Origin of the sequence: Undibacterium sp. RuRC25W, from assembly GCF_049339825.1 — a bacterium.
Taxonomy (GTDB): Bacteria; Pseudomonadota; Gammaproteobacteria; order Burkholderiales; family Burkholderiaceae_D; genus Undibacterium.
The window spans coordinates 1-57,671 of sequence record NZ_JBMPPD010000022.1 but is presented as its reverse complement, the minus strand read 5'-3'; the positions used below and the strand labels follow the sequence as shown (position 1 = coordinate 57,671).

The window sequence follows — 57,671 nt, the reverse complement described above, 5'->3', positions numbered from 1 at the left end:
CGTAATGTGACGGTCCATACCGGACGTGTCGAGGCGTTGGACGTCGCTGAAAAATTTGACGTAATTACGTCACGTGCCTTTTCTGAATTATGTAATTTTATCAATTGGTCGGGTCACTTACTGGCTGATGGCGGGCAGTTTATAGCCATGAAAGGTGTTGCACCGGAGCAGGAAATCGAACGTTTACCGCAAGGTTGGCAAGTCATAAGCATGCAAGCCTTGTCGGTCCCAGGCTTGCAAGCTGAACGCCATCTTGTCTTTGTTAAAAAATTACCAGTCTGACTCACCCACGGAAAACCTGTATGGCAAAAATATTTTGTGTAGCAAACCAAAAAGGTGGCGTGGGCAAAACCACAACCACCGTTAATCTTGCCGCCGGACTGGCAAAATTAGACCAGCGCGTATTGCTGGTCGATCTCGACCCCCAGGGTAACGCCACCATGGGCGCGGGGATCAACAAAGCCAAGTTGACGTCTTCTGTGTATGAAGTTTTACTCGGTATTACCGATGTGGCGACGGCACGTTTGCGCTCTGAATCTGGTCGTTTCGATGTGCTGCCAGCGAACCGCGAGTTGGCGGGTGCTGAAGTTGAAATGGTCGAATTAGAAAACCGTGATAAGCGTCTGCGTGATGCGCTGGCACTGGTCAGCGATGATTACGACTTCATTCTGATCGACTGCCCACCAGCGTTATCGATGCTGACACTCAATGGTTTATGTGCCGCCAATGGCGTCATTATTCCAATGCAATGCGAATACTATGCGCTCGAAGGTTTGTCAGATCTGGCCAATACCATCAAAAAAGTCTCTGCAAATCTGAATCCGGATTTGAAAATCGTTGGTTTATTACGTGTGATGTTTGATCCGCGCATGACCTTATCACAGCAAGTCTCTGATCAGTTGGAGCAGCATTTTGGCGATAAGGTATTTAAAACCCTAATTCCACGCAATGTCCGTCTTGCGGAGGCGCCATCCTACGGCATCCCTGGCGTCGTCTTTGATCCCTCGTCGAAAGGTGCGCAAGCATATATTGCGTTTGGTGCCGAAATGGTCGAAAGAATTAAACAGTTAGAAAAATGAATATGGTCATCAAAAAACAAAAAGGACTAGGTCGTGGTCTGGATGCATTGTTGGGTGGTGCAGGAGACTTTGCTGACGCCGTACCAACCGTTACTGGTGCGCCTACCAGCCTCTCAGTGCAACATATGCAGGCTGGTAAGTATCAGCCGCGTACGCGTATGGACGAGGGCGCATTGGCCGAACTAGCCGCTTCTATCAAGGCACAAGGTCTGATGCAACCAATTTTGGTCCGTCCGATCGGCCAAAATAACGGTGTCACTCGTTACGAAATTATTGCTGGTGAACGACGTTTCCGCGCTTCACAAATGGCAGGGCTGGAAGAAGTGCCAGTGCTGGTGAAGGATGTGGATGACCAGGCCGCGGCAGCAATGGCCCTGATTGAAAATATCCAGCGTGAAGATCTCAATCCATTGGAAGAAGCACAAGGTATTCATCGTCTGATTACTGACTTCTCGTTCACTCACGAGCAGGCAGCGACCGCCGTTGGTCGTTCACGCAGTGCCGTGTCCAATTTGCTGCGTTTGCTCAATCTGGCCAAGCCTGTACAAACCATGTTGATGGCCGGTGATATTGATATGGGGCATGCACGTTCTTTGTTAGTGACTGATGCCGCAACACAGATTCAGTTAGCGAACCAGATCGTTGCTAAGCGCATGTCAGTACGTGAAGCGGAGAAGCTCGTTGCCAAAACTACCTCTGAAATGACTGCGACTGGTAAGCCGCGTGACAAAGCTGAAAAGTCGCGTGACATCACCCGGCTTGAGGAAGAGTTGTCCGACTTGCTTGCAACGCAAGTGACCTTGAAAATGGGAAGCAAGGGCAGGGGACAAATGGTCATTGATTTTGCCGATCTTGATTCGCTTGATGGCGTAATCTTAAAAATACGCGGTCAATAAATTCAACAACGAAGCTGCAAACCCAGTCAGGTTTTGCAGCTTTTTTTTCGTCCTCGTTGTCTGAACGAGTCCTTTAACTTTTTATGTTCGTTCCACGTGAAACTTTTACTTCTCCCCGGTTTATACAACTCAGGTCCACAACATTGGCAAAGTTTGTGGGAAGCAAGCATGCCCAATGTCGTGCGCGTACAACAAGAAAATTGGGAACAGCCAGAACTTGACTTATGGATGGCGCAATTAACGCGCTATGTCGATGAGTGTAAGGATGACGTCATTTTAGTAGCCCATAGTCTCGGCTGTGCTTTAGCTGTACATTGGATTTCTTCGCTCAAGTCATCGGCGTTACACGTGAAACAGGTAAAAGGATTATTTTTGGTAGCGCCTCCCGATGTAGGACAAACTACCTTTCCTGAACCCAGTTTTAGTCCTATGCCAGAAACTCGCTTAGCGGTCGCTAGCGTGGTGGTTGCGTCCGATAATGACCCATGGTGCGACTTCGCGTTGAGCCAGCATTGGGCCAAATGTTGGGAAAGTGAATTTCACTCAGTTGGTGCAAAGGGACATATCAATGGCGAATCGGGCCTGGGCGTCTGGGAGCAAGGCCAGATATGGCTGGCGCAGCTAAGCCAGAATAGTGAGCGTTGATAAAAAAACAGGCAGTGTCTCATTCTGGTGCACTGAAGGTATCGTTTGACGTTATTACGCACTACCACGTATAATTCCGTGGTTTTGATAGGCAAGGATTTACGCTGCCCGATAATATTTCGAGGCAAATGCGGTAAATTCGAGCAAGATCTATAAATTAAGTGAGGAAAGCATGGCGCGTATCGTACTGCTGCAAATGACGGCAGCTCTGGTCGTCGCGCTGTTTGCTGGTGTATTTGGGACGATTTCTTTAGCATTTTCAGCCTTGTTAGGCGGACTGTGCTGTGCAATTCCAAACGCTTTTTTCGCGTTGCGCCTGACGATGAGCGCACGAAAGCCTGGAGGAGCCAACCCGATGAGTTTTTTCTTCGGTGAATTTATCAAGATTGGACTAACAATTGCCCTAATGGGTGCAGTTGTTACCTTGTACCACGATGTCAACTGGCCGGCTTTTTTGATCGCCTTCATCGTAGTACTGAAAAGTTATTTCATTTTACTCTTTAGACAACGACCATGAGCGCAACCGAGAACGCACCAACAGCGTCAGAATATATTGTCCATCACTTAGGACATTTATCGACACATCATCAAGATAAAATCGTTGATTTTTCCATCTTGAATTACGACACCATTTTCTGGTCCGTGTTCTGCGGTATCGTCGGTAGCCTTGTGCTGTGGCTGGCTGCACGCAAAGCCACTTCCGGTGTGCCAGGTCGCTTCCAAGCGGCTGTAGAAATTCTGGTTGAAATGGTGGAAGAGCAATCCAAAGGCATCGTACATGGTGACCGCACGTTCATCGCTCCGATGGCGTTGACCGTGTTCATCTGGGTCGCTTTGATGAACGCCCTTGACTTTTTGCCAGTAGATTTGTTCTCAGGCTTGTTCCGCTTATTAGTAGGCTTGGGTGTTGCGCCTGAATCCTTGGCAGACATGCACCACCGTGTTGTACCAACAGCTGATTTGAATGGCACAATTGGTATTTCCTTGGGTGTATTGGCACTGATGCTCTATTACAGTGTAAAAATCAAAGGTTTGGGTGGTTTCTTGCACGAACTGGTCTCTGCACCATTCGGCATCAAAATGGCACCATTCAATCTGATTCTGCAAGTCATCGAATTCGCGGCAAAAACGGTCTCCCTGGGTATGCGACTGTTCGGTAACATGTTTGCAGGCGAATTATTGTTCTTGTTGATCGCTTTATTGGGTTCAATGGCAACAGTATTTGGTGTTGCAGGTCACCTGATTGCAGGCTCCATCTGGGCGATTTTCCATATTTTGATCGTGTTTTTACAAGCGTTTATTTTCATGATGCTGACCTTGGTCTACGTTGGACAAGCGCACGAACATCATTAAGATTGCAATAAGTAGTAAGTATTGTTTTAGTTTTAGTTTTAGTTTTTGGTTTTAGCTTTTTATTATTTTTAACTTTTAAGGAAATGTCATGACTGATTTATCTTTTGTTGCTTTGGCTTGCGGTTTGATCATCGGCTTGGGCGCGATCGGCGCTTGTATCGGTATCGCTATCATGGGTGGTAAATACTTGGAAGCGTCTGCACGTCAACCAGAATTGATGAATACATTGCAAACTAAAATGTTCTTGCTGGCTGGTCTGATCGACGCTGCGTTCTTGATCGGTGTTGGTATCGCTATGTTGTTCGCGTTCGCAAACCCGTTCCACGCTTAATAGTCTTTCCTTTTCGTGCCGGAAGTCGACGACTTCTGGCTTGATCCATCTAGATAAGGAATTACCGTGAACCTTAACTCAACTTTGTTTGTTCAGTTTGGGGTTTTCTTCATCTTGGCATTGTTCACAATGAAGTTTGTGTGGCCGCCACTGATGAACGCGCTCGATGCGCGTGCTAAGAAAATCGCTGACGGACTGGCAGCTGCCGACCGTGGCCGCGCTGAAATGCAAGCTGCTGAAAAGCGTGTGCAAGCTGAATTGGCTGGTGCGCGTGATGAAGGCCAGAAACGTATCATTGACGCAGAAAAACGCGCACAATTGATCATCGAAGAAGCCAAGAACACTGCCTACGCGGAAGCTGGTCGCATTGTAGCGGCTGCTCAAGCTGATGCAGAAAATCAAGTTACTAAAGCACGCGAAGAATTGCGCGACCAGGTTGCTACATTAGCAGTCAAAGGCGCAGAACAAATTCTGAAACGTGAAATCAACGCATCCGCTCACGCAGATCTGTTGACTCAACTGAAAACCGAGCTGTAATCATGGCCGAACTCGCAACGATCGCTCGTCCTTACGCAGAAGCGCTATTCCGTGTTGCTCAAACCGGTAACCTGTCCGCTTGGTCGGAACTGGTCACTGAAATGGGTAATGTGGGTGCGAATTCCGATGTACAAGCTCTTGCACACAACCCAAAAGTCTCGGCTTCACAAAAAGCTGAGATTTTCTTGTCTGCGCTCAAATCGCCAGTAACTGCTGAAGCCAAAAACTTCGTAGATACACTTGCTGACTATGATCGCCTGACTTTGCTGCCTGAAATCGCTTTCCAATTTCACGCTCTGAAAAACGCCTTTGAAGGCGCTGCAGATGCTGAAGTAACAAGCGCATTCGAATTATCGGCAGACCAGTTAAGCGACCTGGCAGTGACATTGGAAAAGAAATTTGGCCGCAAACTGCATCCTACCGTAAAAGTAGATTCTGCTTTGATCGGCGGTGTGCGCATCGTGGTTGGTGATCAGGTGCTCGACACGTCGGTTCGCGCTAAGCTGCAAAAAATGCACGTAGCCCTGACCGCGTAAGAACGTAATAAATATTAGGAGTTAGTATGCAACTCAACCCATCTGAAATCAGTGAGTTGATCAAGAGCCGGATTCAAGGCCTTGGCGACCAAGCTGAGATTCGTAATCAAGGTACGGTTATTTCCGTTACCGACGGTATCTGCCGCATCCACGGTCTGTCTGACGCGATGCAAGGTGAGATGCTGGAATTCCCAGGCAATACATTTGGTCTGGCATTGAACTTGGAACGTGATTCCGTTGGCGCCGTTATTCTCGGTGACTACGAACACATCTCCGAAGGCGACACAGTGAAATGTACTGGTCGTATTCTGGAAGTGCCTATCGGTCCTGAACTGCGCGGTCGTGTTGTTAACGCGCTGGGTCAGCCAATCGACGGCAAAGGTCCAATCAATGCTAAATTGACTGCACCGATCGAAAAAATCGCGCCAGGCGTTATTGCTCGTCAATCCGTGTCTGAACCTCTGCAAACCGGTATCAAGTCCATCGATGCGATGGTACCAGTTGGTCGTGGTCAGCGCGAATTGATCATTGGCGATCGTCAAACTGGTAAAACAGCCGTTGCGATTGATGCGGTGATCAGCCAAAAAGGCCAGAACGTTACATGTATCTATGTAGCGATCGGTCAAAAAGCTTCTTCCGTTAAAAACGTTGTGCGCGCTCTCGAAGCCCACGGCGCAATGGAATACACCATCGTTGTTGCTGCGACTGCTGCTGAATCTGCAGCGATGCAATACGTTTCCGCTTACTCCGGTTGCGCGATGGGCGAATACTTCCGTGACCGCGGTGAAGATGCACTGATCATCTATGATGATTTGTCTAAACAAGCTGTGGCTTACCGTCAGGTTTCCCTGTTGCTGCGCCGCCCACCAGGCCGTGAAGCTTACCCAGGTGACGTGTTCTACCTGCACTCCCGTTTGCTCGAACGTGCAGCGCGCGTGAACCCAGACTACGTTGAAGCATTCACTAAAGGTGAAGTTAAAGGTAAAACAGGTTCTCTGACAGCATTGCCTATCATTGAAACTCAAGCTGGTGACGTTTCCGCATTCGTTCCAACCAACGTAATTTCGATTACTGACGGTCAGATCTTCTTGGAAACATCCCTGTTCAACGCCGGTATCCGTCCAGCGATTAACGCTGGTATCTCGGTTTCCCGTGTTGGTGGTGCAGCGCAGACTAAAGTGATCAAAAACTTGTCCGGCGGTATTCGTACTGACTTGGCGCAGTATCGTGAATTGGCAGCGTTTGCTCAGTTCGCATCTGACCTCGACGAAGCAACCCGCAAGCAGTTGGATCGTGGTGCCCGTGTTACTGAATTGCTGAAACAAGCACAGTATGCTCCATTGTCTATCTCTTTGATGGCTGTGACTTTGTTCTCCGTGAACAAAGGCTTCTTGGATGATGTACCTGTTAAGCAAGTATTGGCTTTTGAAGCTGGCGTACACAACTTCATGAAGACAAGTCACGCTGCTTTGTTGCAAAAGATCGAAGAAACCAAGCAACTGGACAAAGATGGCGAAGCTGCCATGGCTGCCGCAATTGCTGATTTCAAAAAATCCGGCGCCTATTAATTTACTGTAGCTAGAAGGAGTCAATACTCATGGCTGCAGGCAAAGAGATACGTGGCAAGATTAAAAGCGTAGAAAATACGAAGAAAATCACGAAAGCGATGGAAATGGTCGCTGCGTCCAAAATGCGTAAAGCGCAAGACCGGATGCGTGCGGCTCGCCCGTACAGTGAAAAGATTCGTAATATCGCTGCTAACTTGTCACAAGCCAACCCAGAGTACACGCATCCTTTCATGGTTCAACAAGATCACTCCAAGAAGGTCGGAGTGATCGTTGTGACGACAGACAAAGGTTTGTGCGGTGGCTTGAACACTAACGTGTTGCGTTTAGTCACCAACAAATTGCGTGAACTCGAAGGTAAGGGTTCAAAAGTAGAAGCGGTCGCAATTGGTAATAAAGGTTTAGGCTTCCTGAATCGTATCGGTGCAGAAGTAGTTTCCCATGCAATTCAATTGGGCGATGCTCCTCACCTCGATAAATTGATTGGCCCAGTCAAAGTTTTGCTGGATGCCTATCAGGAAGGCAAACTCGACGCGGTTTACCTAAGTTATACCAAATTTGTTAACACCATGAAGCAAGAGCCGGTGATGGAGCAATTATTGCCTCTAACAGCGGATCGCTTGGCAGTAGATAAATCTTCCCATGCTTGGGATTACATCTATGAACCAGATGCTAATACGGTGATTGATGAATTGCTGATCCGTTATGTCGAAGCGCTGATTTTCCAAGCAGTGGCTGAAAACATGGCGTCTGAACAGTCGGCCCGTATGGTGGCGATGAAATCAGCAAGTGATAACGCAGGTAGCGTGATTGGTGAGTTGAAACTGGTTTATAACAAAACCCGTCAAGCTGCCATTACCAAAGAGCTCTCCGAGATCGTCGCCGGCGCGGCAGCGGTCTAAACTGTACAAATAATTATTGAAGGAACGAACATGGCTAATGGCAAAATCGTTCAGTGTATCGGCGCTGTGGTGGACGTTGAATTCCCACGTAACGCGATGCCTAAGATTTATGACGCCTTGAAAATGGAAGGCTCCGAGTTGACTTTGGAAGTTCAGCAGCAATTGGGCGACGGCATTGTCCGTACCATTGCTCTGGGTACTTCTGACGGTCTGCGTCGTGGCATGATTATCAGCAACACAGGTCATCCAATCATGGTACCAACCGGCAAAGCAACGCTGGGTCGTATTATGGACGTATTGGGTAACCCTATCGATGAATGCGGTCCTGTCAGCCACGAGCAGACAGCATCGATTCACCGTAAAGCCCCTGCCTACGACGAACTGTCCCCATCTCAGGAATTGCTGGAAACCGGTATCAAAGTTATTGATCTGGTTTGCCCATTCGCTAAAGGTGGTAAGGTCGGTCTGTTCGGTGGTGCTGGTGTTGGTAAAACCGTTAACATGATGGAATTGATTAACAACATCGCTAAAGCACACAGCGGCTTGTCCGTGTTTGCTGGTGTTGGTGAGCGTACTCGTGAAGGTAATGACTTCTATCACGAAATGGCTGACGCAAAAGTGGTTGATCTGGAAAATCCAGAAAACTCCAAAGTTGCGATGGTGTACGGTCAGATGAATGAACCACCAGGTAACCGTCTGCGCGTTGCTTTGACTGGTTTGACGATCGCTGAAGGTTTCCGCGACGAAGGTAAAGATGTTCTGTTCTTTGTGGATAACATCTACCGTTATACACTGGCCGGTACTGAAGTTTCCGCGTTGTTGGGTCGTATGCCTTCCGCTGTGGGTTACCAACCTACATTGGCTGAAGAAATGGGCCGTCTGCAAGAGCGTATTACATCCACAAAAACTGGTTCGATCACATCGATCCAGGCCGTGTATGTTCCAGCCGATGACTTGACTGATCCATCTCCAGCGACAACATTCGCCCATTTGGATTCTACCGTTGTTCTGTCCCGTGACATCGCTTCTCTGGGTATCTACCCAGCGGTTGATCCATTGGATTCGACATCCCGTCAGTTGGATCCACAAGTTGTGGGTCAAGAGCACTATGAAACAGCACGCGCTGTTCAAGGTACTCTGCAACGCTACAAAGAATTGCGTGACATTATCGCGATTTTGGGTATGGACGAATTGGCTCCTGAAGACAAATTGCTCGTTGCACGTGCACGTAAAATGCAACGTTTCTTGTCTCAGCCTTTCCACGTTGCTGAAGTATTTACCGGCTCACCAGGTAAATACGTTTCGCTGAAAGACACGATCAAGGGCTTCAAAATGATCGCTTCCGGCGAACTCGATCACTTGCCAGAACAAGCGTTCTACATGGTAGGCACTATCGACGAAGCAATCGAAAAAGCGAAAAAACTGGCTGCTTAATTCTTAAGCACTAGCGCTGCGGCGGTAACGTCGCAGCAAGAGCTTTTTCAAGCGAACAAAAAGGGTCCAACATGGCACACACTATTCACGTTGACGTAGTTTCAGCAGAAGAATTGATTTTTTCTGGTGAAGCTGAATTCGTCGCGTTGCCGGGTGAGGCTGGTGAATTGGGTATTTATCCAAAACATACTCCACTGATTACCCGTATCAAACCGGGTGCGGTGCGCATTAAAGTAACTGGTCAGGCAGAAGACGTATTCGTTTTCGTTGCTGGCGGTTTGCTGGAAGTGCAACCAAATGCAGTGACAGTTTTGGCCGATACCGCGATTCGTGGTCACGACCTGGACGAAGCTAAAGCGACTGAAGCCAAGAAATTGGCTGAGCAAGCTTTGGTTAATCGCGATTCGACGATCGACTACGCGCAAGCACAAGTCGAATTGGCAACCGCGATCGCCCAATTGGCAGCGATTCATAAATTGCGTCAGAAGCGTTAATTCGTTGCCGTCATTGACGCGACGAAAGCAGTACAATGAAAAGGCAGCTTTAGCTGCCTTTTTGTTTTCAAGGACAAGCAATGATGCCATCTCCCGCATGTAACAACTCACTTGAAGGAAAACCTTCTTTTGCAGTGCGTCTGCATCAACTGCTGAGCGAAAGTAAAACGATTGCCGTGGTAGGACTATCACCGAAAGTACATCGCGCAAGCAATGGTGTTGCCGCGTACATGCAGGCGGTGGGCTATCGGATCATTCCCGTCAACCCCCGTGAAGCTGGAAAAATGCTGCTTGGCCAATACTGTTATGCCAGCCTGCAAGAAGCCGCTGTACACCACCAGATAGATATTGTTGATTGTTTCAGAAATACCGACGACATGCTTCCTATCGCTCTTGAGGCTATTCTTGTTGCGCCGCGTTGTCTGTGGATGCAATCTGGGGTTATCAACAATGACGCTGCCAGTATTGCAGAAGAGGCGGGCATGTTTGTGGTCATGGATCGTTGCCTGAAAATTGAGCACCAGCGTTATCTGAGCAATCTTTGTCAATTCAATGAAAGCTGTTAAATAATGAACGTTGCTGACCAATTTCACTTGCCCCCACTATTAAAACTCAATGAGCAGGACGCCGGACGTAAGCTAATTGGGGCCACTAGCGGCAACCACGCAGAAGATAAACTTGCAGATAAGGCAAAAACAGCCGAGTTAGCTGAAAAGATATCGCATCTGCAAGATGTTTTTGCTGCTAATCATGAGCCTAAGTTATTAGTCATCCTGCAGGGTATGGATACTGCAGGTAAAGATGGCACGGTGAAAAGCGTCTTTGGACAACTTCATCCACTTGCTGCCCGTACCGTGGCTTTTAAAGCACCAAGTGTGGCGGAAAAGGACCGTGATTTTCTATGGCGCGTCCATCAAGAGGTGCCCGGTAAAGGTGAAATCGTGATTTTTAACCGTAGTCACTACGAAGATGTGCTCATTAGCAAAGTACACGGGTGGATCGATGATGCAGAATGCGAGCGTCGTTATGCACATATCCGTGATTTCGAACGCATGCTGGTTGAGACCGGCACCATCGTTCTGAAATTCTTTTTGCATATATCCAAAGATGAACAAAAAGAACGCTTGGAAGAACGCCTTGTCGACCCAGACAAACACTGGAAATTCGATATGCAGGATCTCGCAGAAAGGGTGCACTGGGAAGCCTACCAACGCGCCTACGAGAAAGCCCTCAGCGCGACAGATGTGCCCTCAGCTCCTTGGTATGTCATTCCTGCAAATTCAAAAACACAACGAAATCTGATCATTGCCAGCATTGTTTTTGAGAAACTCAATGGTTTAGCGCTAAAGTTTCCGCCAGGTAATCTTGAATATAGTAAATTGGTTGTTGAATAGGTATTTATTTTTGTTTCGCTGAAAAGGATGAATCCTTATACACATCCGCCGATAACGGCTTTTAGGTTCAAGAGCAGCGAGCTGAAAATAGCGCACAGTTAAGTGCTTGATCAATACAGATTAAGCACATTTCTGATCGAATAGTGACCAGTTTCACTTCACTGAAAGCGTAGCATGCCCGCTGGATTTGCTATCGGATCAGAAGATGTCTGACAAGCGAATTCTTACTTATGCACATACTGTCAAGTAGATTTTTTTTATAAAAATACGCATTTTTATTATTAAGAATATTAATTTTCAATAAAATCAAGTGCTTACACGTTTACTCTAGAGTGGAATTTTAAAAATAAGAAGTAAACCTCAAATTTGACAAATCTATCCACAAAGTTATCCACAGTTTTTCAAAAGAAATTAAGTATGTTATGCACAACTTGAGCAAGATCAGATGCTGTTCGGCGCGGCTTAAGCGATAATGTCAGATAAACCGAACTGACGATGTTTTTTTGTTCATCGTAGAACACATTTAGGCCCCATATGCGATCGCCTCATGCATCTTCCTCCGTACTTTTTGGTGCGTTGCTGTGAGTAGTTGCGAAGGTCTTATTCCCGTTTTTTGAAAGCCCCCATGAGCCATAATTTTTCGCCATTGAAGAACGACACGTTTATCAAAGCATTATTACGTGAAGAAACAGAATACACGCCATTGTGGCTTATGCGCCAAGCGGGCCGCTATCTGCCCGAATACCGCGCGACGCGCAAAGGGGCCGGCTCGTTCATGAGTCTAGCGAAAAACCCACAATTCGCTACGGAAGTCACATTACAACCGATTGATCGCTACGCGTTAGACGCGGCAATTTTATTCTCTGACATTCTGACTGTCCCAGATGCAATGGGATTGGGACTTTATTTTGAAGAAGGTGAAGGCCCTAAATTTGAACGCCCGCTGAAAGATGAAAAAGATATTCTTGCCTTGAAAGTGCCTGAAGCTGGCAGCTTGCAATATGTATTTGATGCTGTCACACAAATCCGCACGGCGCTGGATGGCCGCGTACCGCTCATCGGTTTTTCTGGTAGCCCGTGGACATTGGCGTGCTATATGGTCGAAGGACAAGGTTCAAAAGAGTTTCATAAAGTAAAGACCTTACTTTACAAGCGCCCTGACCTGATGCATCACATCTTGCGCGTGAATGCCGATGCCGTTGCTGACTATTTGAACGCGCAGATCGATGCTGGTGCCCAAGCGGTCATGATTTTTGATAGCTGGGGTGGTGCGCTGGCCGATGCTGCCTATCAAGAATTTTCGTTGTCTTATATGCAGGATATCGTCGGCAAGCTGCAAAAAGAGAAAGACGGAAAACGCATCCCAGCCATTGTCTTTACCAAAGGCGGAGGTTTGTGGCTGGAAAAGATTGCAGCGATCGGTGTGGATGCAGTTGGACTCGATTGGACAGTGAATTTGGGACAGGCACGGGCACGGGTTGGCAATCAAGTTGCGCTGCAGGGGAATCTTGACCCTGCTATCTTGTTTGCCGAACCAGAACAAATCCGTCAACAAGTTATTCAGACCTTGGATGCCTACGGTAAACCGAAGGCAGGTCATGGGCATGTGTTCAATTTGGGTCATGGTATTTCTCAATTTACACCGCCAGAATCAGTGAGCGTGCTCGTCGATACAGTTCATGAATATAGCCGGCGTCAACGGCAACAGCCATAAAGATGAATCTGGATTGTTAAAAGAGCCCCGCATGCGTCAAAATGACCGTCACCGTTCAATCATTTACGCGCAATAGTGGGGCGTTTAGCAGATGACTAGAGGCGTGAAAAATATTGAAAATAGAGCAAAATTTGGTGCTGGTAAAACGACAATCGCTGTTTCATCACGTCCAAGCGTCATGTTGCTGTGCAACACCTAGTGTTCATGAGCGTTTGCGGCCCAAAAGCTCTGGAAAACAAGATGGTTGGTCGCTGATATTTTTATACCGTTGCGTATTTTTCCGCTCACTTATGCACAAATTCAGGGCGTTATTAAAAATCTTAAAAAAATATTTTTTTAAACTTGTAGATTTTTGTAAGTGTTTGATTTTAAAAGAAATAATTTTAAGCCCGTAAACCTTGCAACGCCCCTAAACCCGCATAAACACTAGCGAAAACCAATGTCAATAGAGCCTTCTCCACAAAGTTATCCACAGATGATGTGGAAAACCCAAAAACACCTTATAAAATCAATGGTTAGCAATTTTATTTTTGCTCATCGTTAAGTCGTGAAAGAACTTTTCCTGCGTGTCGCATTGGACACACCACTTGACACCTTGTTTGATTACCGCTTAGTGGATCAGACAGGACAGACATCGCCATTTCCTGGGCAATTAGTCGTCGTGCCATTTGGCCGTCAAGAATTGGTCGGCGTCGTGGTGGAGATCTGCGATACAACAGCCGTCCCTGTGGATAAAATCAAAGATATTATCGCCGTCAGGAGCGAATTATCGCCGTTATTGCCAGAATGGATGGCATTAGCCCAGTTTGCGGCGGAGTATTATCAACGTCCATTGGGCGAGGTAGCGCTGCCAGCATTGCCCAAAAATCTGAAAGCGATCAAAACGGTTTCTCTGCAGCGTGCCCTCAAAAAGCTGGATAAGCTTGCGGTCCAGACCGATGCCCAACCGATAGACGAGCCTGTCCTTAATGCAGAGCAACAGGGGGCCGTTGACGCGATCACCGAACAGTCAGGATTTGCTACCCATTTGCTATTTGGGGTAACTGGGAGTGGGAAAACGGAAGTTTATCTACAAACCGTCGCTCGGGTTTTGGCGCAAAATGAGGATGCTCAGGTACTCATTCTGGTGCCAGAAATCAATCTCACCCCCCAATTTGAAGCGCATATCCGGGCACGTTTTCCGGGGCTGATGTTATCCACATTGCATAGCGGAATGGCCGAGGGCGAACGGTTATTACATTGGCTGGCGGCCCATCAGGGACGCGCTAGGATTATCCTCGGGACACGGCTAGCAATGCTAGCATCAATGCCTTTCTTGCAATTAATCATCGTTGACGAGGAGCATGATCCTTCTTATAAGCAACAAGAAGGCTTGCGCTATTCAGCACGCGATCTGGCGATCTGGCGTGCGCGTCAACGACAGATCCCCGTCGTACTTGGCTCCGCCACGCCGTCGCTGGAGAGCTGGCAAGGCGCGCAAAGCGGGCGCTATCGGCTATCTGTTTTACGTGAAAGGGCGGTCAAAAATGCGGTGTTGCCAATTGTTAAGATCATTAATTTAGAACGAGAAAAACCTAGCGATGGCTTAACTCAACGACTAATAGCCTCGATTAAGCTACGTCTTGAGAAAGGTGAGCAATCACTTCTATTTTTAAATCGACGCGGTTATTCCCCAGTTCTCGCTTGCGATGCCTGTGGCTGGATTAGTCAATGCACGCGTTGTACCGCCAATCTAGTCCTACATAAAGGGGACCACCGCTTACGTTGCCATCACTGCGGTTTGGAGCAACGTATCCCACGCTCTTGCCCGACCTGCGGCAATGTTGATTTGCAACCTTTAGGGCGCGGGACGCAAAGAATGGAAGAAAGTCTGGCGGGAATTTTTCCGGATGCCAAGGTGTTTCGGATTGATGCCGACTCGACTAGGCTTAAGGGAAGTGCGGCCGCGGCGTTTGAACGTGTGCATGAAGGGGATGTGGATATCTTGATTGGCACGCAAATGGTTGCTAAGGGGCATGACTTTAAACGTTTGACCTTGGTTGCTGCGCTCAATCCTGACGCAGCACTATTTTCACAGGATTATCGCGCTAGTGAACGGTTGTTTGCGCAATTGATGCAGGTGTCTGGTCGCGCTGGGCGTACTGCGCAAAAAGAGGGCGGCAATATGTCAGAAGTCTTGATTCAGACCCGCTACCCCGACCATCCGCTGTATCACGCACTGATGGCGCACAACTACGAAGCCTTCGCGCAGGATTTGTTGCTTGAAAGGCAACAAGCGCAACTGCCGCCGTTTATGTATCAGGCCTTGCTCCGTGCCGAAGCCCGAGAATTACAGCAAGCGATCGACTTCCTGCAACAAGCTGCCGCATTACCCACCCATGTTGGCATTACCATGAATGACCCGATTCCTATGACCATGACGCGGGTGGCGAATGTCGACCGCGCCCAATTACTGGTCGAGTCCGCGTCACGCCCCGCATTGCAAGCCTTTGTTCGCGAATGGATCACTACCTTGCGCGCCCTAAAAAGTCGTGTGAAATGGTCGGTGGAAATCGACCCTGTGGATATCTAAAAAGTTATCCATTGATGGGTGATTGAACCTACCCCAGAATAAACAATACTTTCAATATTCTCGAATTATGGTAAAGTATGCGGATGAACGACAATGACATCATCAAAGCGCTGAGCGCATTAGCCCATCCGGTTCGCTTAAAAGTATTCCGCTCCTTGGTCGTTGCGGGTACTTCTGGCATCACGCCTGGTGTGATGCAGGAAGATTTAGACATTCCTGCGACGACACTATCTTTTCATTTGAAAGAGCTGACGAATGCTGGCTTGGTCAATATCGAGAGGTCGAGTCGGAATCTGGTGTACAGGGCGGCGTACGATCAAATGAATGCCCTGATGGCGCACCTTACCGAAAATTGCTGTCAAGGTGTGGCATGCGAGATACCTAAAAATGCAGATGCATGTCAGTGTTGAGCCATATTCAACATTGTTTTCCCTAATTTAATCAACTCGATGCCGATAAACGATCGACTTACCAAGCGTGACGCAATGACAATCAACGTACTCATCCTCTGCACACATAACTCAGCACGCAGTGTGCTCGCTGAAGGCATGCTCAATCATCTTGCTCAAAAATTGAACAAAGACGTCAAGGCTTACAGCGCGGGCAGCGCCCCGAGTGGGCGCGTCAATCCTTATGCCCTAGAGGCATTGGAACACGCCGGCGTTGATACCAGCACGGCATACAGCAAAAGCTGGGATGAATTCACTGTCGCCAATGCGCCGGTGATGGATATCGTGATTACCGTGTGTGATAGCGCCGCATCAGAACAATGTCCATACTGGCCAGGCAGCCCCGTCAAAGTGCATTGGGGCTATCCTGACCCATCCAATGCCGCTGAATCGGATAAAAAGAATGCTTTTGACCTGACCCGACAGGCGATTGGCTACCGGATGTTGCAATTGTTGAGCTTACCTTTAGAAACGATGTCATCTGCCGAGCGCCAAACTGCGCTATTGCAACTACAAAAGAGTTAACGATGTCGTCATCCCATCTTAAAAAGCTCAGCGGAGAATTGTTAGGAACCGCATTGCTGCTCGCGATTGTGATCGGCTCAGGCATCATGGGACAGCGTCTAGCCGCGGGCAACGATGCGATTGCCTTACTCGCCAACACCGCAGCAACCGTCGGTGGGTTGTATATTTTGATCGAGGTGTTCGGTCCGGTCAGTGGGGCGCACTTTAATCCTGCGGTGTCGATCATTATGGTCATCCGAGGGGCGCTCGAAAAAAAGCTGCTGTTGCCGTATATTGTCGCCCAATTAACAGGCGCCTTGCTCGGTGCTTGGCTTGCGCACGCTATGTTTGATATCAATCTGTTCCAGCTATCAACTAAAGTGCGCAGTGGCAGTGGACAATGGATTGCCGAGATCGTCGCGACGGCAGGACTGATACTGGTCATCCTGAAAGCACCATCTGAAAAAGTGGCAGCAATGGTGGCGGCTTACATTGGCTGCGCCTACTGGTTTACTGCGTCAACCTCATTTGCCAATCCTGCCGCAGCCTTTGGCAGAATGTTCAGCGATACGTTCGCTGGCATTTCCCCCGCGAGTGTTCCAGCGTTCGTGCTGGCGCAATGTGTGGGGGCGGGGATTGGGTTGATGGTAAGCCAGTTTCTGGATGACTGTTCCGCACCAAATACCTGACGACTGTATCACTCAGGGTGAAAGGATTCCTCTTTAATAGGGGTTTTTCACTAACACCGGAGTCCCTATGTCGCATGACTTTTTACTAGCCGTACTGACCTATTTGATCGCCACCGCAAGTCCTGGTCCCAGTAATCTGGCGCTGATGACCGTGGCGATGAACCACGGACGGCGGGTAGCGCTGGCGATGGCTTGCGGAATCATCTCTGGCTCGACATGGTGGGGGGCAATGGCTGTGCTTGGATTTGCCGGGGTGTTGCAGACGTATGCGGAGGTTCTTGTTTTACTCAAAGTGCTTGGCGCAGCCTACCTGTTCTGGCTGGCATTGATTTCGTTGCGCAGGGTATTTGTCACCGCATCGACATCGACGTCATTGCCCGAGTCTCGCGCGACATTCGCTGCCCATTATCAGCGTGGACTAAAACTGCACCTGAGTAATCCAAAGGCAATTTTCACTTGGCTGGCAATCGCCTCTTTGTCAGCGCAGGGGACGACGACCTGGCGCGACAACGTGCTACTTCTTCTTGTTTGCGTCGCCACTGGGGCAGGCGTCTTTTTTACTTATGCGGTGGTTTTTTCTACCAAACCGGTACAGCGTTGCTATCTGCGATGGCAACGCCTTATGCACCTGATAATGACACTGACTTTTGGCTTGGCGGCAGGTAAGTTACTTGCCGCCGATGAGTAAGCCTAAGCTGATCAATCAATAATCCGCATCTTAAACTGTCGCCCTTTAATATTGGTGTGGCTCAGCTTATCCACCGTTTTACGGGCGACTTTGCGGTCAATAGCGACGTAGGTAGAGAATTCAGAAACATTGATTTTGCCGACTTGTTCTTTCTGCAGACCAATATCTGCGGTCAGTGCGCCAAGTAGGTCGCCTGGTCGTAACTTGTCTTTTTTACCGCCAAAAATACAGACCGTCATCATCGGTGCTTCTAAGGTTTGTTCTGGTGCGGCTTCTAAGAGGTTGATATCAGCCCACGTAACGGCTTCGCCTTGATATTCAGCAATCAGTTTGACCCATTTTTTCTCGTTGGGGGTTGCCAGACTCAAGGCCAGCCCTTTTTCGCCCGCACGACCCGTACGACCGATGCGGTGAATATGCACTTCGGTATCTTTCGAGACGTCAACATTGATCACTGCCCCTAAGGTCTGAATGTCTAATCCGCGTGCCGCGACATCGGTCGCGACCAGTACTGAACAACTCTGGTTAGCAAAACGTATCAATACTTCATCGCGTTCACGTTGTTCCAGATCGCCATGTAATGCCAGCGCACTGATCCCTTGTGCTTGTAATTCTTCAGTTAATTCTCGGCAATGGATTTTTGTATTGCAGAATGCGATCGTTGATACTGGCTGGTAGTGATGCAGTAAACGGGCGACGGCTTCATTGCGTTCTTCAGGCGTGACCAGATAAAACAATTGCTCGATATGGTTTGCGGCATGTTGTGATTCGACCTTGATTTCGACTGGATCGCGCAATAGTTGCTCACTGGCTTTGCGGATATTGTCTGGATACGTGGCAGAAAATAACAACGTCTGGCGGCGCGGTGAACAGGCTTCGACGATGCTGTAGATATCATCATAAAAACCCATATCGACCATGCGATCCGCCTCATCTAGCACCAGCGTCTGCACGCTGTTGAGTTTGATCGTGCCGCGGCTGATATGGTCGATCAGTCGCCCCGGCGTACCAACGACGATATGTGCACCGTGCTCCAGTGAGGCGATTTGTGGTCGCATTGCCGTGCCGCCGCACAGAGTTAGAATTTTGACGTTCTCAATCCCCCGTGCGAGACGACGAAGTTCATTCGCCACTTGATCCGCCAACTCTCGCGTCGGACAGATAACCAGACCTTGAATTGCAAAATAGGTTGGATTGAGTTTCGCTAAAATTCCAAGGCCGAACGCAGCTGTTTTTCCGCTGCCGGTTTTTGCCTGGGCAATCAGATCGCGCTGTTGAAGAACGACGGGGAGGCTTTCAGCCTGGATCGGCGTCATGGTCTGGTAGCCTAAGCTGTCGAGATTAGCTAGGATCGCAGCGGACAAGGGGAGAGAATTAAAGGCAACGGAGTCGGACATGGAAGTCATTTCAAATTCGGATGGATAAGTAGGAGGTAGTCGCCAAGGGGGACCACGTCATGTGACGCCAGCACAGTTCCGGCAACTCTTTTGCTTCACAGGCAGGATACAAAGGGATTGCTAACAGAGTGGTGCGGATGGTTCTATGCGCTCATTGTAGGGCATCAAGGCCAAAGCAGCGACAATTTACCGCAATTTACAGTGATTCCCTCATCAAATACGAATTGCAAGTGGTATTCTTGCGAGCCAGGAATCATATATTTTTGCAATAAAAAGCCGCCAAGAGCAATATCAGTTTTCTTAAATGTTGTCTTGGGGTAACATTTCGTTGTGTCCTGATTTTGATCATAGGTAGAACTCAGGAGAGCGTAGGCAAAATTGCACGTGTCGGACAAAAGCTACATCCACTTTTACTTCAAATAGTTATCGAATTTGTGCAAACTCTGAGAAAAATCCTGCGGTTTTGGTTGCAACAAGGCTTGTACCAACGTTTGTTCATTCCATTATTCCTGCTGATATTGGCTGTCGTTGGAATACGTTATCACTTACTTATTCAGGCAGAAACAGCAGAAGCGCATCAACTGCAGCAAAGTGCTTTATTGCAGGCACAACACTATCTCCAAAGCGATCTGACTAAAGTTAATGTCCAAGAGGATGTCGCTAGTATAGGTCGATTACTCGAGCAGGTAATCCAAGATGTACCTGATATTGAGCGTATTGTCTGGTTATCTTCACCGAAGACTATTGAGCGTCGTCGCTTGTCTCAGGTGGTCAATGCACCACGCTGGCTTGAGCGGACCATTCACCTTGCATCGGAAAGTGTCACGCTCGAGATGCCATTAAAAGATGGTCAGCGTATTCGTGTACAAATCGAAGGAAATACCACGCCAGCGTTAAACCGGATCTGGACCAAACTTTCACAGCAACTTATTCTCTCAAGCTTTTTGCTTACCTGCATCTGTACATTGCTCGCCTTGATTTTGCGCAACAACGCGCGCACGCTAGCAATGCTGGCCGATGCAAACTATCGGTTTCAGCACGGCGAATACTCGGTACGTATGCGCCGTGGCGGCACTGCAGAAGGGCAGGCGCTGAGTTCAACGTTTAACAGTATGGCCGCCGACATCGAGAAACTGGTTGTCAACTTACGCAAAAGCCAGAGTGAGCAAAGCGAGCAATTGCACTTTACCTGGCAGTTATTGACAGCACTACCGATTCCGATTTTTTTTAAAGACCGTAAAGACTATTGCCGTGGAGTCAATCCCGCCTGGACAGAGATGTTTGGGATCAGCGCGCAGCAAGCAGTGGGTCGTCCGATGCAAGAATTACTGCCTTTAATGGCGCAGATCAGCAGTCACTTGCAAATCAAAGATAGTCAGCAACTTCTGGACAAAGTAGAACTGGTGCTAAATATCCCCGCGATGAACCGTGATGTGGATGTTATTTATTATGAAGCGCCGTACACCACCAAGGATGGGAAACTCTCCGGCACCATTGGCGCGGTGGTCGATATCAGTGAGCGTAAGCAAATACAGGCAGACCTGATCGCTGAAAAAGAACGGGTAGAAACGACGCTCGATTCCATTGGTGATGCCGTTATTAGTACCGACCTTCATGGCAGGATACTGACGTTAAACCGTGTTGCGCGACAATTGACAGGGTGGGATCGTAGTGAGGCGTTCCACGTACCGCTGACACAGGTGTTTGAGCTTTCAGATCCGGACTGGCATACGTCGCTGACGATTTTTTTGCAAAAAATCCAATGGCAAAATACGACGATGCAGGTGAATAACCAAGCGTTGCGGTGTCGTGATGGTCGCCAACTAGACATCAATTTCACTGCGGCACCGATTCGCCATACTGACGGTACGCACAGTGGCTGCGTACTGATTTTTAAAGACCTGAGTGAACAGCGTCAGTTATTACGACAAATTTCCTGGCAAGCAGGGCATGACGTGCTCACCGGACTGGCCAATCGAAGTGCACTCAATACCCACTTTCAAAAAGCAATTCATGCTGCGCGTGAACAGAATCAATATCTTGCCGTTTGTCTGCTCGATCTTGATCACTTCCAGGCCGTCAACGAGCAATATGGACAAGAGTTTGCTGACAAGCTGTTGCAGCGGGTGGCACGCCGCTTAGAGCGTAGCGTTGGCGAGGGCAACCCGGTCGCTCGTCTGGGCGGCGACGAGTTTGTCGTTTTATTACAGAATCAAGCAGATCTGGCCGAAGTAGATAAAAATCTGGTGTTGTTATTGGCGGAACTGGCGCAGCCGTATCAGATCGAACAGCGGCAGACCAGTATGTCCGCCAGTATCGGCGTGGCTATTTATCCTCGCGACGATCACAGTCCGGATGCGCTGTTACGCTTCGCCGACCAGGCGATGTATCAGGCAAAAATTAGCGGTCGCAATAAGTATCACCTGTTTGACGCGCAACGTGACCAAGAGGTGCGAACGCATCACAACCAACGAGCACGGATCCGAGAAGCGTTACATAACAACGAACTTGTTCTGTATTTTCAGCCCAAAGTGAACATGCGTGAGGCGCAAGTCATTGGTATGGAGGCCCTGCTACGCTGGAACCATCCAGAGCGGGGCATTCTGGGACCGATGGAGTTTTTGCCGTTGATTGAGCAAAGTGATTTGATCATTGAGGTGGGTGAATGGGTGATGCGCAGAGCTCTTGAGCATATGCGCGAATGGATGCGTGCAGGACATCACTGGGTTGTGAGCGTGAACATCGCTGCCCGGCATTTTCAGTGTGATGGTTTTTTGGATACGTTGTGCGAAATTCTTGAGGCGTATCCGGAACTGCCAGCACAACGTCTGGAAATAGAAGTACTGGAATCAGCCGCCATTCAGGATATCCAGTCCGTGCACGAACTTATGCTGGCCGCGCAGAAAATCGGGGTACGGTTTGCGCTCGACGATTTTGGTACCGGCTATTCATCCTTGTCGTATTTGAAACGTTTGCCAGCGAATATTTTGAAGATAGACCAAAGTTTTGTCCGCGATATGCTCGATGATCAGGATGATCTTGCCTTGATTGGCGCGATCATCGGTCTGGCGCGCGCATTTAAGCGAGAAGTCATCGCTGAAGGCGTGGAAACGACTGCCCACGGTGTTGCACTCATGCGCCTGGGCTGTGATTTAGCCCAAGGATATGGTATTGCTCGTCCTATGCCTGCCAACCAAGTCGTGTCCTGGGCTAGTACATATGCCGCACCAACAGTGTGGCGCGACGTTGTGATTCATTAATGTCGTTGTACAGATCTACGGTGTAGCTTGTACCTCAGCTAGGCGACGGAGATCAACGGCGATGTTGTCGGACAAGTCTTGCAACAACGTTGAGATCGCTGGCGCAATAGTGGCGTAGTTATTATCATTTAAGACCGCTGTTACGCGGCGCTGCTGCCGCTTGAGCGGGTTTCTGTTCGCGTCATAAATGATCCACACTACATCCATGCTGACCTCGCGTGACGGTGTAATCCGTAAATCACGGACTTCCGTGCGGATCACATAATGCTGTGCAGAAGGATGGCCTTGTGGGTGCTGACTGAGCCAGGCGTTGGGTAACTGTGCCTGTAAATTTGCTTGCAGCGCTTGCCGTATTTGCTCGTCTAAAGGCGCGACCCAGCGTTGCTCATCCAAAATTTGCGCTTCGGTGGCCGACTTTTGCACGACGAGCTGCGGCCTGTTGATGGCCTCAGGGATCATGACAGAATCGATCATCACATCATATTGCGTGGTACGGGCTACCGCCTCCGTATGTGTCTCCGTTGTGGCAAAACGAAGTTGGTAAAAATGCTCTTTGACTGGGCTGGCACATCCACTTAAGGCGAACGCGAATATCACCAGCCTTAGCAGCAACATTAATCTAGAAGCGAGCGGTAAGGGTGTTGCTTTCATCATGGTTTCACTTTTTCTTTACCAAATACCAGGGCGTCAGGGTGGCGTTCTAAGGTGTCAGTCAGGTTAGCTAGCGAACGGGCGGATTTCGCAACTTGTTTGAGGGCATCGCGTAAGTCTTGCTGAACCGGCGCGTCTTCAGACAAGACCGCATTGGCGCTGGTCAGCGTGGCGCGGGCTTCTTTCAGGGTAGAAGTCAATTCCGGTGTGACCTCAGTATCGAGATGGCTACTGAGTTTTTCGGTGCTTTCCAGCGTCTTATTGAGTGTTGTCAGCGCCGTTAATAATTGAGCAGACAGCTTCTCAAACGGGACTTGATCAATTTTTTTAGTGATCCGGCCCACGGTATCCTGGATTTCTGATAGCCCGCCATTGTTGCTTGGTAAGACCGGGTACGCCCCATTCCAATTAATTTTTGCTGGCGCACTCTCCGGAAAAAAATCGAGGGCGACATATAACTGGCCTGTTAGCAAATTACCCGAACGCAATTGTGCCCGCAAGCCTTTGGCAACCAGTTGGTCGAGCAGTGCGTGCTCTTTACGGATAGTGTCATCGTCTGGTACTGGCGTACCATGTTGTAATTGCGACCGCAGGCGATCGGGATAGATACTGATTTCAACCGGAAACCGCGGTACATTGCCGTTGTCGGAGAAATCAACACCAATGGATCTTACTTCACCAATGACGATGCCGTGTAAATCCACTGGGGCTCCTTTAGATAAGCCCCGCAATGAGTCTTTAAAGTACATCAGGAAAGACCGCACCCGGGTATCTGGCGAGCGCATCGCCTGTTCGCGATTTTCAAATAAAGGGAACGCAGTACCATTGTCGGCGGGCTTTTGTCCCGGTATCGCATCCTCCGTATCCTGAAAAGCCAATCCTCCATCAATTAATGCGCTGAGTGATTCGGTCGCGACTTTCACGCCATTGGCATCAAGCGACATTTCGACGCCGCTGGCGTGCCAGAATCGGCTTTGTGTATTGACGTATTGGTCGTAGGGCGCATCGATAAAGACCCGTAAGGTGATTCCTTGACCATCTTTGTCGAGGCTGTATTGCGTTACATGACCCGCATTAATATGTCGGAAGTACACTGGCGAGCCATAATTAATCGAGCCGATTTGCTTGCCGTGCAAGACAAATTCATGGCCGACAGAATCGCGGGTCACTAAGGGCGGACTTTCTAAGCCGGTAAACTGATCTGTCGAGTCCGTCGCTACGCCCACGTCGACACTAATGTAAGCACCCGACAAGAGTGTACTCAGGCCGGAGACCGAGCCACCGGAAATACGTGGTCTGACCACAAAAAAACGGGTGTCTGAAGCGAGAATATCCGCGGCACTTTTAATTAATTGCGCCGTGACGAGGACATTTTTGCGATCCGTTGAGAGCGTAATTGCCTTGACTTGGCCCACATCCACGTCTTTGTAGCGCAGTTTGGTTTTACCAACTTCTAGGCCTTCTGCAGATTTGAAGGTAATCGTAATGACAGGCCCTTGGCTGGTGATGCTGTGGATCACCAGCCATAAACCAATGAGTGCCGCAATGACGGGAACCATCCAGACTACGGAGGGCAGCCGCTTGCGGGAGCGCACGGTCAGATTGGGAATGCCAATATCATGTGCATCGCGCACGTTGTGTAATGGCGTGGAAGGAGGCGTCGGAGGGATTTTTTGTCCCTCAGGGGAGGGTGGCACATGATCATTCATCGGTATTTATTGCATCCCAAATTAAACGAGAATCAAAATTTAACGCAGATAACATCGTCAATACCACCACGGTCGCGAAGGCAAATGCCCCCTCACCCGGATAGACGGAGGCCAAGCTTTGAAACTGTACCAAGGCGACTAAGACGGTGACAACATAAATATCTAACATCGACCACCTGCCCACGGTTTCAACGATGCGGAACAGTTGTGACCGTTGTAATGGGTGCGACTTACTACGACGCCAGCTTGTCCATAACAAAAAACTCATGGAAAACAGTTTTAACAGCGGCACCATCACACTCGCAAAAAATACCAATAAACCCAGTGGCCATGAGCCGGAGGCAAACAGCAACACCACGCCACTCATGATGGTGTCATCTTCTGGTCCGAAAATCGTTTCGGTATGCATGACGGGCAACAAATTTGCTGGGATGTATAAAATAGTCGCAGCGATCAGATAAGCTACAGCTTTGCCAAAAGCTGCGTTGTTACGTATGCGTAGTGGGGCGTCACAGACCTGACAGTGCGCATCGTTGACTTGGAAATGACAAAGTGATTCGCAAATCTGGCAAGTGATGAGCCCTGTCGCATCGCCTGTTAATGGGCGATTTTCCGACGGTCGTTGCATCGTCGTACTTGTACTGATACTTGTACTTGCCTTACCGGTAAGTTCATTAGCAATTGACATGGGACTTTCTTTCTTGTGACCACATCCAGACGTTCCGTGGCGTCAGCATACCGCCCATGATGGCTGAGACCACAATCAGGCCAGCACATGACCAGAAGGCTGGGCCGACAATAATATCCGCCAGATCTTTGAGTTTCACCAGAGATACTAGCAGGCCCAGCATGAACACTTCAACCATGCTCCAGGGACGCAATTTTTGTAGAATCATCATCGGCAGGCTGGTGGTTTGGATGCGTGTTCCCCATTTGATGTAGGCCAGAATATAGATTTCGATACCAATCTGTAAGGCTGGCGCGACGATGGTAGTGAGAATGACCAGTAAGCATAAGACATGCATTTCCCGGTCCCACATCGCCAGCGCTGCACCAAAGAGACTGGTTTCGCGGGTATTTTGTTGTAAATGCAGCGACATCAACGGAAACGTGTTCATGATAAAAAACAGAATCGCCGTTGTGAAGGCGAGCGCCAGCGTTTGATCGAGCGTTGACCTGTTACGGTGAAACAATCTCGCGTGGCAACGGGGACAGCAGGCTGCCTCGCCGACATGGAGCGATACCTCATGGCAAATCAAATCGCATTCGTGGCACACCACGAGTTTTACGTCAGACATCGCACCGGTCCATTATTTTCAGTAAAGATGGTCCAAAACGCTGCAAAAACCCAGCGCTGATATTAAAACATATTGTCTACAGAATGCATGTATCAAAAAAAATGGCATGCCTTGCGACATGCCGTTTTTGTGATCATCAGCAGCGATAGCCTTGCTGCTTATTTTGTCGGATATTTCACCGATAATTCTTTTAATACGTTATCTGCATGATCAACTTCTTTCATGACCCACAGCATATACCGAATATCAACATGAATTGCTCGGGTGATGGCGCTATCGTAATACCAATCTTTAGTAATAGATTCGTAAGTAGAGTCGAAATTTAATCCAACGAGTTCGCCATTCTTGTTTAGCACCGGTGAGCCGGAATTGCCGCCAGTCGTATCTGCACTCGACAAGAAATTGACAGGGACTGTACCCAGGGTGGCATCTTTAAACACGCCATACCGTTTTTCTTTTATCGCAGCCAGTAAATTATCCGGTGCGATAAAAGGCGCTTTACCCGTGTGCTTTTCCAGAATGCCCTCGACCGTTGTGAATGGCCCTTTGATGACGCCGTCGCGTGGACTATAAGGCGCAACGGTGCCGTAAGTGACCCGCAAGGTTGAGTTTGCGTCGGCGTAGACTGGTTTGCCTTGCGCATTTTTCCACGTAATCACCGCTTGCATGTACTGCGGAATGACGCGCTCCAGATTACCGTTGACTTCTTTACGACGCTCTTCTAGCGCGATGCCGATATCATGTAAGCGGATCGCCAGTTTAATGAACGCGTCATCTGCATGCTGGAATGCCGAGGGCTCTTTGTTTAGCCATGCCAGCCGTTGTGCGGTATCACCCAGTTCGCTTTGCTGATACAAACTAGCCACCGTTTCGGGTGTTGGCAGCAACGCATCCAGACCTGCCGGATGCGTTTTTGCGTCGAGTTTGCTATAGCGTTGCAGTGCGGCTGCATAGCGGGCTTGATCAACACTGATCATGAAAGATCGCTCGAGTCGCGTCAGGCGGGCAGCGATAAACGGCACATCGCGTTGTTGATAGCCAGCTTCGCGCTGGGCATCTGGTTTAGCCGATTCCAGAGCTAATCTGTAGAGCGTCCGCGCACTTTTCAATAGATCGCTATTGTTCGCGACAGACCACGCAAATTCTTCTTCCGTCAATGCCATATCACTGGCAATCACGGTATCGAGTTCTTTTAAAAATTCTTTGTCTGGATTGTTCTGACTAAACCAGCTACGGAACTCCGCGTCTTGTTCATCTTTAATTGCAGCGACATCTTTGCGATGAAAGCCATCAACCAGCCCTTCGGTTTTTTTTAAGCCGTTATTAATGCCTTTGACGACGCTGGCATAGCGTACTTGCGCATCGGCGTTGCCTTCGGTGGCGGCAGCAATTGTTGTGACATCGGCTTGTGATTCAGTTACCCGTTTTGGATAACTGATGTCACGCGCAAAACGGATTTCTTCGGGTAGCTTATAGCGACTGGTGCGTCCTGGATAACCGGCAAGTAAAATGGGATCGCCATTTTTTAATCCCAGTGCAGAAACCACCAAAAAATCTTTTGATTTGTACGGTACATTGTCTGGTGCAGGATCCGCAGGACGACCGTCTTTGCCGACATATGCGCGTAAAAATGCAAAATCACCGGTGTGGCGCGGCCATTCAAAATTATCGACTTCACCGCCATAGTTACCAATCTTATCCGACGGTGCATAGACCAGACGGACGTCACGGATCATTAATTGACGAATCCGGTAATACTCCAGACCGCGATGAAAGCTGGGCACAGCGCATCGATACGCTTTATTCTGTTCGCATTCCGCAATCAGGGCTTTAATTTTGTTGTCGACTTGCACATGGCGCTCTTTGCCACTCATCGTTGGTGCAACCCCTTGCATGACCAGCGCGGTCACGTCATCCACTTTGTCCGTAATGTACATCCGTGAATCCGCACCCGCTGGCAATTCTTCAGACATGGATGTTGCTAGAAACCCATCGCTGATGTAATTTTTTTCGGCACTGGAATTACGCTGAATCGCGCCGTATGCGCAATGATGATTGGTCACGACCAGACCCGTGTCTGACACAAAGGAAGCAGAACAACCGCCAAGTGATAAGATCGCACTCATTGGATGTTTTGACAGATCCGCCAGTTTTTCTGCCGGCAGCGTGATGCCAATGCGTTTTAATTCTGATGTTAAGTGCGGCAACTGATAGGGCTGCCATTGGCCTTCGTCGGCGAAAGCGGATACGGTATTTGTCATGGCAACGCTTGCCAAGAGCAGGGATAAAAGTGGGGAGAGTGGGGAGGTTTTCAAACTATGCTCCGAAATTCGATTTTATTTTTCTGGTACAACGGTTATCGCTGGCCATGCTGCTATCACAGATCGTGATGCACTCTCTGTTCAAGCTTTATTCCATGTTGTTTGAAAGCAAACGTACAGCATTAACCGTGGGGAGTGACTCCCCACGGTTAATGCTGATGGTGTGATCAATGGCGGTTTAGTCGGCCAGCATTTCGCGCTTGACGCGACGGGAAATTTCCCAGTCCAGTTCTTTATTGCGCTTTTTTTCTAAGCTGTCGATGTGGCGCAGTTTTTTGCCTTCGACAAACTCACCCGACAAAATCAAGCGTGGTTTGGCAGCAGCAGAAATCATGCCATTCGTTGCCCATTCGGAACGGGGTAGGGTAGAACCAGCGAAGATGCCATAGTCTTTGCCACAGCTGATGCCTTTTTCGCCCACGATGGATTCACCGGCCTTGATGTATTTAGCAGCGTAGACGCTGGCGGCGCTGGCGATCCAGCGACCCGCGTGGATTTCACCAAACAAGCTGCTGATTTTGCCTTTGGCGCGAATGCTACCCCAAGCGCTGATATCGCCTTGGCTACCGATAGCGCCAGCAGCGACGTTGCCCTGACTGATGATTTCACCGGCAAACAAACTACCTTCTACCTCGATATTGGTTTCGCTAAAAACCTCACCTTGGCAGTTGCAATCACCTGCCACATGGATTGCGCTAGCGGCCAGATGACCACCGACAAACTGCACTTCAGATGCTTCCAGATCATCATCGAGTTGCAGATTGCCATGACAATCCAGATCGGCACAAGATAAATAGCCGAGTCCTTGGATATCACCAAAGCCACCAAACACATCGTTATGAGCCTGACGCGCCAGAATCGCCGGATGCACTAAGGCATCAATAAAACTGCTGCCATCTTTTGCCGGCTTACGCTGATCAATCTCCAGCACGCGCACCATCCAATCGGCGCTGCAGCCGGTTTTTACCAGGAATTCAACGTCGATATTGCCACCGACGTCAAGCGTGTGGCCGATATACAGAGATTGCACCTGAATATCGCCAGTGACGGTCAGTTTGCCAAGGCAAAACACTTCTTCAGCAATCAAGTCGCCATCGATCAGTAAATCACCGCCAACAATCAACTGCGTCGTGATTGTCACATCGCCTTGGATGTGGACGTCACCTGTGCTGGCGAACTGTTTACGTTTCAAGGTCTTGGCTTGGAACGGTTCAGGTGCAGGAATGGCAGGCAGGGTCACTGCTGGCTTGGCGGCGCGTTTCGTCATGATGGACCTTAAAAGGTGAGGGTGAATGTGAATGGGTAATCAATGAGTACGGAATTAATGCTAACTCGGCACTGAAATTGATCGTCATTATCCCAGAGTTAAGGGGTAGAAAACGTCTCTTAACAGATATTTGATGCGTTCTCGCATGCGGAACTCGGCGTTGGTTACTGATACAAATTGGTTAAATCAAACAGGGCTGTATCTTATTCACCTCTTATTTGTGTTTCATTTGTATTGCGAAAGTAATATATTGTAACTATAATAGGAATCGTTCTCATTTGCATTATTGTCTATTTTTTGTGTCGGCAAAAGATATCCTGTGTTCTTTTTAAAACTATGAACCTATTTAGATTCGCTACTGCTAATCGCAGAGTAACCCATCCACAATTTCATCGCCAATTTTTGACCCGCGTGGCGATGGCCGCCTCCGTTAGTTTGCTCAGTGCATGCGGGGGGAGTGGCGCATCCTCCAACGCAGGTTCTGCGACGGGTGTGGACACCGGAATGAGTGCAGCCGCTCAAGTGGGGCAAAAGATTTTTGCAGACGTGACACTGTCAGCGTCTGGGAAAATGTCCTGTGCGACCTGTCACGATCCGGCCAATGCACATGCGCAGACCAATACGCTCAGTGTTCAACTGGGTGGCGCAAATCTCGATGTGCCCGGAACCCGTGCCGTTCCTTCATTGCGCTATCTGGACAAAACCCCCGCATTTGCCTTTGGTGACGATGGTAAGCCGGTTGGTGGTTTTACGCGCGATGGTAAAGCCCCTAACCTTGCGGTTCAGGCGGAAACCCCGTTCATGGCGGCGCATGAGATGGCAAACAATGGTCGCGCGGATGTCGTTGCTAAGTTGCAAAAGGCAAGCTATGTCAATGAATTCAAACAAGCGTTCGGTGCAAATATTTTCTCAAACACCGATACCGCTTTTGAGCGCGCCTTGTTTGCCTTACAGCAGTACCAATTAGAAGATACGGAGTTTCATCCCTACGATTCTAAATATGATCGCTTCCTCGCTGGCAAGGCCACTCTCTCCGATAGTGAATTGCGTGGTTTAGCGTTGTTCAATAACCCGACCAAAGGCAACTGCATCGCCTGCCATATCAGCACCAAAGGCAAAGACGGTTCTGCACCGTTGTTCACCGATTTTACTTTCGACAACCTGGGTGTCCCCCGTAATACATTGATCCCGGCGACAGCTAACGCAGACATTTTTGATATGGGCGTCTGTGGACCTGATCGTGCTGACCTGGCTAAACGTACAGAATTTTGCGGGGCGTTTAAGGTGCCGACGCTGCGCAACGTGGCAACCCGTAAAGTCTTTTTTCATAACGGTAAATTCAATAATTTACGCGATGTGGTGAGTTTTTACGTGCGCCGCGATACCAATCCAGAAGAATGGTTTCCACTTGCTGTCGACGGCAGTGTATTGAAATTTAATGACTTACCTGCGGCTTTTGCCAGCAACGTCAATGTCAAAGAAGTGCCCTACAACCGCCAGCCGGGAATGGCTGCAGCGTTGACGGCGAATGAGGTCAACGATGTCGTCAGTTTCTTATCGACGTTGACTGACGGCTATAAGCCTTAAGCGAAAATAATCTAACATTGAGAAAAAATCATGAAAAAAAATGTCCTCGTCCTGAGCCTTTGTACTGCAATGATTGCAGCTGCCTTTACGACACCGGCTCACGCCGATGAAGCCGCTTTGCTACAACGAATCGAAAAACTCGCCGCTGAATTAGAAGCAATGAAGGCGGAACTGGCAGCGAACAAACAAAAGACAGAGAATGTCGCCAAAACACAGCAACAACTAAGCACCACAGTTGCTGAAAATACGGCAGCGATCTCTACCGCTGCGGCCAAATCGGATGCGAGTGCTAGCGCTGTTGCTATGGCACAAACGGGCTCGGTGTCCGGCCCACAAACGGTGATTAGCAGCTATGGTGAAATCAACTACACCCGACCACGTCAGGCCAACAATCAGGCGCAGACTGACGTTGCACGGGCTGTCATCGGTCTGACACATCGCTTTGATGAAAAAACCAAAATGGTGGCCGAGTTTGAATGGGAGCACGCAGTCACTTCTAAAGATGACCAAGGTGAAAGCGAAGTCGAGCAACTCTACGTAGAACATGAAATTCGCGAAGGTCTCAGCGCCAAAGCCGGTTTATTTTTGATGCCCGTTGGTTTGCTCAACAGCAACCACGAACCAACGGCATATTACGGTGTACATCGTAATTTTGTTGAAACGGCGATTATTCCGAGTACTTGGCGCGAGGCAGGCTTTGGTCTCACGGGTACCCATGACAACGGCCTGACTTGGGATCTCGGTCTGACAACTGGTTTTGATATCAACAAATGGGATGGGACCAGTACCGATGGCAGCCAATCCCCCTTGGGCAGCATTCATCAGGAAGGCCAACTTGCTAAATCGCGCGATCTGAGTATGCACGCGGCTGTCAACTGGCGCGGTGTGCCTGGTTTGTTGGTGGGCGCTTCCGTATTTACTGGCAAAGCTGGACATGGAACCACCGATGGCGTCGCCAACGACAGTCGCGTCACCTTATGGGATATGCATGCTCGCTATAACCTGGGTAAGCTGGATCTGAGTGCGCTGTACACCCGCGGCACGATGACCGGCGTGACAGCATTGAATCAGACCTTAGTAGGACAAATTACTCCGGTGCCATCGTCGTTCTATGGTTGGTATGTACAAAGTGCGTATCAGGTCTGGAAAACAGATCGTTATAGCCTCACGCCATTCGTACGTTATGAGCGCTTCAACACCGCACAATCGTATACAGACATGCCGCAAGGTTTGGGCTTGACACCAGCGGTCGATCAAAAGGTTAGCACGTTTGGCGCGAATTTCCGTATCGGCGAAGGTGTCGTCTTGAAAGCGGATTACCAGAAGTTCCAGCAGGATAGCAGCCTTGATCGTTATAATCTGGGTGTTGGCTACGCATTCTGATCATTTCCATGAAACCACTCGCTCCACTTTCTTTGACTGCACTGATGACCATCAGCAGTAGTGCATTTGCAACGCAGTACCTGACAGTGGAGCAAGCGCAACAAAGTATTTTTCCTGACGCAAACCACTTTGCGCCGCTGCCGCTACAGCTCAATGTAGAGCAAATGAAACAGGTTGAAAAAATCGCCGGCCTGCCGGCGCGCTCAGTTGCTTGGCGGACGATTGCCGCATACAAAGACAATGCCTTGCTCGGTTATATGGTCTTAGATGATGTGATTGGCAAGTTTGAGTTGATTTCGTATGCCGTCGGCCTGTTGCCGGATGCCACTGTGAAGCAAGTGGAGATTCTGACCTATCGCGAAAGCCATGGGTTTGAAATCCGCAATGCTAACTGGCGGCGGCAGTTTGTCGGTAAAACGGCCAATGCGGGTTTGATGGTCGGCGAAGGCATTGCCAACATCAGCGGTGCTACCTTATCGTGTACCCACGTCACCGATGGCGTCCGCCGGATCGCAGCCATTGCACAGGTGACCCTGAAAAAATGAGGCGTCGGGCGCAGCCGTGGTTAGGAACGCTGGTCGATATCAGTATTCTGGATGCATTGCCAGAACCCTCGCTACAGGCCGCTTTTCAGGCAGCGTTTGCGGTGATTCGTGAGATCCACGAAGTCATGAGTTTTCATTCTGTCACCAGCGACATAGCATGCTTTAATCGTGCTGTGCCGGGGGCGACGTTGCGCATGAATCCACACACGATCAGCGTACTTGCCGCAGCGCAGGAGCTCAATCAACAAACGAATGGCATTGTTGATATCCGGATTGGCAGCCGTCTGGCGGCTTGCCACTTTTTACCTGGAACGAATGCTGTCGCTATTCCTCCCTACGAGACAGGGCAGCAAGCCTACGCATTGCTTGCTCAAGGGCAGGTAAAGAAATTGCGCGACGATTGGCTAGACGTTGGCGGCATCGCCAAAGGCTATGCGGTTGATCAGGCCATTGCCGCTTTGCAAACCGTTGGCGTACAACACGCTTGCGTCAACGCGGGCGGCGATTTACGGGTACTTGGGCTGCATGAAATCGCGATACGTGATCCGCAACAGCCAACTCATATTGCCCATACATTCGAGCTGCAAAATCAGGCACTTGCGACATCCGCCATGTATTTCTCTCGTAAAAAAGTACAAGGTGTCTGGCACAGTGCCCTATTTGATGGTCGAACCGGTACATCGTTAGACAGTATGAAAAGCTACTCGGTCATTGCATCATGCTGTATGCTGGCGGACGGTCTGACGAAACTCGTCGCTGTGACGCAGGATTCTCGTCATCCTAGCCTTGATGCCTATAAAGCTCGGGCTTTTATTGTTTAACATCATCAGTTCCAGCTTATTTACCAGCTTATGCGTACCCAGAAACATCGTCTGCGCCATCCACCATTACCAGGCGCCGCGCGGCTTCAGTTCAAACTAGAAAAATGGCACAGGCTGAGTATTTACGCCATCACCGTCGCTTTGTTTTTCAGTGGATTGGCATGGATAATTGCTCGTTATGCCTTACGTGTTGCCAGCGAATTTGGTGAGACCATCCACCCGCTCGAGCATTGGTCTATGCAATTTCATGGTGCGTTGATTGTGCCTGCGGCGTTGTTGATTGGTAGTCTGCTGTTGCAGCACATGCGGCGGGCGCATCAAGCGGGGCGCAACCGTAACAGTGGCTGGAGCATGATCGTCAGTCTTGCGTGGTTAGCATTGACGGGCTATTGCTTATACTATGTTGCCAGTGAGACGGCGCGGCCTTGGTGGTCAGCCGCGCACTGGATCGTTGGATGTGCTTTACCCGCTTTGCTGTACCTGCATGTTTATCTAGGTAGATTAGCAGCGAGGCAGGTACGCGCTTAGCTTGTGAATGTTGAACGGACGCTTTAGTTCAACGCGGCATCCAGACGTCCGGCTTGAGCCAATTCGCGAATTTTTCTGACAGTATCGATATCTGCTTCCAGATACGCGGAACGACGGTATTCGTTGTACATTTTTTCTTGCTCATCCTGTTCAACGCTGGCGCTGTTTTCGTAGATAAAACGCACGAATAAATGCTCGTGTGCCGGTTCTTCGATGATCATGCGCAATGACGATGGCGGGATTTCTCCTTGTGCTGGCACATCGTAGTGAACATGCTCCAAATGCACAAAATTGACCGTATCCGTCACGGACAAATTGCCATAACGCAAAGTACGGGTCATGCTCGCTTCTGTGCGGTCGATAATGCTCGTCTCGTCTAGGTGCGGCACAAATAGCTTGGGGCTGTCAGCGCGCAGCACCAAGCCTCGCCACAGCTGCTCGCGGGTCAGGAAATCGGCGATCGGGTTGAGGACGTCGTTAATTTCAATTAAATGTTCAAATTTCATGGTCGAGCTTTCAATTCGTTTCTGCAATAGCGGTGGTCATAGTTTACTCTTGTTGGCAAGGATGGTGGTAAATCCCGCTATCGATCCCGCATAAGGCTACAATAGCGCTTACTTTGTTTTTCAAGCGCCTATGTCCCACGGTCTCAATGCCCCCCAACGTGCTGCAGTGAATTATATGGACGGTCCATGCCTGGTGTTGGCAGGGGCGGGTTCCGGTAAAACTCGGGTCATTACGCAAAAAATCGTCAACCTGATCGAACTGCACGGCTATGAGCCCAAGCATATCGCCGCGCTGACCTTCACCAACAAAGCCGCGCTCGAGATGCAGGAGCGGATTGCCAAGCTCTTAGCCGAGCCACGTCAGGCAAAGCAACTGACGGTATCGACGTTTCACTCATTGGGCGTCAAAATTTTACGGCAGGAAGCGCAAGCGCTGGGTCTCAAAGACCGCTTCTCAATCATGGACAGCGACGATTGCTTTTCGTTGGTGCAGGATTTAGCGATCACCACCGACAAACAACTGATTCGCCGGATACAGACCGCAATGTCCTTATGGAAAAACGCGCTGATCGATCCGGAACTAGCGATAAAACAGGCACAAGACGAAGAAGAAGCCACCGCAGCGCGAATTTACCGTAGCTATGTGGCAACGTTATCCGCTTATCAAGCGGTGGATTTTGATGATTTGATCCGTCTGCCCGTCGAGTTGTTTCGTAGTAATGAACAGGTGCGCGATAAGTGGCAACGCCGTTTGCGTTATCTCTTGGTCGATGAATATCAGGATACCAATACGTGCCAGTATGAACTGGTGAAATTATTGGTCAGTGGTATTGGCAAAAAACCGATGTTTACCGCCGTAGGTGACGACGATCAGGCGATTTACGCGTGGCGCGGGGCGACCATTGAAAACCTGAAAACGCTGCAAGTCGATTTTCCGAATTTAGAAATCATTAAACTGGAACAAAATTACCGCTCCAGTACCCGTATTTTGCAGGCCGCCAATTCTGTGATCGGCAATAACCCGAAGTTATTTGAAAAATCCTTGTGGTCAGAACATGGTCTCGGTGATCCGGTCAAAGTGCTGGGCATGCAGGACGACGAACAAGAGGCAGAGCAGGTCGCGATCATGATTTCTGCGCATCGTTTTGAACGACGCGCCAAGTATTCTGATTATGCGATTTTGTACCGCGGCAATCATCAGGCCCGCGTCATCGAACAAGCGCTGCGCAAGGAACGTATCCCGTACACCATCTCTGGTGGGCAGAGTTTTTTTGACCGTGCAGAAATCAAAGACATCATTGCGTATCTCCGCCTGATCGCCAATGAAGACGACGACCCAGCGTTCATCCGCGCCATTACTACGCCCAAACGGGGTGTCGGTCAGGCGACCTTAGAAGTCTTGGGTGCGTTTGCTGGGCAGTGGCAATGCTCTCTATTTGCTGCTGTTTTCAAAGGCGGGATCGAAGCCAAACTGACTGAGCGTCAATTGCGGCCTCTGCGTGAATTTGCCACCTTCATTAACCACGTCGAGGCACATGCCCACCGCGAGGGCCATGCGGCTGAGTTGCTTGATGACCTGATGAAGGAAATCAACTATGAAGCCTATTTGTATGACAGCTTTGATGACCGCGCCGCGCAAAGTAAATGGCAAAACGTGCTCGACTTTACCCAATGGCTCAAAACCAAAGGGAGCGGCGGAAAAGAGGGCACGGATGAACACCGCAGCTTGCTCGATCTGACACAAATGGTCGCCCTCATGGCCATGATGGAAGGCAAGGACGAAGAACCCGATGCTGTGCGCATGTCGACCTTGCATGCGTCTAAGGGACTAGAGTATCCCCACGTGTTTTTGGTCGGTGTCGAAGAAGGCATCCTACCGCACAAAGGCGATCCGGACGCACCAATAGAGACCCTCGCGGCCCGTATCGAAGAAGAGCGCCGCCTGATGTACGTCGGCATCACCCGCGCCCAGCGCAGCTTGCACATTACGTGGTGCAAAAAGCGCAAACGCGCCGGCGCGCCGGTCCATTGCGATGTCTCACGTTTCATCAAAGAAATGAAGCTCGATGAAGGCGATGCCGTGCCGACCGAAGCTGAGGTGTTAACGCCCAAAGAGCGATTAGCTAATTTGAAAGCTTTGTTGACAAAGTCAAATCATCCTCCGACAATCAACTGAGAGGAAATATTCTCAGATTGATGATTTGAAGCATCACAAAGGGGATGTCCATGCATCACTGGTTCTCGGGTCTGTTTGCTTTATTGATAACATTGCCAGTTGCGCCATTGGTGCTAGCGCAGGGAGGATGCGAACGTGTCGTCATCTCTGCTGATCCAGCGTATCCACCTTTACATTGGTACGATGGCAAGCAATTTCGTGGCGCCAGCATTGAACTAACCACCAAAGCACTAATAGAACTAGGGATCCCCTATGAGATCCGTTATCTGGGTCCTTGGAAACGCGTCTTGGTCGCCGCAGAAAATGGCGTCGTAGATATGGTGACGACGCTCAAAGATACCACCGAGCGTCGCCAGTTTTTGACATTCAGTACGCCAGTCCTCAGTAATCCCGTCGCAGTGTTTGTGCGTGTCGAAGAGCCTTTTCCTTTCACCAATAAAGAAGACCTGATCGGACGCCGTGGTGGCATTGCCCGTGGAAACCGCTTTGGGCAGCCTTTCGATCAGTTTATGGACGAACAACTACAGATCGAAGCAGCGCAGAACATGGAAACCAGCTTTCGCATGTTGTTGGGTCATCGGTTTGATTACGTCTTAACAGGTTATTATCCCGCCTTGCTGGCATTACAGACCGCCCGATGGGATGCCAACATCGTGGCGCTGCGCCCGTTTGTCATTGAAACACCGAATTTGGTCGGCTTCGTCAGCAAAAGTCCCTGTGTGAAGTATCTGAAAGTATTTAATGATGAAATCGAGAAAATGCGGAAGAATGGCGACATAGAGCGCGCATTGAGAAATGCTAACAAGGAATGGCGACAGTTTCCCGTGATGAATAAACCCTAACTTGCCGCTTTCCTTTAAAAATCGATCGCAGGAAGCCGATTTTTAACTATTGACCAACAATCCCGTATTGATAAATAAATCCTATGCCACTGTTCAACGTAGCTCGCCCAGCGCTTCAAACTGTTTCTGTTGTATTGTTGACCCTTGTTTTTTCTAGTCAGGTCAGTGCTAAAACCGCTGCCGAAACCCATGCTAAGGGTATTCTGTGGGAAGTGAAGTCCGATACCAATACTGCCTATTTATTTGGCTCGATTCATTTGGCAAAAGCCAGTTTTTATCCGTTACCGAACAAGGTCCAAAAAGCCTATCAACAAGCTGACACGTTGGCGGTAGAGCTCGATAGCTCAGACCGCAATGCAGTGGTGAAAGCAATGCCTTTGCTGACCTATGCAGCACCTGACAAATTACAAAATCACCTACAGCCTGCAACTTGGGATGCGTTAAAAGGCTATGTGGGTCCTGCTGCGGAACGCTTTCAGATATTAAAGCCGGCGATGGTGGCGACGGGGTTAATGGTCGGTACCTTTGCCAAAGGCGGGTATGAGCCAGCATTCGGCGTTGACGTCCATTTCATCACACGCGCTAAGCAAGATAAAAAGCAGATCGTGGAATTGGAAAGTATGGAGTTTCAGGCAAAAATACTTGGTGGCCTGACCGACGACGAAGGCGATGCCATGCTGAGCCAGACGATCACGAGTCTCAAGAGTGGTGACGCCTTACGCGAGACCAATCAACTCGTCGCTGCCTGGAAAGCGGGCGATGCAGAGAAAGTCGTTACGTTGTTGCGCGAAGAGTCAGAACAAAATGCAGGTTCTAAAAAAATCATGGAGCGTCTGCTCGATGAGCGTAACCCCGCCATGGCAGATAAAATCGCTGAACTGATGGCGGCTGGCAAACACGTGATCGTGGTTGTCGGGGCCGGACACATTTCTGGTCCGAATAGCATTGCTGATTTGTTAAAGAAGCAGGGATTGCAAGTACGCCAGATCAAGTATTAATCAAGCAAGCAACAACCGAAGAAATAACTATGGCACCCGATTTCCCCGCCGACGAGGCAAGTGGTTCTGTCTCGTTAACAGAGCACCTGATGCGAGACCACACCTGGGTTTCACTTGATAACGTCAATGACGTTGAAGCGTGGTTGGACCTGCACGACCGTGAATTACAACAATTGATAGGCAAAAACCCGCAAGCTGGCTACGGTGTCTGTTTTAATTTACTGCACGGTGGCGAAATCTATCTGCATACCAATAGCGATGGCGATATATTACTCGATGTCACCCCAGACGCAGCCTGGGTCCAACCCGTGCTGACCGCCGTGACGCGGGTTGCGCCGCCGCGAGGACAGATCTGGTTAGTGCAGGGCCAAGTTTTGGTGCAACTGATTTTGGGATTAAATAGCCTCATCGCCAGCAGCCGCCTCGTGCTGCAGCACGCCTTCAGGATACAAAGATAGCTTGTTTGGATTTCTTCTTCGTCCTTTGCTTTCTTTCACTTGTCGGCAACATCAGAAGAGGAAGGCAGGATGCTATTCGCTAACAACGCCATTGCGATCGATGTGAACAACGCGTGGCCCATTCGTTTGCCGCACATTGACCGCAGCCTCTCCAGGACCATTGACTTTGATGCTCGCCGAGCGCAGCAGTAAATCGCTCGCATGAAGATCACCAGAGCCATTTACCTTAGCGACCAGACTATTAGCCGTGCCTGATAATACACTTGTGCCTGGACCGTTCATGAGCAATTCGATGTTGTTTGCGGCAGTGAACTTCGCTTTCAGATCGCCCGAACCCGATAGGTCTGCTTTCAAATTTTGATCGATATTGATGTTGATATCCGCAGGGCCCTGATTTTTTAATATCACGGACTTCGTATGCAAATGCGTCGTTTCTACATCCCCCGAGCCGCTCACAGTCAGATTGAGAACATCGGCCTCCCCTGAAAGTCTGACGCTGCCCGGTCCCGATAACTGCAAATCCGCTTGTGCGACGTGCAATCCGTCGACATCCAGATCTCCCGAGCCTGATGACTCAACATTGAATGCTTTGATACTACCCCGTAATTTGGTATCGCCTGGGCCGCGCAGCATCAGATCCACTTTGGCATCTTGTAAGGACCGGACATCAACGCCGCCACTGCCATTCACTTTGACAGAGAGGGAGCCAGAGACGGTATCGAGCGTCAGGTCGCCGGGACCATTGAGTTCCAACGTCGCCTGACCGACGGTCAGATGTGCAAGATCAAGATCGCCACTGCCTGACGACGCTACGTTGAGCGACGCGATTTTGCCACTGGCTTTGATATCCCCTGAACTGTTAGATTTGAGGTTGAATTTATCTGTGTTCATGTTTCGCAGTTCGATGTCGCCACTACCGCCGTTTTCCAGACTTTGTAGATGGGCGGCGGTAATGTTGATCGTGCCAGGATTGGTTTTCCAGGAAAAACGATAGGTTTTATTTTTGTTCCGGATGATGAGTCGCTCGCCTTCGACCACTGTTTCGACTTGGGGTACTAGTTTTTCATCGCCAGAGATTTCAATGTCGTCTTTATCACCAGCGGTCACGATCACCTGAAAAAAGCTATCGTTTTCTAACGTTGTAAAGGCGCTTACCGGACGTTGTTCGGTAATGATTTTGCCACTGCCAATGATTTTTTCGCCAGATCCAGTCTCATAATGCATTTCGCATGCGGAGAGCGTTGCGAGTCCTAGGCATAAAACAACGAGATTTTTTTTCATGATGGATACTTGATTAATATTAAGTAATACACAAGTGTAGTCCGTAACCATGCCGACCCGCTGGATCTTTGCGACGGAATGCAAAAATTGACTCCCGGGGAGTAAAAACTTGCGATGAACGTTGCATAATTGTTTTTTACTATTACACTGCACATGGTATTGCGAAGCCGACAAAAAGGATGTCGTCTCCGGCACCAACGAACACTGAAAAGATTGTCTATGCCTACCCGTCGTCACGTATTGAAAAAAAGTCTGCTTCTGACCGCTGCTGGGTTATTCAGCACAACCCGCATCGTGTCCTTGGCTAATGCAACGGAAGAAAAATCATCGCAGTTACAACCGCCGCCAGATTTGTTTGACTCGCAGGCATTGGATATCGACTTCTGGGTGAAACCCCGAACGCTTGATTTAATCCGCCCAGCGTCCAAAGAGCGCAGTACCCTGTTGTACTGGAAAGATGGTGAAGTGATTGATTCTGCGTATCAGGAACTCTGTCATCTCCTGCGTGATGTGAACGGAAAACAGACTGTGGCGATGGACCCTAAATTGCTTGAAACATTGTGGGCAACCCAAGCGTATGTTCAGCGTTTTGGCATGACCCGCCCACTAGAAATCTTGTCTGGATACCGGACACCAGAGTCCAATCGCCATTTGATCGAGCAGGGCGTCCCTGCCGCTCGCAGGTCGTTGCACATGGACGGTAAAGCCGCCGATATCCGCATTCCGCAGTTGCATGAAGAAGTGCTGGGGGAGTTGATCAGCAGTTTCCGGCAGGGTGGGGTGGGATTTTATTATCGAGCGACGGCCAATGGGGGGTGGATTCATACAGATACGGGGTTGCAAAGGAGTTGGAAGGGGTAAGGTCGCAGCGCTCGGCGGCTACTTACGTTGCTTCGCCACAGCAACGTAAGCAAAAGAAGGGCGACCGCAGATTTCGCCCTTCCAAACCCACACCTACACTTCTTCATCCGTCCAATAATCCACAGCATGATTAACACGGGTCATATGCTTTAAATCTCCGCCATAAGCACCGACTTTTTTTGAATCTGGGTACTCGCAGACTTCAGCGGGCATCATGGTGCTGACGGACAGATAGGCGAGATCGCTGTCGGAATCGTTGATGATCTGATGCGCTGTTTCTGGTCCACCCGTGGGGCAGCAGATGACATCGCCTTCACGGATTTTTCTGGTTTCAGTGCCGTATCTGAGCGTTCCTGAACCCTTCACGATAAAGAACATTTCCTCTTCAGCGCGGTGATTATGGAAAGGGCAGGCGCTTTTTCCGGGAGGCACGACGTCATACGAATAGCCCAGGTCTTTTGCGCCAAGCAAGTGTCCGACGCGTAAGCCCTTACTCTCAAATTTATCGCCTTTTTGAGCGTGCTCTAAGCTTAATTCGTGGATGTTGGCGACGTTGGAATTGATGGTGGTCATGGACGCGTGTCTCCTGCTGGGGCTTTTGCTTTGGCTTCGTCATAAGCAATAAAGACACTCATTTTGGTGGGGTCGATGTAACGACGGAAAGCGGCGTTGACTTGGTCCAGCGTCAGCGCTTTGATTTTGTCGTCCATAGCTTGCGACCATGCCCAGCTGCGGTGGAGGAATAAGTTACTGTTCCAGCCACCTGCGACGCTGCCATCGTTGGTACGTGATTGCACCCGTTGTTGCAGCAAGCCTGATTTGGCTTTGGCTAACTCATCGGCGGTAAAGCCGTCTTTCAGCGCTCGGGCTAATTCTTCTTTAATCGCGACTTCAACGCGGGCCAGATTTTGCGGTGCTGCTGTGCCGCTGATACCGAAACTACCAACCGGATCGATTTCGCCAGCAGAGAGTGAGGAGCCGATGCCATACGACAGGCCTTCTTTTTGGCGGATGCGTTCCATGAGGCGTGAATTAAGGCCCGCACCGCCACCGAAGATGTAATTAGCAACGCGTAATGCCGGAAACGCTTCGTCCTCATCACGCAGCGACAGGGTCATGGCGCTGGCGTAGACGCCGCTGGCCTTGTCAGGCGTGTTGAAGATCTTACGTATCGGTGTCGGATCGGCACGTTGGTTTACTAAGCGAGCGTAAGGTGCTTTGCTCTCCCAGTTACCGAAGGCGCTGGCGATCGCCGCCTTGGTGGCGTCGACATCCAGATCACCGACGATCGACAGTTCACCTTTGGAAATGCCATAGAAGTCACGATGAAAGGCGTTGATGTCATCTAGTTTGACATTGCGTATCTCGGTCAGCGCCTGATCGAGTGTTTTAGCGGCGCGGTAATCGCCAGCCGGATAGCTATTGAAGTAGAGCGCCATTTCGCGACCAACAATGGCCCCGGGTTCGTTACGTGAGGCTTCCATTCCGACCAGAGACTGATCACGTAACTGTGCGAATTCGTTCTCAGGGTAATTGGCGTCGCGCATGACATGGGAGACCAGTGCGAGTGATGCGGCAAGGTTTTCTTTCGTGGTCTGATAGGAGAACAAGCCGCCGCTCATTTTCAGTTTCGACATCTGGTCATCGAGTTCAGCACGCGTATATTTCGTTGTTCCTGCGGCCAATAAACTGCTAGCCAGGCTGCTGACGGTGCTTTTGCCGAATAAACTCTTCTCGTCACCCCAATGTAAAGCGATCGAGACATTAACGGTTTCGCCGCGATTTTTCTTTGGCAATAAAGCGACTTGCAGGCGGCCGATTTGACTAATCTGTGTTCGGTTGTCGAGGTTAGCTGGCGATGGATCAAACGCTTCGCCCGCGAGTTTGCTTGCCTTTGGTGTGAAGTCTTTCATGACCTCATTGATCGATGGCGCTGCAGGGATGTCGGCGCGTTGTGGCGCGTCTTCTGGAACAAACATTCCGACCGTGCGGTTGTCTCGTACCATGTAATGTTTGGCGGCGGTGGCAACTTGTTCGGACGTCATTTTGTTGGCATCGTCACGGTCTTTGAACAGATAGCGCCAGTCACCCATCGCGATGTATTCCGACATACTGATACCGATGGATTCGTGATTGTTGAACAGTTGTTCAAAGCTGTTGGCGTTGTCGCGTTTGACGCGATCGATTTCGTCTTTACTTGGCGGATTATTTTTGAAATCTTCTATTCCAGCTAGTAATGCGTCTTTGGCGGCGTCGATAGATTCGCCTTTTTTGACCGCCGCACCGATGATTACCAGACCTGGCGCAACTCTACCCACTTCGGTCGCAAAGATCTGCACCACTTTGCCGGTCTCAACTAATTGCTTATGCAGGCGACCATGTGGGGCATTGGTCAGAATATCGCTAGCAAAACTCATGGCGTCGCGGTCGGTATGTAGATTGGCTGGGACTTTGTAGGCAATCATGACAAGTTGGATATCACCAGCACGACGGACCATGAAGCTACGTTCGCCATCTTGGGTCGGCTCGACGGTCCAGAACTGGGGCAGGGTACGCTTTGGCTTGGCGATTTTGCCAAAGGAGTTGCTGATCCATTGCACTACTTTAGCTTGATCAAACTTACCAGCAACCAATAGGACGGTGTTATCTGGCTGATAGTATTGATGATAAAACGCTTGTAGGTTATCTATTTTGACGTTTTCGATATCGCTGCGGTTACCGATGGTGGCGTTGCCGTAGTTATGCCAGTCGTAGGCAACACTTTGTAAGCGCTTCATGAGTACACTGCCGGGTGAGTTTTCGCCGCGTTCGAACTCGTTACGCACTACCGTCATTTCGGTATCGAGATCTTTGCGGGCGACATTCGAGTTCACCATACGGTCAGCTTCCATCTCCAGCGCCCATTGCAGGTTGCTGTCGTCGGCTTGAAATAACTCATAATAATTGGTGCGGTCGAGCGAGGTCGTACCGTTCATGCGCATACCGCGTTTATTGAATTCTTCGGTAATTTTTTGATGTTTTGGCGTCCCTTTGAACATCATGTGCTCGAGTAAATGTGCCATGCCTGTTTCGCCATAATTTTCTTGGCGTGAGCCGACCAGATAGGTCACATTGACGGTGACCGTGGGTTTGGTCGTGTCCGGCATCAATAACACACGCAGGCCATTTGGTAGGCGGTATTCTGTGATCCCCTCGACGCTAGTTACTTGTGTCATCCCTTTGGGTAAGCTGTCCGAGAACGCCGCTGGCGCGGTAAAAAACAGAGCGCCGCCAATAACTAACGCACGCAACACGGGTTTAAGCGTGACGGCTAGCGCTGAACGGCGAACAGAAGGTGATGACATAGTGATCCTGACAATGATGGTAACAAGTTAAAATATACTGGGGGGAGTATTTATTTTCCCCCTTGTATTCACAATGAGAATTGGTCGATTTAAATGAGTATCTGGGGGAGTATCTTAAAATAGTTACAATTTACTGACCATAAAACTCTGGCTGCCCGTCCAGCTCTCGCCGGGGGCCAAGGCGATCGGTCGCATGATCGCTGCCGCCTCTACGCAGAGCATGCGCAGATAGCCGTCGTCTTCCATATCCGCAAGTTTGACAGCGCCAGCCGGTCCTGGGTTCCATATCACCGCATCGGCAAAGCCCGTTGTGTTGATGTGCAGATGTTGACGCGTCTGTTGCAGACATAACTGGTTAGGGACGTTGGCATAAATGCGATCGGTTTCACCCAGGATTTGCAGCAGTTCAGCCGTTTCGGGACAACGATCTGCACCGGTGAGACTATCGCGATAATGCGTCCCTTGTAACCCGCGCAGACGTGCTTCATGCACATCGTCGACGGCCAAATAGGTATGCAATGCCGAGGTAAAGTGAAAGCCGGTATCGCCAGCATTGCTGACGGTGAGTGCGATTTGCAAGGTATTGTCGAGGACACTGACGGCAAGTTCAGCGTTGAACACGTAAGGCCAGATCGTCAGACGGGCGATGTTTTCTTTTAAGCTAAATACCGCCTGCGCTGCACCATCGTCGGCGTAACCTTGCTGGTCTAATTTCCATGGTGCGGTACGTGCAAAGCCATGTTTGGGCAGCGTTCCTAAGCCCGCAAACTGTGGAAAAATCACCGGAACACCACCGCGAATCGCCACACCTTCGCGGAACTCGGATTGGTTGCTTAAAAATAGTTGTTCAGTGCCGTTTGCCGGTATCCACGAACATACATGAGCACCTTGATGGCAAATACTAACAGTCGCTCCATCGCGCGCAGTCAGAGTCAAAAAATCCATGAAATCGCATCCCGTTCACATCAGTTAAAGGAAGGCCTATTCTATGTCAGCTCTGGCTGTTTGTTAGTATTTTTTGCAATGTTACTTGCGGGGCTGGTATGGCATTGTCGTAGGATGGGCTGCCATCCTTTGCTTGTCATCCCTGTGAAGGCAGGGACCCGATGGCCTACCCCCACGAAGAGCCATCGAATCAATTAAAAAAGTAGCTGTATGCATGCACAAGCATACGCCACAGCGCCCCCGCTACTGCCGCAATTCTGCCTTAATCATATCTGCTGCCTTCTCGCCAATCATCATCGTTGGTGCATTGGTATTGCCACCGATCAGCGTTGGCATGATGGAGGCATCGACGACGCGTAATCCTTGAACGCCAATGACTTTGAGCGTTGGATCAACAACCGCCATGGCATCGACCCCCATTTTGCAGGTGCCAATCGGATGATAGACGGTATCGCTGGTGGCGCGAATCACAGCGCGGATCTCGTCGTCGGTATGGACATCCGCCGTCTGAAAATCGCTGCTACGGATACTGGTCAATGCCGGCGCGTCCATAATCTTGCGGGTCAGCTTGAAGCCTTTGACCATCGTATCCATATCTTCAGGATGTTCCAGGAAGCGCGGATTGATCAACGGTGCTGCCAATGGATCAGGGCTTGCCAAGGTCACCTCACCGATGCTCTTAGGGCGTAACAAACACATATGGCATGAAAAGCCATGACCCAAGTGCAGTTTGCGCGCATGGTCATCGAGCATCGCCATGACAAAATGGAGCTGGATATCTGGTGCGGCGAGAGAGGAATCGGTTTTTAAAAAGCCACCGCCTTCAGCTCCATTGGAGGTCAGCATCCCACGACGTTGGGTCTGATAACGACGGAATTCACGCAGCATCCTGATACTGCCGCCAGGAGAGACACCCAGCAGGTCTAGACTCTTTGCGCGGTATTTAAAGACAAAATCGGGATGATCTTGTAAGTTCTGACCGACACCCGGCAGGTGGTGGACGACCGGAATACCCATCGTTTGCAAGGCCGAGGCGTCACCGACACCGGACAACATCAATAACTGCGGACTCTGGAAGGCGCCTGCAGCCAATATAATTTCACGGCCTGCACGCAGGGTTTTCTGCTGACCGTTTTGTAGCATCTGCACGCCCACCGCACGCTTACCTTCAAAGATGATTTTTGTGACCTGACAACCGGTTTCAACACGCAAATTTGTCCGCTTGCCCATGTGTGGGCGCAGGTAGCCGCGGGCGGCGGTCCAGCGTTCGCCTTGGTATTGTGTAACCTGATAGATACCGACACCTTCTTGTTCGGCACCATTAAAATCGGTATTGATAGGAAAGCCCGCCTGTTTGGCGGCCTCGATATAGCGTTCCTGAATGGGATTATCGGTACGCAACTCACTCACGCGCAGAGGACCGTTTTGTCCATGATAGTGACCCGCGTGGGTTTCATTATTCTCGGAATGCTTGAAGTAGGGCAGAACATCCTCATACGACCAACCCGTGTTACCTAAGGCTGCCCATTGATCATAGTCGCTCCGGTGACCACGGATGTAGACCATGGCGTTGAGCCCTGATGAGCCACCGAGCATTTTGCCGCGCGGCTGGTAACCGAGTCTCCCGTTCAGACCTAGCTGTGGCACGGTATCAAATGCCCAGTTATTGAGCTTGGTGGGTAACATCGCGACCACCCCAATGGGGGTATTGACCACCCAGCTATCGCCAGTACCGCCAGCCTCAAGGACGGTGACACTGATACTGGGATCTTCAGTCAGGCGTCCAGCGATGGCGCATCCGCCTGCGCCTCCGCCAACTACAATGTAGTCGCTGATTTGGTTCATATTGTCTCCATTTTTTTTGATTGAGGATGGTCGTTCTTGAGCCACGCCATCTGATTTTTTTGCTGCACTGCAGTGTTGCTGCTTTTCGTTTTACCCTGTACGGTAATGCCAAGAACTTATGTTATTGAATGACAAGCATGGATTGATATTAGTACGCTCGTTCACATAAAGTAAGGACATTTGCTGCCATGTTGTGCCTGTCTGACAGTATTGATAGATGCCCCCAGAAATCAGCCGAATGAAAAAATGACCCATTCCCGTTTTGATTCAATTGCGTCGCTGTTGTCGGTGCAAGATGCGATTTTCCCGGCGCACCCGTTCAGTGGTCTGCTGGCGATAGCGCGTGAACAGAATTGGCGTCTGACAGATCTTTTTCCCGCATTTGCAGAGAGCTGCATTGAGTTCGGCGCAAATTCTCACAATACCCGTATCAGCTATGTGCAAGCGCGCGAAGGTCTGCTGCGGGCACGCCAGATCGGCGGCGACGAACTTTGTCTGTGGTCGGGCGCGCGCAAGTCTCTCCCGCAACTGGGACAGATGGCCATTGGCATGGCTGCACAACCCACCTTATTAAAAGCCTTGCAATTTGGATTGGAGTTCCAGTTGATTGCTGGGTCGATGGTGCATCTACAATTTGTCATGGGGACGCCCTATTCAGCGCTGGTCGCGCATTCCTTATTTGATGATATCGAGTTACAGGATTTTCTGGCTGTTGATCATCTACTGACTGCCGTAAATGCAGCACGTCAATTGGGTGGTGCACACTTTCGTCTACATCAGGTCGAGTTACGGGGGCAGAATCCACTCAAACGAGCGCTGTTTGAACAGGTATTTGGCTGTCCTGTGGTGATCGGCGCGGACACGAACCGTCTTCTGATTCCTAACGAGGTGTTAGACCTTCGCTTATCAACACCGGATGCACATGCTGTCCACGCTGCTCATAACGCCTGCGAGCAAGAACTCGCTGCCGTTGGCGTGCTGGGCCGGCAAAGCCTACTACGTACGCTGGTCAGTCAGCAGTGTGAATTGCATACGGTAGAAGAAATGTCTGCAGCGCTGGGCATCAGTCCGCGATCGTTGCAGCGCTTGTTGGTACGCGAAGGAACGTCGTATTTTCAGGTCACTGAAACCGTACGTCTGGATCGGGCTAAGCGTCTATTACTGACGACGCTCAGTCTGGAGAATATCGCGGAACAGCTTGGATACTCTGATGCCAGGAGCTTTCGCCGGGCATTTAATCGGTGGACCAATTGTAGCCCCGCTGATTACCGCCTCAAAGTGACGGCAGCGCCTTGACCAGATTAAGCTGGTAGTGACGGGGTTGCCGTGTGTTCTGATGATGGCATCCCCAGCCTTGGTAGGATTCTGGGGATGCTTAACTTTAATTAATGCTGAGAGGCAATCTGATTAAAAAAATCGTACACGCCTTGCTCGCTCATACGACGGGCATTTGATAGTTCGCCGCCTTTGGAGGCAAACAAAACGGTATTGTCAGGTGTTAATACCACTGCTGCGGGAATCCCTTTTTTGATCGGATTACCGTAACTCGCCGCGAGATCGAGATTTTTATCAAACTGACCAACATTGACTTTGACCACGACAAATTTGCTTGCGATCATTGCCGCGCTTTGACCTTGCATGGATTTGTTTAATTCTAGGCAATCTTTACACCAGTTCGCACCAAAGATCACCAGTACATCCTTGTTGCCCGATTTGGCTTGCACCAACGCTTTCGTGACATTGGCTTGCGCATCGGCAGTTTCATCGTAGGGATGCAACAAGTCCGCGTGGGCGGCGCTAATACTCAGACTCAGACCCAGACCCAGACTCAGGGCAAGGCCAGCAAGTGAACGAAGAATTTTTTTCATGATTCGTATCAAAAGAAAATAATATTGAAATAGTGACTTAATTTTAGTGCTTTGTCATTGTTATCAAAACAGACCGACAATATTGCTGTGCGATCGCGGACACACCAGCCAAGATATGCGGTTTGGTTATCTTAGCAGGCATAAATAATTGCATTTATATCGTCAATAAACTGATTATTTATACAGTATTTTATATAAAATCAGCTAAAATAGTTCTCTCAGAGTTAGATTTTCAGCTCATTTGACCAAGATTAGCCATCGTGTTGCTGGCGCTGGGCTTTAGTTCATCTGCTTTTTCTGTTTATTTACTTTTATCATGGCATCAACACAGACCAGACGCATTGCCCATTTGGATATGGATGCGTTTTATGCCTCCGTTGAACTGTTGAAATACCCCGAACTGCGTGGTCAGCCGGTGCTCATCGGTGGCGGTTCCTCGCATCAACCTGTGACACAAGCAGATGGAACGCGCGTCTTTTCTAGGCTCAAGGACTACGTGGGGCGGGGCGTTGCAACCACATCCACCTATGAAGCTCGCGCGCTCGGTGTCAGCTCCGCAATGGGAATTATGAAAGCGGCACGTGTCGCCCCTGAGATGTATTTACTACCCACCGATTTTGAGTCTTATCGGTATTACTCAACCACTTTTAAAGACGCAGTATCGAGAATTGCTCCCACGATTGAAAATCGCGGTATTGATGAGATTTACATCGATCTAACCGACCACCGTGAGGATACGCTGAGTCTAGCAAGTCGATTGAAAAACGCTGTTTTTGAATCGACGGGCTTGCGGTGCTCAATCTGTGTCGCACCAAACAAATTATTGGCAAAAATCGGATCAGATTTAGAAAAACCGGATGGCCTGACCATCTTGTCGATGGCAGATGTTGAGACGCGTATCTGGCCTTTATCCGTCAAAAAGGTGAACGGTATCGGTCCTAAGTCTGCAGAGCGTCTTGCTGCGCTAGGCATTGCCACCGTTGGCGAGCTTGCGAATGTAGATCCAAGTCTGTTACAGGATCATTTTGGCAGTAATTATGCGGGGTGGCTCTACAACGCTGCGCGCGGCATCGATCATCGTGAGGTAGTCACGCATTCAGAACCGAAAGTGATTAGCCGTGAAGTCACGTTTGAACACGATTTACACGCCATCACAGATAGAGAAACATTAACTGATATTTTTACTGGTCTTTGCCATCGACTGGCAGCGGATTTAAAGAGAAAAGGATATCGGTGTGCGACAGTCGGGATCAAAATTCGTTATCACGATTTCCACATTTCTACGCGGGATATGACACTTCCTGTGGCCACCGCTGACCCCGTCGTCATTCGTAAAGCCGCAGGGGAATGTCTGCGCCGAATTCCTCTTGAACATAAATTTCGCCTATTAGGTGTGAGAGCAGGTGCGTTGTTCAAGGAGAATGACCCCATTCATCAGCGACAAGGTCGTCAGGGTGTTTTATTTAGTGAGCCGTAAAAAGAGGAGACCTGCGGCACGCTGTGGTGAAGCACTTTTCGTCGTTTCAGCGATTTAACGACCGGCAGCGCCAGCAACACCTGCAACACCCACTTGCTGAAGTTGTGCAAAGTATTGGTTTTCGAATTGTTTGAGCTTGATGGAACTGAGTCCTGCATTAAAAGCTTGTTGTAATCGTAAGCCTTTTGCATTGCGTTGGAAACAAATGTGCATCGTGAAGTTCGTTAATTCTTTTGGATGAAACATGATATTGAGCTTATTTTTATCCAGACTATTGTCACTGATCAGTAACTGACGTAGGACATTTTTATCGATAACAATGGCATCAACCCGGCCAGCCAGTAATTTTCTGACATTACTGATATCAGAGGGGGCGCTATCTGTGGTCAGCACATGCTGCTTGACGAGCATGTCGAATCCTTCGCCATTTGCATATTCATGGACCACGCCAATGGTATAGGCGTGCAGATCGGTTAAGTTATGCCAATCAAACTGTTTATTTTTTAAATAAGCAAAGCCCACGGTGCTATTGCCTAAAGAATGCGAAAAATAGCAACTTTTCTCTCTTTCTTTCAGATAGAAAGCGGGGAAATATCCAGCGAAATTTTTTTCTTCTAATCCCGCCTGAACCGCACGACTCCAAGGGAAATACGCAATAGTCACCGGCAACTGACTTTCTTTTGCACCGGCTTTGACAACTGCAGCGATGAGGCCTTCTCCTGGCAGTGAATGACTGACGTAAGGAGGCCACTCAAGGGACGCAAGATGTAAATTGTCGTGTTCAGCCGAACATGCCGGCGCACCATAGGCAATCACCAACATCATTAGCAGGAGGCAGAAAACGCGCATTATTTTTCAACGTGAACGACGACAAACGAGTTTAGCGCATGTATTTGCTTCTGAGGTTCTCAAGTAGGCCTGATTGTTGTACTTTTTCAAACGATGCACGAATTTTTTGTATTAAAGCCGGATCGCTCTGCTTATTCATTGCAAAGTAGTAGCTGCTTTTGCCATCCAGTAGCAGAACGGGTTGTAATTCAGAGGGGTACCTGTGCAGGCTTTTCATCTGAAACGCCATGCTCCAGTCTTGAGAAACGATTAGATCGGTGCGGCCTAACAAAAATTTTTTGATGTTTGACTCCGCGGTAGGTGCAAAGTCAACAGCCTCTTCAGGGATGGCGGATTCTTTCAGAAAGTCTTTCGTCGATGCCATTTCACGCACAAGACCTACCTTATATTTGGTGCTGTCAGCGATTGATTTAACCTCAATGTCACGTCGATTTTTCAGTTTATATAAATAGATTTGCCGTGAACTGATTGGACCTATCCATTCAAACAAGTCTTCGCGCTCAGGTGTTCGGGTCGTAGAAAACAGCAAAGTATTGGGTTGGGTTAATGCCATCTGGTAGGCGCGAGCCCATGGCAAAACGGAAATGGTCGCTTTGATATTGGCTTTTTTTAATACCGCTTCGAGGACATCGGTGGAGTAACCCGTGGCGACGCCGTTGACTTCAAAATTAAGGGGTGGCAGATTTTCTGTGACGACAGTCAACTCAGCCGCCGCCGAGCTAGCTGAAAGCAAACACATGCCGATGAACACAACACGACGTGGCAGCAGAAAGTGAAGAGGATAAAAGCGCATAGGCAAATTTTACATTCGGAGAATGAAGCGAATGTGACAGCAACTTCACTTTTTTTAATGTCAATGAAGGTGTGATGTGCAGCATGTTCGGCTTATATTAAAGCATTTTGGACTTTTATATTTTAGCTTTTGCATTCGCAGAGTCATCATAAAAAAAAGCCCCTCAGATTTTCATCGAGGGGCAGGCTTGAGTAACATTAACAAAAATGATTTATCCTTGAATCAAGTAACGGCGACTCTATTTAAAATCCCCACCAAACACACGGGTCAGTTTTTCATAGGACAGATATTTTTGTAGTACGGCTTTCAAGTCTGCAACACTGACAGCCGAAATCTTTTTCTCGGTTTCTGTATCATGTTGCATGGTTAGATCAAGGAACAGGTTTGCGGCCAGTTCCTGCGCGAGCAGGTTGTCCTGACTACGCTCAAGCTGACGCTCTTGCAAGTAGCTTTTTTTGCCATCTTCCAATTCTGCTGCCGTGAAACCCTCCTTGACTGCACGGTTGATTTCTTCGCGCATGCCAGTTTCTAATTTTTCACGATTTTGTGGTGCATAAATCGCGTAAGCAGAGAAACTGCCAACTTCATCCAGATACGATGCAGAATAAGAAGAGCCGCCACCATAACTGATGCCATCTTTCTGACGAATGCGATTAAAGATTCGTGAATTGACGTTACCACCGAGGAGATAATTTGCCATCACCAGCGCAGCATAATCTGGGTTCTGTGCACTGGTTGGCAGGTTCATACTTGCGAAGAAAAACGCATTGGCCTTGTCTGGCGTCTGAATATGCACCTCTTTTGCTGGGGTCTGGTTGTAGACTTTATTGAGACGTTGGAAATCATGGTCTGATTTCCACGCACCGAATGCCGACTCTAATTGTGTTTTTACACTAGCAGGATCAAATTCACCCACAACAGCGATCTGGGCCTGACTATCTTTACTGTTTTGATTGATGCCGTAAAATTCTTTCCAGAACGCTTGTACGTCAGCCAATTTGACTGCTTTGAGCGCAGCGATTTTTTCAGCAATACTCTGATAGTGGCGCGGATCGTCAACAGGCCAGTTGTTATTCGCCGAGCGGACTGCATCGATGGCCAGTGCTTGTGGATCTTTACCGGATTCTTCTAACTGCGCGAGTTGCGCATTCACCACTTGCGTGAATTCATTGGCATTGAATGCTGGCTGGCGTAACGCATCACGGACTAATCCCACTACTTTAGGTAAATTATCGCGCACCGTTTCAACAGCAATGTTGACGTTGCCGGTACCGCCGGTGATCAACACTTTGGCTTTGAGCTTATCTAGTTCTTCGGTGAACGCTTGATGGCTGAGTTTTTCCGTACCACGACTCAGCATCGCAGCGGCTAGCTCAGGTGTCACACCTTTATTTTTGAGACTTTGCGCATCACCCAAATACAGATTCATTGCCATGACGACAGTATTGCCACGCGTGGTTTTTGGCAAGAGAGCGTATTTCAAGCGATTTCCGAGGGAACCAGTCTGGGTACGTTTGTCAATGTTGGCCGGTGAACTATCGAACACCTCGCCCTGTGCAATCGCGGCGCTCGGTGTAAAGGTCTTGAGTTCGGCAATGACATCTGCTTTTGCTGGCGCTGGAACGCGCTCAGGTTTTGCATCAGGAATAAAGCTACCCGTGGTGCGATTGCTGGTTTTAAACCAGGTCGTGGCGACACGTTGGACGTCGGCGACGGTCAGTGCGTTGACGCGATCTCGGAAGAGCAAAAATAAACGCCAGTCACCAGAAGCGATGTTGTCTGACAGCGCAACGGCAAATTTTTCAGGATCATTGAAGACTTGCGCGAGGTCAGAATTGAGCTTTGCTTTTGCTCGTGTTAATTCTTCTTCGGTGACTGGTTGTTGAGCAAAGCCTTCGATAATGCCAGTCATGATTTTCTTAGCATCAGCCGGATCCTGATCTGCACGTAAATTAGCACCGATCAGCAAAAATCCTGGCTCATCCAAGTTTGCTGCGTAAGGGAATATTTCAACGACTTTTTTCGCTTCAACCAAGGCTTTGTACAGACGACCATTTGGACTGTCTGCCAGAATCAGTGCGAGCGCCTCTGTCGCAGCGTAATCTGCATTGGCGGCAGGCATCGTGTGATACATCGCTACGACAGCTGGTGATTCGCCTACGCGGCGTACCGTGACATCACGTTCACCATCTTGTGCTGGATCGAGAGTGTAAGTGGGCTCAAGTACGCGTTTTGGACGCGGAATTTTGCCAAAATGTTGTGCGACTAATTTCAGCACCTGATGACTATCGAACGCGCCAGCCACGGTCAGGGTGGCATTATCTGGCTGATAATATTTACGCCAGAACGCTTGTAAATGTGGGATGTTGACATTCTCGACGTCGGTGCGTGCACCAATGGTGTCTTTACCATAGTTATGCCATTGGTAGGAACTGGCAATCACACGTTGCATCAGCATGCCAATAGCAGAGTTTTCATTTTTTTCCATCTCGTTTCTAACGACAGAAAATTCTGTTTTCAGATCGTCGCCCGAGATCCGAGAGTTGACCATGCGATCGGCTTCCATCGACAAGGCCCAGATCAGTGTTTCTGGCTTGGCAGCGAAGGTTTCATAATAGTTGGTGCGGTCATACGAGGTCGTGCCATTAAATTGCACGCCGCGTTGCGACATTTCTTCCCACAAGCGCGGATGTTGTTTGCTGCCTTTGAACATCAAATGTTCTAACAAATGCGCCATCCCTGTTTCGCCATAGTTTTCGTACCTTGACCCAACCCGATAGGTGATGTTGACAGTGGTACTTGGCTTACTGGCATCCGGTACCAACAGTACGCGCAATCCATTTGGTAGCAGGTATTCATTGATCCCTTCTACATTGCGGACAAACTTGATGCCAGCAGGCAGGTTGATATGGCTTTCTGCTGCAGGCGCAGTAGGTACGGTAGTGCCAGCGATGGCCGGAACATGTAATAAGCCGCCAAAAGCCATGGCGAGAGACAAACTAACGACTGAAAGTGAAAAGCGCGACGACATCATAGACACCTTTAAAAAATGACAATGGTTGAAACAGGCCGTACTCATCCTTCTATTCAGCACCGAGACGAGATCCTGAAGTTGGAGGCGAACTTAAACTAGGTATATTGGGACTTACGCAAACCACACCGACTGCACGATGCCGCTTAGCCTTCATCGTCTACGCTCTTCATCGCCATATCTTGCTGGGGCAATGTTGCGTAAGTTGCAAATATAAAATTATTAAATAACAATATTTAAATGAGTGTAGCAGACTGAAAAAGGACGTGTCGACATTAATATATTAGCCGAGTGTATCTAGTGCTTGTTTTCTTGATGAGCTACCGCCTGTAAAGAAAACGATCAGGCCATGTCATCGGCAGTACTATTTGACGAAAAAGGAGTGAATCAAGAGTAAAAATAGATCCGCACAGCGAAAGAGCGTATAGCCGTGGAGAAGTGAAGAGGGGTATAACTGGTGCGACCGACAGGAATCGAACCTGTATTGCGAGCTTCGGAAACTCGTATCCTATCCGTTGGAAGACGGTCGCGCTGTTCTGACTTCAGAGGTTCGCAATTGTATATGTTTAACAGCGATTTTGCATTGCGTGCGTTGCAATATTTTTGTGAAATCCTAAATAAATGACTGATTTAGCGCGGTTTAGCGTTGTGGGGCATGTTCACAACGAAAAAAATCGTCTAATTGCTTGCAACATATCGAACCATGCCTGATGAATGGCACGTATTGCGGTGCATCGAACGCAACAGGTCCGACTTTTATTGTACTGCACAACAACATTTGCTGATGCAAATCAGACAAACGATGCTTTTGATAGCAAATCGCGAACTTTTGGTTCTATAATCAAAAACTTTAGAGTCAGTTGATTTACATCACTGGCAAGCAACCGGGATGACCATTTCATTTGCAAAGAGGAAACCATGAGTGAAGCGCACGACGAACACGAATCAGTGATTAAGACACCTAAACAACTCATCGCTGCAATTCTTGCTGGGTTTCTGGTTCCTATCATTGCCATCGTTTTACTGGTGGAATACGTATCCAATGATAAAAAAGTAGGTGCAGGCTCTTCCGCATTGACGGCAGAAGCAGTTGCTGCGCGTATTCAGCCAGTGGCGGATCAGGGTTTTACCTTTAAAGACGTGAGTGGTCCTAAACAATTACAGTCCGGCGAAGCGGTCTACAAAATGGTGTGTTCCGCTTGCCACGGAACAGGTGCCGCTGGTGCGCCGAAATTTGCTGATAACGGCGCGTGGGGGCCACGTTTGGCGCAAGGCTATGACACATTGGTACAACATGCGGTTGCCGGTATCCGTGCGATGCCAGCCAAGGGTGGTAACCCTGACTTGGACGACGTCGAAGTGGCGCGCGCTGTTGTGCACATGGCCAATGCTAGCGGTGCAAAATTCAAGGAGCCAGAAGTCAAAGCTGCAGCAGCGCCTGCAGAGGCTCCCGCAAAATAAGCATCCAGCAATAAAAAGGGCGTGTTACCAGAAACATGCCCTATTCACGCTGCCCCTTCTCGTGCTCATCGATAGTATGGCGGGCGTCAGCATCGAGGATTCAACGCCGCGAACTCTTATTCAGAGCGCGGTTTTTTTCTTTCCTGATTCTGCTCCCATGTTGCTTGAAGCTTTTTCAATGTCTGCTCGCAACCATGTCCCGATAAGAAAACGTCGCTTGTTACATTTCTTGTTGCCTTTTATCTCACTCATATTTCAATTTAACTAGGGCGTGTTGACATATAAAAAGCTGTTAACTTTTCCCGAAGTGTGTTTACATTCTAGATTTTAAAGAATGAAACGATGCTGCGACTGATGTTGAGAGATGATCAATGGGAACGAATTGCG

52 protein-coding genes and 1 tRNA gene (1 of these 53 running past the window's edge) are annotated in these 57,671 nt (G+C 49.3%); 35 read left to right on the top strand and 18 right to left on the bottom strand.

Annotation, left to right across the window (positions count from 1 at the left end):
* The 21 genes from rsmG to ACO0KV_RS11440 all read left to right on the top strand — a co-directional run.
* Positions 1-282, top strand: the final stretch of a protein-coding gene (rsmG, locus tag ACO0KV_RS11540) for a 16S rRNA (guanine(527)-N(7))-methyltransferase RsmG (protein ID WP_423042678.1). The gene continues 369 nt to the left of window position 1, outside the view; only the last 282 of its 651 coding nucleotides appear in the window; its start codon lies off the left edge, out of view; its stop codon occupies positions 280-282.
* 20 nt (positions 283-302) lie between these two features.
* Positions 303-1,079 (top strand): ParA family protein, encoded by a 777-nt coding sequence (locus ACO0KV_RS11535; protein WP_423042677.1) that lies wholly within the window; start codon positions 303-305, stop codon positions 1,077-1,079.
* A 2-nt stretch (positions 1,080-1,081) separates the two neighbouring features.
* Positions 1,082-1,975 carry a ParB/RepB/Spo0J family partition protein gene (locus ACO0KV_RS11530; protein ID WP_423042676.1) on the top strand — a complete coding sequence of 298 codons (894 nt, stop codon included), beginning with the start codon at positions 1,082-1,084 and terminating at the stop codon, positions 1,973-1,975.
* A gap of 96 nt (positions 1,976-2,071) precedes the next feature.
* Positions 2,072-2,620, top strand: coding sequence for an RBBP9/YdeN family alpha/beta hydrolase (locus ACO0KV_RS11525; protein ID WP_423042675.1), 549 nt, complete (start codon positions 2,072-2,074; stop codon positions 2,618-2,620).
* Between the two features lie 172 nt (positions 2,621-2,792).
* The gene (locus ACO0KV_RS11520; RefSeq protein ID WP_423042674.1) at positions 2,793-3,137 is read left to right on the top strand and encodes an ATP synthase subunit I; all 345 of its coding nucleotides are present in this window, start codon (positions 2,793-2,795) and stop codon (positions 3,135-3,137) included.
* Complete coding sequence (atpB, locus tag ACO0KV_RS11515) at positions 3,134-3,973, top strand: F0F1 ATP synthase subunit A (protein WP_423042673.1); 840 nt, start codon at positions 3,134-3,136, stop codon at positions 3,971-3,973. Before ACO0KV_RS11520 ends, atpB begins: the two co-directional genes overlap by 4 nt.
* Before the next feature lie 88 nt (positions 3,974-4,061).
* Positions 4,062-4,304: a F0F1 ATP synthase subunit C gene (gene atpE, locus ACO0KV_RS11510; protein WP_186911982.1), complete on the top strand. Its 243-nt coding sequence runs from the start codon at positions 4,062-4,064 to the stop codon at positions 4,302-4,304.
* A 66-nt stretch (positions 4,305-4,370) separates the two neighbouring features.
* Entirely contained in the window at positions 4,371-4,841 is a 471-nt protein-coding gene (locus ACO0KV_RS11505) for a F0F1 ATP synthase subunit B (protein WP_423042672.1), read from the top strand.
* A 2-nt stretch (positions 4,842-4,843) separates the two neighbouring features.
* Positions 4,844-5,377 (top strand): F0F1 ATP synthase subunit delta, encoded by a 534-nt coding sequence (locus tag ACO0KV_RS11500; RefSeq protein ID WP_423042671.1) that lies wholly within the window; start codon positions 4,844-4,846, stop codon positions 5,375-5,377.
* A 26-nt stretch (positions 5,378-5,403) separates the two neighbouring features.
* Positions 5,404-6,945: a F0F1 ATP synthase subunit alpha gene (gene atpA / locus ACO0KV_RS11495; RefSeq protein WP_423042670.1), complete on the top strand. Its 1,542-nt coding sequence runs from the start codon at positions 5,404-5,406 to the stop codon at positions 6,943-6,945.
* Between the two features lie 29 nt (positions 6,946-6,974).
* Complete coding sequence (gene atpG / locus ACO0KV_RS11490; RefSeq protein WP_423042669.1) at positions 6,975-7,844, top strand: F0F1 ATP synthase subunit gamma; 870 nt, start codon at positions 6,975-6,977, stop codon at positions 7,842-7,844.
* A gap of 30 nt (positions 7,845-7,874) precedes the next feature.
* Positions 7,875-9,278 carry a F0F1 ATP synthase subunit beta gene (atpD, locus tag ACO0KV_RS11485; protein WP_423042668.1) on the top strand — a complete coding sequence of 468 codons (1,404 nt, stop codon included), beginning with the start codon at positions 7,875-7,877 and terminating at the stop codon, positions 9,276-9,278.
* 71 nt (positions 9,279-9,349) lie between these two features.
* Positions 9,350-9,772, top strand: a complete 423-nt coding sequence (locus ACO0KV_RS11480; protein WP_423042667.1) for a F0F1 ATP synthase subunit epsilon — start codon at positions 9,350-9,352, stop codon at positions 9,770-9,772.
* 80 nt (positions 9,773-9,852) lie between these two features.
* A complete protein-coding gene (locus ACO0KV_RS11475) occupies positions 9,853-10,338 on the top strand; it encodes a CoA-binding protein (protein WP_423042666.1) in 486 nt (161 codons plus the stop codon).
* Positions 10,339-10,341: 3 nt separating this feature from the next.
* Positions 10,342-11,166 (top strand): PPK2 family polyphosphate kinase, encoded by an 825-nt coding sequence (locus tag ACO0KV_RS11470; RefSeq protein WP_423042665.1) that lies wholly within the window; start codon positions 10,342-10,344, stop codon positions 11,164-11,166.
* A gap of 625 nt (positions 11,167-11,791) precedes the next feature.
* Entirely contained in the window at positions 11,792-12,880 is a 1,089-nt protein-coding gene (gene hemE, locus ACO0KV_RS11465; RefSeq protein ID WP_423042664.1) for a uroporphyrinogen decarboxylase, read from the top strand.
* A 547-nt stretch (positions 12,881-13,427) separates the two neighbouring features.
* Positions 13,428-15,452, top strand: coding sequence for a primosomal protein N' (locus ACO0KV_RS11460; protein WP_423042663.1), 2,025 nt, complete (start codon positions 13,428-13,430; stop codon positions 15,450-15,452).
* Positions 15,453-15,535: 83 nt separating this feature from the next.
* Positions 15,536-15,862: an ArsR/SmtB family transcription factor gene (locus ACO0KV_RS11455; protein ID WP_423042662.1), complete on the top strand. Its 327-nt coding sequence runs from the start codon at positions 15,536-15,538 to the stop codon at positions 15,860-15,862.
* A gap of 75 nt (positions 15,863-15,937) precedes the next feature.
* The gene (locus tag ACO0KV_RS11450; protein WP_423042661.1) at positions 15,938-16,426 is read left to right on the top strand and encodes an arsenate reductase ArsC; all 489 of its coding nucleotides are present in this window, start codon (positions 15,938-15,940) and stop codon (positions 16,424-16,426) included.
* 2 nt (positions 16,427-16,428) lie between these two features.
* Complete coding sequence (locus ACO0KV_RS11445) at positions 16,429-17,094, top strand: aquaporin (RefSeq protein WP_423042660.1); 666 nt, start codon at positions 16,429-16,431, stop codon at positions 17,092-17,094.
* 67 nt (positions 17,095-17,161) lie between these two features.
* Positions 17,162-17,782 (top strand): LysE family translocator, encoded by a 621-nt coding sequence (locus tag ACO0KV_RS11440; RefSeq protein WP_423042659.1) that lies wholly within the window; start codon positions 17,162-17,164, stop codon positions 17,780-17,782.
* An 11-nt stretch (positions 17,783-17,793) separates the two neighbouring features.
* Here ACO0KV_RS11440 and dbpA read toward each other — a convergent pair whose 3' ends face one another.
* A complete protein-coding gene (gene dbpA / locus ACO0KV_RS11435) occupies positions 17,794-19,188 on the bottom strand; it encodes an ATP-dependent RNA helicase DbpA (RefSeq protein WP_423042658.1) in 1,395 nt (464 codons plus the stop codon).
* 425 nt (positions 19,189-19,613) lie between these two features.
* Here dbpA and ACO0KV_RS11430 point away from each other — a divergent pair, with 425 nt between their 5' ends.
* Positions 19,614-22,439, top strand: a complete 2,826-nt coding sequence (locus tag ACO0KV_RS11430) for an EAL domain-containing protein (RefSeq protein WP_423042657.1) — start codon at positions 19,614-19,616, stop codon at positions 22,437-22,439.
* A 15-nt stretch (positions 22,440-22,454) separates the two neighbouring features.
* Here ACO0KV_RS11430 and ACO0KV_RS11425 read toward each other — a convergent pair whose 3' ends face one another.
* The 6 genes from ACO0KV_RS11425 to ACO0KV_RS11400 form a co-directional block, all read right to left on the bottom strand.
* Positions 22,455-23,093, bottom strand: a complete 639-nt coding sequence (locus ACO0KV_RS11425) for a PqiC family protein (RefSeq protein ID WP_423042656.1) — start codon at positions 23,091-23,093, stop codon at positions 22,455-22,457.
* Complete coding sequence (locus ACO0KV_RS11420) at positions 23,090-24,799, bottom strand: intermembrane transport protein PqiB (protein WP_423042655.1); 1,710 nt, start codon at positions 24,797-24,799, stop codon at positions 23,090-23,092. The genes ACO0KV_RS11425 and ACO0KV_RS11420 overlap by 4 nt, the downstream gene beginning before the upstream one ends.
* Complete coding sequence (locus ACO0KV_RS11415; RefSeq protein ID WP_423042654.1) at positions 24,792-25,487, bottom strand: paraquat-inducible protein A; 696 nt, start codon at positions 25,485-25,487, stop codon at positions 24,792-24,794. Before ACO0KV_RS11415 ends, ACO0KV_RS11420 begins: the two co-directional genes overlap by 8 nt.
* Complete coding sequence (locus ACO0KV_RS11410; RefSeq protein WP_423042653.1) at positions 25,474-26,097, bottom strand: paraquat-inducible protein A; 624 nt, start codon at positions 26,095-26,097, stop codon at positions 25,474-25,476. Before ACO0KV_RS11410 ends, ACO0KV_RS11415 begins: the two co-directional genes overlap by 14 nt.
* A gap of 158 nt (positions 26,098-26,255) precedes the next feature.
* Entirely contained in the window at positions 26,256-28,358 is a 2,103-nt protein-coding gene (locus tag ACO0KV_RS11405; protein ID WP_423042694.1) for a S46 family peptidase, read from the bottom strand.
* Positions 28,359-28,596: 238 nt separating this feature from the next.
* Positions 28,597-29,685, bottom strand: a complete 1,089-nt coding sequence (locus ACO0KV_RS11400; protein WP_423042652.1) for a hypothetical protein — start codon at positions 29,683-29,685, stop codon at positions 28,597-28,599.
* Between the two features lie 336 nt (positions 29,686-30,021).
* Here ACO0KV_RS11400 and ACO0KV_RS11395 point away from each other — a divergent pair, with 336 nt between their 5' ends.
* From ACO0KV_RS11395 to ACO0KV_RS11375, 5 genes are read left to right on the top strand one after another with little or no spacing between them, the layout of a single operon-like run.
* Positions 30,022-31,272 carry a cytochrome-c peroxidase gene (locus ACO0KV_RS11395; RefSeq protein WP_423042650.1) on the top strand — a complete coding sequence of 417 codons (1,251 nt, stop codon included), beginning with the start codon at positions 30,022-30,024 and terminating at the stop codon, positions 31,270-31,272.
* Between the two features lie 30 nt (positions 31,273-31,302).
* Complete coding sequence (locus ACO0KV_RS11390) at positions 31,303-32,655, top strand: hypothetical protein (protein WP_423042649.1); 1,353 nt, start codon at positions 31,303-31,305, stop codon at positions 32,653-32,655.
* An 8-nt stretch (positions 32,656-32,663) separates the two neighbouring features.
* On the top strand, positions 32,664-33,200 hold the full coding sequence (locus ACO0KV_RS11385) for an FMN-binding protein (protein ID WP_423042648.1): 537 nt from the start codon (positions 32,664-32,666) through the stop codon (positions 33,198-33,200).
* Complete coding sequence (locus tag ACO0KV_RS11380) at positions 33,197-34,021, top strand: FAD:protein FMN transferase (RefSeq protein ID WP_423042647.1); 825 nt, start codon at positions 33,197-33,199, stop codon at positions 34,019-34,021. The genes ACO0KV_RS11385 and ACO0KV_RS11380 overlap by 4 nt, the downstream gene beginning before the upstream one ends.
* Positions 34,022-34,051: 30 nt before the next feature.
* Positions 34,052-34,549 (top strand): cytochrome b/b6 domain-containing protein, encoded by a 498-nt coding sequence (locus tag ACO0KV_RS11375; protein WP_423042646.1) that lies wholly within the window; start codon positions 34,052-34,054, stop codon positions 34,547-34,549.
* Positions 34,550-34,572: 23 nt separating this feature from the next.
* Here the strand turns inward: ACO0KV_RS11375 and ACO0KV_RS11370 are convergent, their stop codons facing one another.
* Positions 34,573-35,055, bottom strand: coding sequence for an SRPBCC family protein (locus ACO0KV_RS11370; protein WP_423042645.1), 483 nt, complete (start codon positions 35,053-35,055; stop codon positions 34,573-34,575).
* Positions 35,056-35,185: 130 nt separating this feature from the next.
* On the opposite strand from ACO0KV_RS11370, the gene ACO0KV_RS11365 reads away from it, so the two are divergent.
* From ACO0KV_RS11365 to ACO0KV_RS11350, 4 genes are all read left to right on the top strand, one after another.
* Positions 35,186-37,231 (top strand): UvrD-helicase domain-containing protein, encoded by a 2,046-nt coding sequence (locus ACO0KV_RS11365; RefSeq protein ID WP_423042644.1) that lies wholly within the window; start codon positions 35,186-35,188, stop codon positions 37,229-37,231.
* A gap of 50 nt (positions 37,232-37,281) precedes the next feature.
* Positions 37,282-38,073 carry a substrate-binding periplasmic protein gene (locus tag ACO0KV_RS11360; RefSeq protein WP_423042643.1) on the top strand — a complete coding sequence of 264 codons (792 nt, stop codon included), beginning with the start codon at positions 37,282-37,284 and terminating at the stop codon, positions 38,071-38,073.
* A gap of 83 nt (positions 38,074-38,156) precedes the next feature.
* Positions 38,157-39,071, top strand: a complete 915-nt coding sequence (locus ACO0KV_RS11355) for a TraB/GumN family protein (protein WP_423042642.1) — start codon at positions 38,157-38,159, stop codon at positions 39,069-39,071.
* 29 nt (positions 39,072-39,100) lie between these two features.
* Positions 39,101-39,529, top strand: a complete 429-nt coding sequence (locus ACO0KV_RS11350) for a hypothetical protein (RefSeq protein ID WP_423042641.1) — start codon at positions 39,101-39,103, stop codon at positions 39,527-39,529.
* A gap of 72 nt (positions 39,530-39,601) precedes the next feature.
* Here the strand turns inward: ACO0KV_RS11350 and ACO0KV_RS11345 are convergent, their stop codons facing one another.
* The gene (locus ACO0KV_RS11345; RefSeq protein WP_423042640.1) at positions 39,602-40,810 is read right to left on the bottom strand and encodes a GIN domain-containing protein; all 1,209 of its coding nucleotides are present in this window, start codon (positions 40,808-40,810) and stop codon (positions 39,602-39,604) included.
* 219 nt (positions 40,811-41,029) lie between these two features.
* Here ACO0KV_RS11345 and ACO0KV_RS11340 point away from each other — a divergent pair, with 219 nt between their 5' ends.
* Positions 41,030-41,671, top strand: a complete 642-nt coding sequence (locus ACO0KV_RS11340) for a YcbK family protein (RefSeq protein WP_423042639.1) — start codon at positions 41,030-41,032, stop codon at positions 41,669-41,671.
* A 93-nt stretch (positions 41,672-41,764) separates the two neighbouring features.
* On the opposite strand, the gene ACO0KV_RS11335 is transcribed toward ACO0KV_RS11340, so the two are convergent.
* From ACO0KV_RS11335 to ACO0KV_RS11320, 4 genes are all read right to left on the bottom strand, one after another.
* On the bottom strand, positions 41,765-42,244 hold the full coding sequence (locus ACO0KV_RS11335) for a cupin domain-containing protein (RefSeq protein WP_423042638.1): 480 nt from the start codon (positions 42,242-42,244) through the stop codon (positions 41,765-41,767).
* A complete protein-coding gene (locus tag ACO0KV_RS11330; RefSeq protein ID WP_423042637.1) occupies positions 42,241-45,015 on the bottom strand; it encodes a M16 family metallopeptidase in 2,775 nt (924 codons plus the stop codon). Before ACO0KV_RS11330 ends, ACO0KV_RS11335 begins: the two co-directional genes overlap by 4 nt.
* A gap of 123 nt (positions 45,016-45,138) precedes the next feature.
* Positions 45,139-45,960, bottom strand: a complete 822-nt coding sequence (locus tag ACO0KV_RS11325) for a D-hexose-6-phosphate mutarotase (RefSeq protein WP_423042636.1) — start codon at positions 45,958-45,960, stop codon at positions 45,139-45,141.
* 243 nt (positions 45,961-46,203) lie between these two features.
* On the bottom strand, positions 46,204-47,805 hold the full coding sequence (locus ACO0KV_RS11320; protein WP_423042635.1) for a GMC family oxidoreductase: 1,602 nt from the start codon (positions 47,803-47,805) through the stop codon (positions 46,204-46,206).
* 246 nt (positions 47,806-48,051) lie between these two features.
* Between ACO0KV_RS11320 and ACO0KV_RS11315 the strand changes: the two genes are divergently transcribed.
* Positions 48,052-49,101 carry a helix-turn-helix domain-containing protein gene (locus tag ACO0KV_RS11315; RefSeq protein WP_423042634.1) on the top strand — a complete coding sequence of 350 codons (1,050 nt, stop codon included), beginning with the start codon at positions 48,052-48,054 and terminating at the stop codon, positions 49,099-49,101.
* A gap of 89 nt (positions 49,102-49,190) precedes the next feature.
* Here ACO0KV_RS11315 and ACO0KV_RS11310 read toward each other — a convergent pair whose 3' ends face one another.
* A complete protein-coding gene (locus ACO0KV_RS11310) occupies positions 49,191-49,673 on the bottom strand; it encodes a thioredoxin family protein (protein WP_423042633.1) in 483 nt (160 codons plus the stop codon).
* Between the two features lie 316 nt (positions 49,674-49,989).
* Here ACO0KV_RS11310 and dinB point away from each other — a divergent pair, with 316 nt between their 5' ends.
* A complete protein-coding gene (gene dinB / locus ACO0KV_RS11305; RefSeq protein WP_423042632.1) occupies positions 49,990-51,150 on the top strand; it encodes a DNA polymerase IV in 1,161 nt (386 codons plus the stop codon).
* Positions 51,151-51,204: 54 nt separating this feature from the next.
* On the opposite strand, the gene ACO0KV_RS11300 is transcribed toward dinB, so the two are convergent.
* From ACO0KV_RS11300 to ACO0KV_RS11285, 4 genes are all read right to left on the bottom strand, one after another.
* Positions 51,205-51,999: a substrate-binding periplasmic protein gene (locus ACO0KV_RS11300; RefSeq protein ID WP_423042631.1), complete on the bottom strand. Its 795-nt coding sequence runs from the start codon at positions 51,997-51,999 to the stop codon at positions 51,205-51,207.
* 31 nt (positions 52,000-52,030) lie between these two features.
* A complete protein-coding gene (locus ACO0KV_RS11295) occupies positions 52,031-52,792 on the bottom strand; it encodes a substrate-binding periplasmic protein (RefSeq protein WP_423042630.1) in 762 nt (253 codons plus the stop codon).
* 238 nt (positions 52,793-53,030) lie between these two features.
* Positions 53,031-55,826: a M16 family metallopeptidase gene (locus tag ACO0KV_RS11290; protein ID WP_423042629.1), complete on the bottom strand. Its 2,796-nt coding sequence runs from the start codon at positions 55,824-55,826 to the stop codon at positions 53,031-53,033.
* A 452-nt stretch (positions 55,827-56,278) separates the two neighbouring features.
* Positions 56,279-56,353: transfer RNA gene (locus tag ACO0KV_RS11285), tRNA-Arg, on the bottom strand.
* 388 nt (positions 56,354-56,741) lie between these two features.
* Between ACO0KV_RS11285 and ACO0KV_RS11280 the strand changes: the two genes are divergently transcribed.
* Positions 56,742-57,284 (top strand): c-type cytochrome, encoded by a 543-nt coding sequence (locus ACO0KV_RS11280; RefSeq protein ID WP_423042628.1) that lies wholly within the window; start codon positions 56,742-56,744, stop codon positions 57,282-57,284.
* Positions 57,285-57,671: the final 387 nt, after the last annotated feature.

What these genes read in the sequence shown, in the direction of transcription:
- ACO0KV_RS11535 (WP_423042677.1), top strand. Translation starts at nt 303, where the DNA reads ATGGCAAAAATATTTTGTGTAGCAAACCAAAAAGGTGGCGTGGGCAAA.
- ACO0KV_RS11530 (WP_423042676.1), top strand. Translation starts at nt 1,082, where the DNA reads ATGGTCATCAAAAAACAAAAAGGACTAGGTCGTGGTCTGGATGCATTG.
- ACO0KV_RS11520 (WP_423042674.1), top strand. Translation starts at nt 2,793, where the DNA reads ATGGCGCGTATCGTACTGCTGCAAATGACGGCAGCTCTGGTCGTCGCG.
- atpB (WP_423042673.1), top strand. Translation starts at nt 3,134, where the DNA reads ATGAGCGCAACCGAGAACGCACCAACAGCGTCAGAATATATTGTCCAT.
- atpE (WP_186911982.1), top strand. Translation starts at nt 4,062, where the DNA reads ATGACTGATTTATCTTTTGTTGCTTTGGCTTGCGGTTTGATCATCGGC.
- ACO0KV_RS11500 (WP_423042671.1), top strand. Translation starts at nt 4,844, where the DNA reads ATGGCCGAACTCGCAACGATCGCTCGTCCTTACGCAGAAGCGCTATTC.
- atpA (WP_423042670.1), top strand. Translation starts at nt 5,404, where the DNA reads ATGCAACTCAACCCATCTGAAATCAGTGAGTTGATCAAGAGCCGGATT.
- atpG (WP_423042669.1), top strand. Translation starts at nt 6,975, where the DNA reads ATGGCTGCAGGCAAAGAGATACGTGGCAAGATTAAAAGCGTAGAAAAT.
- atpD (WP_423042668.1), top strand. Translation starts at nt 7,875, where the DNA reads ATGGCTAATGGCAAAATCGTTCAGTGTATCGGCGCTGTGGTGGACGTT.
- ACO0KV_RS11480 (WP_423042667.1), top strand. Translation starts at nt 9,350, where the DNA reads ATGGCACACACTATTCACGTTGACGTAGTTTCAGCAGAAGAATTGATT.
- ACO0KV_RS11475 (WP_423042666.1), top strand. Translation starts at nt 9,853, where the DNA reads ATGATGCCATCTCCCGCATGTAACAACTCACTTGAAGGAAAACCTTCT.
- ACO0KV_RS11470 (WP_423042665.1), top strand. Translation starts at nt 10,342, where the DNA reads ATGAACGTTGCTGACCAATTTCACTTGCCCCCACTATTAAAACTCAAT.
- hemE (WP_423042664.1), top strand. Translation starts at nt 11,792, where the DNA reads ATGAGCCATAATTTTTCGCCATTGAAGAACGACACGTTTATCAAAGCA.
- ACO0KV_RS11455 (WP_423042662.1), top strand. Translation starts at nt 15,536, where the DNA reads ATGAACGACAATGACATCATCAAAGCGCTGAGCGCATTAGCCCATCCG.
- ACO0KV_RS11450 (WP_423042661.1), top strand. Translation starts at nt 15,938, where the DNA reads ATGACAATCAACGTACTCATCCTCTGCACACATAACTCAGCACGCAGT.
- ACO0KV_RS11445 (WP_423042660.1), top strand. Translation starts at nt 16,429, where the DNA reads ATGTCGTCATCCCATCTTAAAAAGCTCAGCGGAGAATTGTTAGGAACC.
- ACO0KV_RS11440 (WP_423042659.1), top strand. Translation starts at nt 17,162, where the DNA reads ATGTCGCATGACTTTTTACTAGCCGTACTGACCTATTTGATCGCCACC.
- dbpA (WP_423042658.1), bottom strand. Translation starts at nt 19,188, where the DNA reads ATGACTTCCATGTCCGACTCCGTTGCCTTTAATTCTCTCCCCTTGTCC.
- ACO0KV_RS11425 (WP_423042656.1), bottom strand. Translation starts at nt 23,093, where the DNA reads ATGATGAAAGCAACACCCTTACCGCTCGCTTCTAGATTAATGTTGCTG.
- ACO0KV_RS11420 (WP_423042655.1), bottom strand. Translation starts at nt 24,799, where the DNA reads ATGAATGATCATGTGCCACCCTCCCCTGAGGGACAAAAAATCCCTCCG.
- ACO0KV_RS11415 (WP_423042654.1), bottom strand. Translation starts at nt 25,487, where the DNA reads ATGTCAATTGCTAATGAACTTACCGGTAAGGCAAGTACAAGTATCAGT.
- ACO0KV_RS11410 (WP_423042653.1), bottom strand. Translation starts at nt 26,097, where the DNA reads ATGTCTGACGTAAAACTCGTGGTGTGCCACGAATGCGATTTGATTTGC.
- ACO0KV_RS11405 (WP_423042694.1), bottom strand. Translation starts at nt 28,358, where the DNA reads ATGACAAATACCGTATCCGCTTTCGCCGACGAAGGCCAATGGCAGCCC.
- ACO0KV_RS11400 (WP_423042652.1), bottom strand. Translation starts at nt 29,685, where the DNA reads ATGACGAAACGCGCCGCCAAGCCAGCAGTGACCCTGCCTGCCATTCCT.
- ACO0KV_RS11395 (WP_423042650.1), top strand. Translation starts at nt 30,022, where the DNA reads ATGAACCTATTTAGATTCGCTACTGCTAATCGCAGAGTAACCCATCCA.
- ACO0KV_RS11390 (WP_423042649.1), top strand. Translation starts at nt 31,303, where the DNA reads ATGAAAAAAAATGTCCTCGTCCTGAGCCTTTGTACTGCAATGATTGCA.
- ACO0KV_RS11385 (WP_423042648.1), top strand. Translation starts at nt 32,664, where the DNA reads ATGAAACCACTCGCTCCACTTTCTTTGACTGCACTGATGACCATCAGC.
- ACO0KV_RS11380 (WP_423042647.1), top strand. Translation starts at nt 33,197, where the DNA reads ATGAGGCGTCGGGCGCAGCCGTGGTTAGGAACGCTGGTCGATATCAGT.
- ACO0KV_RS11375 (WP_423042646.1), top strand. Translation starts at nt 34,052, where the DNA reads ATGCGTACCCAGAAACATCGTCTGCGCCATCCACCATTACCAGGCGCC.
- ACO0KV_RS11370 (WP_423042645.1), bottom strand. Translation starts at nt 35,055, where the DNA reads ATGAAATTTGAACATTTAATTGAAATTAACGACGTCCTCAACCCGATC.
- ACO0KV_RS11365 (WP_423042644.1), top strand. Translation starts at nt 35,186, where the DNA reads ATGTCCCACGGTCTCAATGCCCCCCAACGTGCTGCAGTGAATTATATG.
- ACO0KV_RS11360 (WP_423042643.1), top strand. Translation starts at nt 37,282, where the DNA reads ATGCATCACTGGTTCTCGGGTCTGTTTGCTTTATTGATAACATTGCCA.
- ACO0KV_RS11355 (WP_423042642.1), top strand. Translation starts at nt 38,157, where the DNA reads ATGCCACTGTTCAACGTAGCTCGCCCAGCGCTTCAAACTGTTTCTGTT.
- ACO0KV_RS11350 (WP_423042641.1), top strand. Translation starts at nt 39,101, where the DNA reads ATGGCACCCGATTTCCCCGCCGACGAGGCAAGTGGTTCTGTCTCGTTA.
- ACO0KV_RS11345 (WP_423042640.1), bottom strand. Translation starts at nt 40,810, where the DNA reads ATGAAAAAAAATCTCGTTGTTTTATGCCTAGGACTCGCAACGCTCTCC.
- ACO0KV_RS11340 (WP_423042639.1), top strand. Translation starts at nt 41,030, where the DNA reads ATGCCTACCCGTCGTCACGTATTGAAAAAAAGTCTGCTTCTGACCGCT.
- ACO0KV_RS11335 (WP_423042638.1), bottom strand. Translation starts at nt 42,244, where the DNA reads ATGACCACCATCAATTCCAACGTCGCCAACATCCACGAATTAAGCTTA.
- ACO0KV_RS11330 (WP_423042637.1), bottom strand. Translation starts at nt 45,015, where the DNA reads ATGTCATCACCTTCTGTTCGCCGTTCAGCGCTAGCCGTCACGCTTAAA.
- ACO0KV_RS11325 (WP_423042636.1), bottom strand. Translation starts at nt 45,960, where the DNA reads ATGGATTTTTTGACTCTGACTGCGCGCGATGGAGCGACTGTTAGTATT.
- ACO0KV_RS11320 (WP_423042635.1), bottom strand. Translation starts at nt 47,805, where the DNA reads ATGAACCAAATCAGCGACTACATTGTAGTTGGCGGAGGCGCAGGCGGA.
- ACO0KV_RS11315 (WP_423042634.1), top strand. Translation starts at nt 48,052, where the DNA reads ATGACCCATTCCCGTTTTGATTCAATTGCGTCGCTGTTGTCGGTGCAA.
- ACO0KV_RS11310 (WP_423042633.1), bottom strand. Translation starts at nt 49,673, where the DNA reads ATGAAAAAAATTCTTCGTTCACTTGCTGGCCTTGCCCTGAGTCTGGGT.
- dinB (WP_423042632.1), top strand. Translation starts at nt 49,990, where the DNA reads ATGGCATCAACACAGACCAGACGCATTGCCCATTTGGATATGGATGCG.
- ACO0KV_RS11300 (WP_423042631.1), bottom strand. Translation starts at nt 51,999, where the DNA reads ATGCGCGTTTTCTGCCTCCTGCTAATGATGTTGGTGATTGCCTATGGT.
- ACO0KV_RS11295 (WP_423042630.1), bottom strand. Translation starts at nt 52,792, where the DNA reads ATGCGCTTTTATCCTCTTCACTTTCTGCTGCCACGTCGTGTTGTGTTC.
- ACO0KV_RS11290 (WP_423042629.1), bottom strand. Translation starts at nt 55,826, where the DNA reads ATGATGTCGTCGCGCTTTTCACTTTCAGTCGTTAGTTTGTCTCTCGCC.
- ACO0KV_RS11280 (WP_423042628.1), top strand. Translation starts at nt 56,742, where the DNA reads ATGAGTGAAGCGCACGACGAACACGAATCAGTGATTAAGACACCTAAA.